The sequence below is a fragment of the Streptomyces sp. NPDC088812 genome (assembly GCF_044750285.1).
Classification (GTDB): Bacteria; Actinomycetota; Actinomycetes; order Streptomycetales; family Streptomycetaceae; genus Streptomyces.
This window is the reverse complement of sequence record NZ_JBIVJP010000037.1, coordinates 1-57,671: the sequence shown is the minus strand read 5'-3', so window position 1 is coordinate 57,671 and position 57,671 is coordinate 1. Positions and strand designations below refer to the sequence as shown.

Genomic DNA, 57,671 nt, shown 5'->3' with positions numbered 1-57,671 from the left:
AGGGCACCAGCGTCCGCTCGCGCACCGCCGGGCCGGTCACCGAGGGGAGGGGGCCGACGGGCGGCAGGTCGCCGGGTTCGGTGAGCTTCAGGTCCCGTCCTTCGGTGCCGAAGAGCGGGTCGAGGACGTCGGGCCCGTCGCCGGTGTCCTGGCCGGCACCGGTGAGGGTGATCGCGGCGAGGTCGCCCGGATCGTCGTAGCCGTCGCCCTCGGCGATCGCGGCGAGCCGGGCCGCGGTGTCCATGAAGGCGGGGTCGACGCGGTGCACGGCGCGGTACAGGGGGAGGGCGGCGGCCGAGCGGCCGGTGCCCTCGTGGGCGCGGGCCAGCCAGTAGCGCAGTTCCTTGCGCTGCGGCTGCTCGCTGCGGCAGCGCATCAGCGCCGTCGACAGCAGCGGCTCGGCCTGCCCGTACATCTCCAGCCGGACCCGGGCCATACCGCCGAACAGGCCGGCCTCGATGCCGAGCAGCGGGTCGTCGACCAGCGGGTCGGTGTGCCGGACCAACTGCTCCCAGTCCTTGACCAGGTAGGCGCGGCAGGCGTGCAGGAAGCGGACCTGCTGGTCGGTGTCGACGGGCGGGAGCCCGGCGAGCGCACGGTCCAGTTCGGGCACGTGCCGGCCGTCCAGCCAGTGCGAGGCGTGCGCGAGCAGCAGGTCGCGGGGGCTTTCGAGTACCGGTTGCACCCACCAGCCCAGCCAGTACCAGGAGTTGAGGGTGCGTCGGTGCCGGGTGCGCTGTTCGCCGAAGCGGTCGCGGTGCCGGAACATCCTCAGCAGCGCGGTCGTCGTGTCGACGCGCAGCGCGTGCAGCCCGAGCCAGCCGTCGGCCATGCCGGGATCGATCCGCACCGCGGTGCGGAACTCCTCCTCCGCCTGTGGATACGCGCCCATCGTGTAGGCGTCCACGCCTCGCAGCCAGGCGAGGTCGGCCGGGGCCTCGGGGCCCCGCGTGCCGAAGTCCATCACGTCCCCCACAAACCGTGCCCCCGTCGGTATGCCGCCGGGCCGTCGCCCACCGGCCGCCTTGGTCGAACCGCTGTGCCGCGGACCGCAGTTGCAAGGTGCGCGCGGCAGCTGTCCGTAGGTCGCACCGAGGGCATCGTACCTGCGGGGGTGTCGCCCGCCGAAGGGTGCCGCACAGGACGTTTGGCGTGGTGGGGGCAGAAGGGGCGCACCTGTGCGTGGTGACCCTGGGTGAGCGAACGGCGCCGCACGGCGGTCGTCCGGGGCGGGGCACGCCGGGTGAGGGCAGAACGAAGCCCCCGATCACGGGGGAACAACCGGGGGCTTCGCGTCCTGAGGCGGCTTGGATTGCCGCACATTGAGAACGTAAGTCCTGTACGGGCCACCGGTCAAGCAGGGCCGGAGCACTTGGTGAAGTTCGCACGCACGACCCCTTCACGGGTTCGCCACATCGCGGGTGCTCCCTCACCGTGTGTGACGGTGTGGTGCGGTCAGTGCGTTCCCACCGGCCCCGGCAGCATCTCGTACCCCTCGTTCACCTGCCGCACCACAGTGTCGGCGTACGGTCTCGACGGGTCTTCGGCGAAATGACGTTCCTCGGCCCGGACCCATCCGTCCCAGAAGTCCCGCTGTTCCTCCCCGTCCCGTGAACGCCCCCGCGCCCAGGCCTCCTCGCGGGGCACCTCCATCCACAGCAGGTGCGCCAGGTGCGGCCGCAGGGCGCGGCGGCCCGCGCCGACGCCCTCGACCAGGACCACCGGGGCGGCCGGGAGCGGGCGGGGCGGGCCGAAGCGGCGGTCGTGCCAGTCGTAGGGGGTGTAGCGGGCCGTCCCGCCGGCGCGGAGGGGGGTGATCACCTGGGCCAGCAGACGTCCGGTCCAGGAGAAGGGTTCGTCGTGGCTCGCGATGTCGTCCAGATGGAGAACGGGCGCGTCGCCCAGCGCCTGCGCCAGGCGCCCGGCGAACGTGGACTTCCCCGAGCCGGCGTGCCCGTCGACGCCGATCAGACGGACCGGGCCGCAGGACGGGGGCAGCTGGCGGAGCCGGGAGGCGAGCTGGTGGATGGCGGGTCCTGGTGATTCGGGGCGTGCCCTGGGCGGGCTCGGGCGGCACCGCCCGGGGCCACGGGAGGGCTGCGGGTCTGCGGCGGGCCAGTCTAGTGCGGTACGGGACCGCCCGGCCGTCGTCGCGCCGGTGGCCCGGACCGGGGGCGGTCGGGGGGCGGCCAGGGGTGCCGATGCGACGTCCTGGCGCCGTCGGCGGTGTCGGGCGTGGGCCGCCGACGCGGCGCCCGCCCGGGTGCCGTCAGGGGGCCGGACCCGTGTCGCCGGGCGTGGCACGAGCGTCGGTGCTGGCCGACCCGGCCGCCCGCGGCCATAGTGGGCGCACACCGCACACCGCACACCGCACACCGCACACCGCACACCGGACCCGACCCGATCCGACCCGCCACACCCTGGGAGTCGTTCGTCCATGAGCCAAGCCGAACAGCCGTCCTACGGAGCGGAGCAGCGCTCCGGCGGAATCGACCAGTGCCCCGAGGCGTCCGATCGGCCCACCCGCAGAACCGTCCTCGCCGCCGCGGTCGCCGCGGCCGTCGCGGGGGGTGCGGGGGGTGCGGCCCCGGCGGCCGCCGACACGGTCGGCACCGCGGGCCCCGACACGGTCGGCACCGCGGGCCCCGACACGGTCGGCACCGCGGGCGCCGACACGGCCGGCGCCGCGGGCGCCGGAGCGGCGGTCGGCCGGCCCGTCGACCACCGTTCCTGGACGACCCTCGCCGACTGGAGCGCCGGAACCGCCCGGGGCACCCGGACGGTCGCGGGGACCCGGCCCGGCGTCGCCATCGGCACCCCCGCCGGCACCGTCGACCTCACCGACCCGCACACCGGCACCACCGCCGCCTGGGAGTACGCGACCTGGACCTCCCCGGTCCACCGGCTCACCGTCCCCGCGACCGAGGCGATCGCCTCCTGGAACGCGAGCACCCCGGGCGGCACCTGGCTCCAGGCCGAACTGCGGGCCACCTACTCCGACGGCACGGACACCCCCTGGTACGTCATGGGGCGGTGGGCGTCCGGCGACCAGGACATCCGGCGGGCCTCCGTCGACGGCCAGAGCGACGGCAGGAGCACCGTCTGGACGGACACGCTGGCCGTCGACGACGCCTCCACCGGCCTGCGCCTGACCTCGCACCGCCTCCGGCTGACCCTCTACCGCAGGCCCGGTACGCAGCTCACCCCGACCGTGTGGCGGCTGGGCGCGATGGGCTCCGACGTCCCCGACCGCTTCACCGTCCCGGCCTCCGTGCCCGGCCCGGCCGGGGAGCTGAGCGTGCCGCGGTACTCCCAGGAGATCCACACGGGCCAGTACCCCGAGTACGACAACGGCGGCGAGGCCTGGTGCAGCCCCACCTCGTCCCAGATGATCATCGAGTACTGGGGCGGCCGCCTCACCCCGGAGCAGCTCGCCTGGGTCGACCCCGCGTACGCCGACCCGCAGGTGTGCCACGCCGCCCGGTCCACGTACGACCACCAGTACGCGGGCTGCGGCAACTGGCCGTTCAACGCGGCCTACGCGGCCACCTTCAAGGACCTCCAGGGTGTGGTGACCCGGCTCACCTCCCTCACCGATCTGGAGACGCTGATCGCGGCCGGCATCCCTGCCATGACCTCCCAGTCCTTCCTGAAGGGAGAGCTGACGGGCGCCGGGTACGGCACCTCCGGCCACCTGATGACCGTGGTCGGGTTCACCGCGGAGGGCGACGTGATCGCCAACGATCCGGCCTCGCCGAGCAACGCGGCGGTGCGGCGCGTCTACCGGCGGCGCGAATTCGAGAACATCTGGCTGCGCACCAAGCGGTACGACGCGAGCGGCACGGTCGTCTCCGGCACCGGAGGCGTCTGCTACCTCTACTTCCCGGCGCGTCCGACCGCGCGCCAGCGCACGGCGCTCGCGGCGGTCGGGGTGCACTGAACCGGGCACACGGCGGGAACGTCGGCCCCGCCGTGTGAGCAAGCTCTCGACCGCGAAAGCCCTGACCGGTGGCAAGGTGGACAGTCCGGACCCTGTACGCCCGACCTCAGCGAGACACCATGACCGCACACGCAGCCACCGCCCCCCGTGCCCGCACCGGCGGCCCCGGGGACGACGGGCCGAAGATCCTCGAACACGTCATGGGGTGGGTCCTCGTCGCCGTCGTGGCCATGTTCGTGACCCAGCTCGGACTGCTCTGACGCCGGTGTCCGCGATCTCCGGCGCTGTGATCTGACCCACCGTTCGACCTGACATACTGACGTCGTCCCGCCGACCGTTGAGACCAGGGTCGACCTTGAACATCAGTCACCAGCGTGCCGGTGCCCGTCCGCAGGCGCGCGGCACCGAGCGCTCACTGGCGCGTCGCGCCGAACTCCTCGCCATCGGGCGGAAGTTGTTCGCCGACACGTCCTACGACGCGCTCTCGATGGACGACATCGCCCGGCAGGCGCACGTCGCCAAGGGGCTGATCTACTACTACTTCCGGTCCAAGCGCGGCTACTACATGGCGATCATCCAGGACTCCGTCGCGGACCTGGTCTCCTTCGCCGCGAGCGGCCTGGAGCTGCCCCAGGTGGACCGGGTGCACCGCACCGTCGACGGCTATCTGCGCTTCGCGGAGCACCACCAGGCCGCCTACCGCACGATCGTCAGCGGCGGTGTCGGCTTCGACACCGAGGTGCACGCCATCCGCGACGGGGTGCGCGAGGCGATCGTGGCGACCATCGCCGAGGGCGCGTACGGCCGCAGCGACATCCCGCCGCTGCCCCGGATGGGCCTGCTCTCCTGGGTGTGCAGCGTGGAGGGCGCCACCCTCGACTGGATCGACCGCCCCGAGCTCTCCCGCGAGGTCATGGGCGACCTCCTGGTGAAGACCCTGGGCGGCGCCCTGCGCGCCGTCGAGGAACTGGACCCCGCGTTCCCGGCGCCGGAACCGGCGCGCCGGGACTCCTGACCCGCCCCCGGTGTGCCCGTCGGGATCATGACCCGCCCCCGGTGCGCCCGTCGGAATCCTGACCCGCCCCCGGTGCGCCGTCGGGATCCTGACCCGCTCCGGGGCGGAGGCCCGTGGTCCTCCGCCCCGAGTGTTCTCGCGGTCCGGCTAGTCGATGGCCCCGATCAGCTCACCGTCCGCCGTGTCCCCGCTCAGTTCCCAGAAGAAGGTCCCGCCCAGGCCCTGCTCGTTCTTGTACGCCATCTTCGTCGCGATGGTCGCCGGGGTGTCGTAACTCCACCATTCGTCGCCGCACTTCGCGTAGGCGGTGCCGCCCACCGTGCCGGTCACGGGGCACCTGGTCTTGAGCACCCGGTAGTCGTCGATGCCCTCCTCGTACGTCCCCGCCGCCGGGCCGGTCGCGGTGCCGCCGGGTGCCGCCTGGGTGACGCCGGTCCAGCCGCGCCCGTAGAAGCCGATGCCGAGCAGCAGCTTCGCGGCGGGGATGCCGAGTCCCCGGAGCTTGGCGATGGTCGCCGAGGTGTAGGTACCGGCCGCCGGGATGCCGGTGTAGGAGTTCAGTGCCGAGTGCGGAGCCGTCGGCCCGGTGGTGTCCCAGGCGCCGAAGTAGTCGTACGTCATCGGGTTGTACCAGTCGACGTACGCGGCGGCGCCCGCGTAGTCCGCCGCGTCGATCGTGCCGCCCGCCGAGGCGTCGGCGGTGATCGCCGCCGTGACGAGGTTGTCGGAGCCGAACGTCGTGCGCACCGCCTGCATGAGGCCCGTGAAGGCCGTTGTGCCGCTGGTGTCGCAGACGGTGCCGCAGGCGTTCGGGTACTCCCAGTCGATGTCGATGCCGTCGAAGACGTCGGCCCAGCGGGAGTCCTCGACCAGGTCGTAGCAGGACTGGGCGAACGCGGCCGGGTCACCGGCCGCTTCGCCGAAGCCGCTCGACCACGTCCAGCCGCCGAAGGACCACAGGACCTTCAGGCCCGGGTACTTCTTCTTCAGCTCGCGCAGCTGGTTGAAGTTGCCGCGAAGGGACTGGTCCGAGGTGTCGGCGACGCCGTCGACGGACTCGGCGGCGGTGTGGGCGCGTTCGGTGGCGGCGTAGGCGTCGCCCATCGCGCACTTGCCGCCGGTGACGTTGCCGAAGGCGTAGTTGATGTGGGTCAGTCTCGCCGCCGAGCCCGACGTCTCGATGTTCTTGACGAGGTACGCGCGGTCGTCAACGCCCCATTCCGTGAAGTAGCCGACGGTTTTCGCGTCGGTGGCCGCCTGCGCGGACGGGGCGGTGGAGGCGGTGCTGACGGTGGCGGTCGTGGTCGTGGTCGGGGACGTGGCGGCGGTCGTGGTCGGGGAGGAGGTGGCGGTCGCGGGGCCGGCGCCGGCGAGCAGGAGGGCGCTCAGGGCGGCCGAGGAGGCGGCGGCGACGAGCGCCTGGATCTTGGAGTGCCGGATCCGGGCGTGCCGGCGGTGGGGAGGTCGGTGCATCGGGTGTCACCTCGTGCGGGGGGAGGAGAGTGCGCCGATTGGCATGGACGCGAGAACGCGGTGGCCGTGAGCGTAGGAGTACTTGATCAGCCAGGTCAATGGTGCGGACCAGTCGGTTCCGGTAGTGCGGGCGGCGTGCGCGGCGGGCATACTCGCAGCGCACGGCCTCCGCCGGCCCGGCGCGGAGGTCTCCGGTGGGCTCAGGGAGGCCGGTGGGCCCAGGGAGGAGAGTGCCGCCATGACCGACCGCTCCCCGCCGCCGGTGGACCGCCTCCTGCCCACGGACGAGGCCCGCGACCTGCTCGCCCTCGTCCGGGACATCGCCCGCCGCGAGATCGCCCCGACGGCCGGGGCGGAGGAGGCCGCCGGGCACTTCCCGCGCCCGCTGTTCACCCTCCTGTCGGAGGCGGGGCTCCTGGGCCTGCCGTACGACCCCGCGTACGGCGGCGGTGGTCAGCCCTACGAGGTCTACCTCCAGGCCGTGGAGGAACTGGCCGCGGCCCGGCTCACCGTCGGGCTCGGCGTCAGCGTCCACACCCTGGCCACCTTTCCGGTCGCCGCCCACGGCACCGAGGCCCAGCGGGCCGCGCACCTGCCCGGGATGCTCGGTGGCGGGCGGCTCGGCGCCTACTGCCTGTCCGAGCCGTCCTCCGGTTCGGACGCGGCCTCGCTGCGGACCAGGGCGGTGCGCGACGGCGACGAGTGGCGGATCAGCGGCACCAAGGCGTGGGTCACCCACGGCGGTCTCGCGGACTTCTACACCGTCCTGGCGCGAACCGGCGGCGCGGGCCCACGGGGGATCACCGCGTTCCTGGTCCCCGGTGACGCCGAGGGCCTGACCGCCGCGCCGCCGGAGCGGAAGATGGGGTTGCGGGGCTCGCCCACCGCCCAGCTCCACTTCGACGGCGTACGGGTCCCCGACGCGCGCCGCATCGGCGACGAGGGGCAGGGCTTCGCGATCGCCCTGGCCGCGCTGGACTCCGGGCGGCTCGGTATCGCGGCCTGCGCGGTCGGGGTCGCCCGGGCGGCCCTCGACGAGGCGGTCGCGTACGCGGGGCGGCGGCGGCAGTTCGGGCGGCCGATCGCCGACTTCCAGGGACTGCGCTTCCTGCTCGCCGACATGGCCACCCGGATCGAGGCGGGCCGGGCCCTGTACCTGGCGGCGGCGCGGCTGCGGGACGCCGGCCGGCCGTTCGCGCCGCACGCGGCCATGGCCAAGCTGCACTGCACCGACGCCGCGATGCAGGTCACCACCGACGCCGTCCAGGTCCTCGGCGGCTACGGCTACACCGCGGACTTCCCCGTCGAGCGCTACCTGCGCGAGGCCAAGGTCCTGCAGATCGTCGAGGGCACGAACCAGATCCAGCGCATGGTCATCGCCCGTCACCTAGTGGGTCCGCAGACCCGCTGAACTGGCCCGGACGCACCGGCGGGGCCGCCAGACGCGCCCACTCCGGGTCGTGCCGGCCGGGCAGGGTACGGCCCCGGTCGGCCCAGGCGCGCATCACGGCACGGTAGATCGGCGGGTCCGGCAGGGGCGGCGGAGCCGGCGGAACCGATTCTGCGGGCGCCGGGACGTAGAGCTGGCGGTGACGCCCGGGCGCTGTCGAGTAGGTGAGGACCATACCGGGGCAACGCGCGGGCGCGAGTCCGGGTCACCGGCCCGGTCGGTCGGGCGTGAGTTCGGAGGGTGCCCCGGGCTCCGTCGCGGCGGGTCGGGGCCGGCGGGGGCGTCGGTCCGGCACCGGCCGTCCCCCGGCGCGTCCCCGCTGCCTTCGACGTGGTTGACGCGCCGTCAAGTCATTTGCCGACGAATTCACTCGACCGGTGATGCGTCGTCAGGTCCGCGCGGCCGGTCATGCGCGTCAGGTCCGCTCGGCCGGTCGTCGCCGGGCGGCGGGCGGCCGCACTGTCGTGCGTCGCTCATCAGTCCTTCCGCTCCTGCGCCCGTCAGTCCTTCCGTCCGTCAGTCCTTCCGCCGGTCGGCGCGGCAGCTCGGCGTGGCGCGTCGCGCGGCACCTCGGGGCGGTCGCCGTGGCGGCCGGTGCGGACACACCGGTCCTGCACCACGGCATCCTCGGGCCACGGCGGCCCAGAGCCACGGTGCAGGGCAGTCGACGAAGGCGGGCCGGCTCTCCGGCCGGGCAGGACGCTCAGGCGGCGTGGCGGTGCATCGTCGGTACGCGCATCGGGCGCGAGCCCGGGCCGCCGACGTGCGAGAAGGGCTGCATGCGCCAGTCGAGGCCCTGCGGGAGCGTCAGCAGCAGGGCGGTGTCCTGCTCCTGGGGCTCGAAGGACTCGTCCGCGGGGCGCGCCTCGGAGGCCGTGCGGCCCGTACCGGCACAGACCGTGAGCCCGAACGGGTTCCACGGCGAGGCGCACAGTGCGTGCTCCGGCAGGATCTCCTCGTCCGCCAGCAGCGCGATGGGCTGGGCGCAGTCCGGGCAGATCACCCGGTACATCTCGAAGGTGTCGTACGCGTCGAACTCCTCGCCGTCGTCGGCGAGTTCGGCGTCGAAGGTGTCGGGTTCGACGCCCTCCGGCTCGAGTTCGACGACGACGGGCTGGAACCGCTTGGGCGCGGTACGACCAGGGCGCTTAAGACTCTGCATGGGATTCTCCCCCTCGGGCTGGGCCGTGAAGGCGCTGCGGCCTCGACCACAGCAAGCACTTCCCAGACCGTCTCGGGGGTAATCACGGGAACATCACGAAGCCCGGACAGGACTTGTGGTGTTCGTCACATGCCGCGCGAAGGTGCCCGCGTGAACCGGTCCGCCGGGGCGTCCCGCACCTGACCTCCGGTCACATCACGAACCCGTATGACCTGGGCTGCATAGGTATACGAGGAGATCGTGTGCCCTGTAAGTTCTTGCGCCATGGAGGAGCTGGACCGACAAATCGTGCAGCTGCTCGTCAAGGACGGGCGGATGAGTTACACCGATCTGGGCAAGGCCACGGGCCTGTCCACCTCGGCCGTGCACCAGCGGGTGCGTCGGCTCGAACAGCGCGGCGTCATCCGCGGATACGCGGCCGTCGTCGACTCCGAGGCCGTCGGGCTGCCCCTGACCGCGTTCATCTCGGTGAAACCGTTCGACCCCAGCGCCCCCGACGACATCGCCGACCGTCTCTCCGGGGTGCCGGAGATCGAGGCCTGCCACAGCGTGGCCGGCGACGAGAACTACATCCTGAAGGTGCGCGTGGCCACCCCGCACGAACTGGAGGAGCTGCTGGGCCGGCTCCGGGCGCTCGCGGGCGTCTCGACGCGGACGACGGTCGTCCTGTCCACCCCGTACGAGGCCCGGCCGCCGAGGATCTGAGGGGTCCGCGTGCCGGGCGCCCCGGCCGGGGCGCGACACTGTGTCCATGAGTGAGCGCACCCCCGAGCCGAAGACCGTCCTGCTCCGTCGAGGAGAGGTCCACAGCCCCGCCGACCCGTTCGCGACCGCGATGGTCGTCGAGCGCGGCCAGGTCGCCTGGGTCGGTTCCGAGGGTGCGGCGGACGCCTTCGCCGACGGCGTCGACGAGGTGGTCGACCTGGACGGCGCCCTGGTCACCCCCGCGTTCACCGACGCCCACGTCCACACCACCGCCACCGGCCTCGCCCTGACCGGCCTGGACCTGTCGGCCGCACCCTCCCTGGAGGCGGCCCTCGCCCGGGTACGGGACTTCGCCGCGGCCCACCCGCAGGACGAAGTGCTGCTCGGCCACGGCTGGGACGCCTCCCGCTGGCCGGGCGGCCGCCCGCCGACGCGCGCGGAACTGGACGAGGCCACGGGCGGCCGTCCCCTCTACCTCTCCCGGATCGACGTCCACTCCGCGGTCGTCACCACGGCCCTGCTGGACCTGACCCCGGACCTCGGCCGGCCGGACCTTCCGCCGGACGGCCCGCTCACCGCCGACGACCACCACGCCGTACGCGCCGCCGCGTTCGCGGCCGTGACGGCCCGGCAGCGCACCGACGCCCAGCGCGCCGCCCTCGCCCACGCCGTCTCCCTCGGAATCGGCTCCGTCCACGAGTGCGCGGGCCCCGAGATCTCCTCCGAGGACGACTTCACCGGACTGCTGCGGCTCGCCGCCGGGGAGCCGGGCCCGCGGGTCGTCGGCTACTGGGCCGAGCGGGACGTGGACAAGGCCCGCGAACTCGGCGCCGTCGGCGCGGCCGGCGACCTCTTCGTCGACGGCGCCCTCGGCTCCCACACCGCCTGTCTCCACACCCCGTACGCCGACGCGGCCCACACCGGCCGCGCCTACCTCAGCGCCCCCGAGATCGCCGCACACGTCGTGGCCTGCACCGAGGCCGGCCTCCAGGCGGGCTTCCATGCCATCGGCGACGCCGCCGTCGCCGCCGTCGTGGAGGGCGTGCGCGCCGCCGCCGACACGCTCGGCCTGTCCCGGGTCCGTGCCGCCCGCCACCGGGTCGAGCACGCCGAGATGCTCACCCCGGAGACGGTCGCCGGCTTCGCCGAGCTCGGGCTGACGGCCTCCGTCCAGCCCGCCTTCGACGCCCTGTGGGGCGGCGAGGACGGCATGTACGCCCGGCGCCTGGGCGCCGACCGGGCCCGCACGCTGAACCCGTTCGCCGCCCTGCTGCGCGTCGGTGTTCCCCTCGCCTTCGGCTCCGACAGCCCGGTCACGCCCCTCGACCCGTGGGGCACGGTCCGCGCCGCCGCCTTCCACCGCACGCCCGAGCACCGCGTCTCCGTGCGCGCCGCCTTCACCGCCCACACCCGCGGGGGGTGGCGGGCGGTCGGACGCGACGACGCGGGCGTGCTGGTGCCGGGCGCGCCGGCGGACTACGCGGTGTGGCGCACGGAGGAACTGGTCGTGCAGGCCCCGGACGACCGGGTGGCCCGCTGGTCCACCGACCCCCGCTCCGGAACCCCCGGCCTGCCCGACCTGACCCCGGGCTCCGACCTGCCCGTCTGTCTGCGCACGGTGGTCGGCGGGCGGACGGTCTTCGTACGGCCGGGGGAGTGATCACCCGGGACGGCGGGCGGAGGATCACCCGTCCGCCCGCCCTCCGGCGATCTTGCCGCTGACCAGCGCATTGACCAAAGACCCGCAGGTCGAACGGCTGTTGACAGGCGACGGCGGGGGGCCGATAGGTTCGGCGAGTCCACCACCGGACGCCCCGCCGGGGAACGTCCGCTCACTCGCCGGGGCGCCGCTGGGTCAGGGACGGTCCGCCGCACCGGCGTACCGCCACTGGGAGCCAGGCTCAGCGCCCGCGTCGTGGCGAGGGCCGTTCCGGCCGGTAGGGGAGGTGTGACCCGGATGGGGCCCGGGCGCTCAGTAGACAACGGCTTTCGGTCGACCCGCAGCCAGCGGGTCCCAGGTCGGCCCGAAGAGCGCCGGGCCCCCATCCGCAGCACGCCGGACCACCCCTGTCCGCGGCCGCCTGGCCTCCCGGCCGCAGTAGCCTCGTACATACAAGCCCAAAAGCGCGTACATACCCCGCTTTTCTGAAAACGACACCACCATATGAACGTCCCGTCACGTCGGCGCAGGCGGCGGCCACTATGGTGGTCCCCTGCGTACGGACACGAAGGGGCAGCAGTGAACGACGGCGACGCGACCCGCGCGGCACAGGACCGTGGGAGGCAGTTCGGTCCGCTCGGCAAGGCCTTGGTGATCATCCCGACCTACAACGAGGCCGAGAACATCAAGGCCATCGTCGGCCGGGTGCGCGAGGCTGTCCCCGAGGCCCACGTCCTCGTGGCCGACGACAACAGCCCCGACGGCACCGGCAAGCTCGCCGACGAGCTGGCCGCCGCCGACGAGCAGGTCCGGGTGCTGCACCGCAAGGGCAAGGAAGGGCTCGGCGCCGCCTACCTCGCGGGTTTCCGCTGGGGCCTGGAGCACGGCTACGGCGTCCTGATCGAGATGGACGCCGACGGCTCGCACCAGCCCGAGGAACTGCCCCGCCTGCTGACCGCCCTGAAGGGCGCCGACCTCGTCCTGGGCTCCCGCTGGGTGCCGGGCGGCCGCGTCGTGAACTGGCCCAGGTCCCGCGAGATCATCTCCCGCGGCGGCAGCCTCTACTCCCGCCTGGCCCTGGACCTGCCCCTGCGGGACATCACCGGCGGGTACCGCGCCTTCCGCCGCGAGACCCTCGAGGGCCTCGGACTCGACGAGGTCGCCTCCCAGGGCTACTGCTTCCAGGTCGACCTCGCCCGCCGCGCGGTCAAGGCGGGCTTCCACGTGGTCGAGGTGCCCATCACCTTCGTCGAGCGGGAACTCGGTGACTCCAAGATGAGCCGCGACATCCTCGTCGAGGCTCTGTGGCGGGTCACGGCGTGGGGCGTGGGGGAGCGGGTCGGCAAGATCGCGGGCAAGGGGGAGCGGCAGGAGCAGCCTGCGCAGGCCGACGCTCCGCGGGCCGACGGTGCGTCGTCCGACGGCGTGTCGTCGGCCGGCTCGGGTTCCGGGGGTGCGTCGTCCGTCGGCTCGGCTTCCGAGGCCCCGGCTTCCGAGGTTCCGGCGTCCGAGGGCCCGGTGTCCGAGGTTCCGGTGTCCGAGGTTCCGGCGTCCGAGGCTTCGGTGTCCGCGAGCGAGGCTTCCGGGAGTGAGGCCTCCGAAGAACCGGCGTCCGAGGCGCCCGAGTCGCCGGCGCGGCCGTCGTCGCCCGAGTCGCACAGGAACGACTGATCGTCCTCTTACGCTCCGCTGAGCCGGGCCCAGGCACACTGGGTGCATGACGACTGGCGCTTCGACCCCCTTCCACCCGGCCCGGCCCCGACGCTCCCGCCTGCGGACGGCACTGCCGCTGGGCGTGGCCGCGTGGCTGGTGCTGGAGATCTGGCTGCTGACCGTGGTCGCGGGCGCGGCCGGCGGAGTCACGGTCTTCCTGCTGCTGGTCGCCGGGCTCGTCCTGGGCTCGGTGGTCATCAAGCGGGCCGGCCGCCGCGCCTTCCAGAACCTCAACGAGGCGCTCCAGCGCGGCACGCCCCCGTCCCGGGGTGGTGGCAACGGCCTGATGATGCTCGGCGGTCTGCTGCTGATGCTCCCGGGTCTGATCTCCGACGCCCTCGGCCTGCTCCTGCTGCTCCCGCCGGTCCAGAAGGCCGTCGGGCGCTCGGCGGAGCGCGCGGTGGACCGCAAGCTCCGGGAGACCACCCCCGGCTCCCTGGGCGATGCCTTCCAGCAGGCCCGGATGCGCCGCCCCGACGGGAAGGTGGTCCAGGGCGAGGTGATCAGGGACGACGAGCGCGGGAGCGGCGCGGGTGACGCGGGCGCGGGGCCGCGCCCGCCGCTGACCCGCTGACCGGCAGGCGAAGGCCGACATGTGATCGCCGACACATGATCGCCGCCAGATGACCGTGCGGCTCCGGACGGACCGGTCCGTCCGGAGCCGCACGCGCTGTACGACCCGGCGCACCTGCCCGGACGCACCACGACCGCGGGCGCCGTACGTCTCTCACGTACGGCGCCCGCGGTCATGTCAGGTGCGCTGGTGGTCTGGTCCCAGCCCCGCGGGACTATGCCGACTTGCGGCTGTCGCGGGGATGGACCGCGAGGTTCATCGCCCCCGACCGCAGAACGGCCAGCCGCTCCTCGAGGACCTCTTCGAGTTCCTCGCGGGTCCGCCGTTCCATCAGCATGTCCCAGTGCGTACGCGCGGGCTTGGCCTTCTTCTCCTCAGGGCCGTCGCCGTCCACGAGGAGTGCCTGGGCCCCGCAGACCTTGCACTCCCACTCCGGCGGGATCTCCGCCTCGACCGAGAAGGGCATCTCGAAGCGATGCCCCTTCTCGCATGCGTACTCCACGGCCTGGCGCGGGGCCAGGTCGATGCCGCGGTCCGTCTCGTAGCTGGTCACCACGAGGCGCGTGCCGCGAAGAGCTCGCTCACTCATGAATCGTGCCTCCCGGGCTTGTCGCCCACAGGACAGGTGTCGCTGTCGTCGTCATCCGGTCAACGTCCGGTCGGCGGTAAAGATTCCCGTTCCGAGTCCCGTTCCGGGTCATGCGTCGCCGTCGTAGCCGCAGCCTTGTCAACCAGTGCAGTACCCACCGGCGCCCGGTTTGTCACATCTGAAAGGAGATGTCACCCAGCGTTTCGGCATCTTTGACGCGCAGTAACGGTACGCCTGGCAGGCCAAACGCGTACACTACCGCCCTTTCGCCCGGAGTGCTAAATCCTTTCCGGTACCGGGTTCCCCGCGTCCCCGATCGCCCGTCGCACCGGGACCCGCGCGAGCAGCGCGAACCCGAGGACGAAGAAGATCACCAACGAGATGATGGCGTCACGGTAGCTCCCGGTCAGCTGGTAGGTGAGCCCGAACAGCAGCGGCCCCAGCCAGCTCATCCCGCGGTCGCTCACCTCGTACGCGGAGAAGTACTCGGCCTCCTTGCCGGGCGGTACGAGATGGGAGAACAGGGAGCGGGACAGCGCCTGGCTGCCGCCCAGCACCAGACCGATCGCCGCCGCCAGCAGGAAGAAGCCCACCGGCACGCCGGCCGGCAGGAAGTAGCCGGCGCCCAGCGTGAGCGTCCACGCCGCCAGCGAGCCGAGGATCGTGCGCTTCGCGCCGTAGCGGCGGGCCAGGCGGCCCATCGCCAGGGCGCCCACGACGGCCAGCACCTGCACCAGCAGGACGGCGCCGATGAGGGTGGACTGGCCGAGGCCGAGTTCCTCGGAGCCGTAGATCGAGGCCTGGGAGATCACCGTCTGGATGCCGTCGTTGTAGACGAGGTAGGCGAGGAGGAACGCGAGGGTGAGGGGATGGCGGCGCATGTCGCGGACGGTCGCCGCGAGCTGCCGCAGGCCGGGGGCGGTCGCCTCGCGGGCGGCCGTCGGCCGGTCGCGCAGTCTGAGCAGCGGGACGAGGGCGAAGCCGCCCCACCACAGGCCGGCCGAGGCCAGGCAGACGCGGACGGCCGTCGACTCGGAGACGCCCAGGGCGTCGTGGCCCAGGTACAGCCCCAGGTTCACCACCAGGACCAGTGAGCCCGCCGCGTACCCGAACGCCCAGCCGCGCGAGGAGACCGCGTCGCGTTCCTCGGGCGGGGCGATCTGGGGCAGATAGGAGTTGTAGAGCATCATCGCCACGGACTGGGCCGCGTTTGCGACGACCAGCAGCGCGCCGCCCAGCAGATAGCGGTCACCGGAGAGGAAGAACATGCCCGTCGTGGCCGCGGCGCCCACGTACGCGGCGGCCCCCAGCAGGGGCTTCTTGCGGCCCGTGCGGTCGGCCGCGGCGCCCACCAGCGGCATCACCAGCACGGCCACGATCACCGACAGGGACACCGAGTAGGCGAAGAACGAGCCCGCGCGGACCGGGATGCCCAGCGGGTGCACGTACCCGCCGGCGTCCGCCGCCTCCTCCGCGACCGACGTCAGATACGGTCCGAGGAACACGGTGAGCACGCTCGTCGAGTAGACGGAGCAGGCCCAGTCGTAGAAGTACCAGCCGCGCTGTTCGCGCCGCCGCCCCGCGGCGTCGTCGGCCGCCGTCCGCACGGTGTCGGTGCTCACCCGTGCCCTCGCTTCCCCGCTGAGAGTGGCCGCGCGAGGGACGCGGACCGCGGTGCGGCCGGGGTCAGACCCAGACGCCCCGGTCCTCCATGACCTTGCGCAGTGTGTCGATGTGATCGGTCATGATGCCATCGACTCCCAGGTCCAGGAGCCGGTGCATCCGATCCGCTTCGTTGATCGTCCACACGTGCACCTGCAGCCCGCGCGCGTGGGCTGCGCGCACGAAGCGGCGGTCGACGACCTGGATGCCCGACTGCGTCTCGGGCACCTGCGCGGCCACCGCCGACCGGCGCAGCGCCGCGGGCACCCCCCAGGACCGCAGCCGCAGGTTGAGCACGCCCCGGGTGCCGTACGACGTCGCGAGGCGCGGGCCGGCCAGCCGCTGGGCCCGCAGCACCCGCGCCTCGGAGAAGGAGCCGACGCACACCCGGTCCCACGCGCCCGCCCGCCCGATCAGGTTGAGCAGGGGGTGGAGGGCCGACTCGGCCTTGACGTCCACGTTCCAGCGCACCTCGGGGAAGGTCTCCAGGAGCTCCTCGAAGAGCGGGACCGGTTCCCTGCCGCCCACGCGCGCGCGGCGGACGTCCGCCCAGGGCAGGTCGGCGATGCGGCCCGCGCCGTCGGTCACCCGGTCCAGCGTCGCGTCGTGGAAGGCGACGAGCCGGCCGTCGCGGGTGGCGTGCACATCGGTCTCGATGTAGCGGTAGCCCGTCGCGACCGCCTGCCGGAACTGCGCCACGGTGTTCTCCAGGCCGTCCGCGGCCCCGCCGCGGTGCGCGAACGGGATCGGCCCGGGATGGTCGAGGTAGGGGTGGCGTACGAGGGTGCTCACGGACGAAGTATCGCCCTCCGGGGTGACCCGGTGGCAACGACCGTGCTGCCGACGGATGCCGTGGGGACGGCGAACACCCGCAGGAAGAGCTGGGCGAGCGGGCCGATCGACACCGCGTACAGCAGCGTGCCGACGCCGACGGTGCCGCCGAGGGCGACGCCGGTCACCACGACCGCCGCTTCGACGGCCGTGCGCATCAGACGGATCGAACGGCCGGTGCGCCGGTGCAGACCGGTCATCAGCCCGTCCCGCGGACCCGGTCCGAAGCGGGCCGCGATGTAGAGGCCGGTGGCCGCGCCGTTGAGGACGATGCCGGCCGCCAGGAGCGGCGCGCCGGCGGTCAGGCCGTGCGCCTCGGGGACGAGCGCGAGCGTGCCGTCCATGGCGAGGCCCACCACGAAGACGTTGGAGACGGTGCCGAGGCCCGGGCGCTGGCGCAGCGGGATCCACAGCAGCAGCACCCCGGCGCCCACCAGGATCGACACGGCCCCGATCGACAGACCGGTCAGCTCGGCCAGCCCCTGGTGCAGCACGTTCCAGGGCTCCAGGCCCAGGCCGGCCCGGACGAGGAGGGCGGAACTGGCGCCGTAGAGCGCCAGTCCGACGTAGAGCTGGAGCAGTCGGCGGATGAGGCCGTCCTTCGGTGGTGGCACGGACATCGGGTCCCCTGTGGTGGTAGTGGCCTGGCTCATGACACTCTGTGGCAGGGAAGGAAGAGCCATCCATGGCCAATTCGGGGAAGGTGGACTGATCACCATGGCGCAGTGGACCTCGGCGGTGGGGGCCGCGCAGCTCGCGCGGCTGCTCATGTCCCAGCAGGACCGTCCGGCGGGCCCCGGTACGCGCCGCCCGCCCGCCTATCGCGCGCTCGCCGACGGCATCCGCCTGCTGGTGCTGGAGGGGCGCGTCCCCGTCGCCGCCCGGCTGCCCGCCGAGCGGGAACTGGCGCTGGGGCTGTCCGTGAGCCGTACGACCGTCGCCGCCGCCTACGAGGCGCTGCGCGCGGAGGGCTTCCTGGAGTCCCGGCGTGGAGCCGGCAGCTGGACGGCCGTCCCGGCCGGGAACCCGCTGCCCGCGCGCGGCCTGGAACCGCTGCCGCCCGAGGCCCTCGGCTCGGTGATCGACCTGGGCTGCGCGGCCCTTCCGGCGCCCGAGCCCTGGCTCACCCGCGCCGTTCAGGGCGCGCTGGAGGAGCTGCCGCCGTACGCGCACACGCACGGCGACTACCCGGCGGGCCTGCCCGCCCTGCGGGCGATGATCGCGGAGCGCTACACCGCGCGCGGGATCCCCACGATGCCCGAGCAGATCATGGTGACGACCGGGGCGATGGGCGCGATCGACGCCATCTGCCATCTGTTCGCCGGGCGCGGTGAGCGCATCGCGGTCGAGTCGCCGTCCTACGCCAACATCCTCCAGCTCATGCGTGAGGCGGGCGCCCGGCTGGTGCCCGTCGCCATGGCCGAGGGGCTCGCCGGGTGGGACCTGGACCGCTGGCGCCAGGTGCTGCGCGAGGCCGCGCCGCGGATGGCCTACGTCGTCGCCGACTTCCACAACCCGACCGGCGCGCTCGCCGACGAGGACCAGCGCCGCCGGCTGGTCGAGGCGGCCCGGTCGGCGGGGACCGTGCTCGTCGCCGACGAGACGATGAGCGAGCTGTGGCTCGACGCGGACGCCGAGGACGCCGAGGGCGCCGGGATGCCGCGGCCGGTGTGCGGCTTCGACCCGGCCGGCTCGACGGTGATCACCGTCGGGTCGGCGAGCAAGGCCTTCTGGGCCGGGATGCGCATCGGATGGGTCCGGGCGGCTCCGGACGTCATCCGCAGCCTGGTCGCGGCACGCGCCTACGCCGACCTGGGCACGCCGGTGCTGGAACAGCTGGCGGTGAACTGGCTCTTCAGCACGGGCGGCTGGGAGCAGGCCGTGGAGCTGCGGCGCCGCCAGGCCCGGGGCAACCGGGACGCGCTGATCGCCGCGGTGCGGCGGGAACTGCCCGACTGGGAGTTCGCGGTGCCCAGGGGAGGGCTGACGCTGTGGGTGCGCGCCGGGGGCCTGTCGGGGTCCCGGCTCGCCGAGGCGGGGGAGCGGGTGGGGGTACGGGTGCCCTCCGGGCCGCGCTTCGGCGTCGACGGCGCCTTCGAGGGGTACGTGCGGCTGCCGTTCACCGTGGGGGGCGCGGTCGCCGAGGAGGCGGCGGTACGGCTGGCCGCGGCGGCACGGATCGTGGAGAGCGGGGGGACCCTGGGGGCGGAGGGCCCGCGCACGTTCGTCGCCTAGCCGGCGCCTGGCCGTTTCCCTTCCCTACGAGCCCTCGGCGGCCATGGCCTCGGCCGGGACCGGCAGTGTCTCGCCGTCCGCCGGGGTCGAACGGGGCGGCAGCAGGTCCAGCACCGCCCGGCGGTGCGCGTCGCTGGTCGCGTCGTCGTACGGGTCCGGCGTCGCCGGCACCTGGAGGCGGTGCACCGGTCCGGTGCCCAGCCGGGCGTAGCCGCGGCCCGGCGGAACGTGGTCGACGGGGGTGGTGTGCGGGCGGGCGCCCAGGACCGACTCCACGAGGGCGGCCGACGCGGGCCCGAGGACGACCCGCGCGCGCGTGTGCTGCCGTACGGCGTCGCCGAGGGCCTCGAGGCTGTCGAGCTGTTCGGCCACGGCCACCGTGACGTGGGCCGCGCGGCCGTGCCGGAGAGGGGCCTCGAGGAAGGCCCGTGGATCCTTGCGGCCCTCCGCCTCGGCGAGGTGCGTGAACGCCGTGGGACGGTCGAGGAGGATCCACAGGGGGCGCTTGGTGTCGTCCGGCGGCGGGTTGCCCTCCTGGCGGGCGCTGTTCGCGGCGACGAGCCGGCGTTCGGTCTCCTGCGCCGCCCACTCCAGGCCGGCCAGCACCCCGGCCAGCCCCACCTCGACGCCCAGGACGCCGTCCCGGCCGGTCAGACAGGCGTACTCACCGGTCCCGCCGCCGTCGACGACGAGGACGTCGCCGTACCGGAGGGCCTGGAGGGCGATGGAGCGGAGCAGGGTGGAGGTGCCGCTGCCGGGCTGGCCGGTCACCAGCAGGTGCGGCTCGGTGGAACGGATGCCGGTGCGCCAGACGACCGGCGGGACGTCACGGTGCTCCCCGCCGAAGCCGAGGGGGAGCGTGCGCGGGACCTGGGAGGGGTCGGTGAAGCCCAGGACGGTCTCGCCCGGCGCGGTCACGAAGCGCTGGGCGGCGATGTCGGTGGGGAGCGGGTGGAGGACCGTCACGGTGAGCGCGTTGCCCTCCTCGTCCCAGTGGAAGTGGTACTCGCGGCCCCGGCCGGACTTGGCCGCCAGCAGGTGCTCGATCCGGGCGCGCTCCTCGGCCTCGCCGTCCGGGAAGTACGCCGGGTAGGCGACCTCGAGGTGGGTGACACGACCCGAGCCGTCGAACTCGTACGACGGGAAGGCCTTCTCCCACTCGCCGCCGTGGGCGTAGAGGGGAGAAGGGTCCTCCTCCGTCGAGAAGTACGGGACCAGAGCCTCGTACAGCGCCTGGAGTCGCTGGGTCTGCGACTCGTCAGGGCCTTCGGGAGCCGGTGGGGTGCGGTCCCGGCCCTGCCAGGCCGCCGCCGCCATCAGCGTGATGACGGCGAGCAGCGGGCCGTACGGCACCAGGGCCACGACCAGGATCACCGAGGCCGCCAGGCACAGCAGCGGCCCGCGCTTGTCCCTGGGGGTCTCGGCCCATCTGCGCCGCCCGGCAGAGGCCAGCCGGCGCAGACCGCGGGAGATCGTGATCAGCGGATGGAGGACGTCGGTGGCACTGTCGGCCGCCGTCCGGGCCAGCTCCCGGCTCCGGGCGATCTGTGCGCTGCCGGTGCTCAGGATGCGGGGGAGGGGGCGCCGGGCCACTGCGGTCTCCTGGAGGTGCGTACGGATGGTGGGGGATGCCCCCGGGACGGAGCCTGTCGGAGTCCTGGGGGAGGACGGCGGGACGGGCGGCGTCAGAACTTGATGCCGCCGAGCAGGCTCGCCAGGCTCTCGCCACCCGCCTTGATGCTCGGCGCGATGGCCGTACTGGCCAGGTAGAAGCCGAACAGGGCGCAGACCAGGGCGTGCGACGCCTTGAGCCCGTCCTTGCGGGAGAAGAGGAAGACGATGATGCCGAGCAGGACCACGCCTGAGATGGACAGGATCATGTGAGTTCTCCTGGTTCGCGGGGACAGTCACCATGAGTACTTCCAGGATCACAGGATGTATCCATACGATTAAAGGTGCAAATGGGTGAAATCCGGCTGTTTTCCCTCTGATGGCGGAACCCTCGAAGGGCCCTCTGAGCAGGCGAGTTGCGTCGAACGGGTCCGGTGGTGATCTTTGCCTTCGACGGGTCCCGTTCATGTGCCCGTCGAGCCAGTACCCTGGCGATTCACCTGAACGGCTGCAACGAGAGGCGGTCCGGCCGATGAGCGAAGCCCCCGACCCCGAGGTCGTGGAGCTGGCGACCAAGATCTTCGATCTGGCTCGCCGGGGACAGACCGAGGCGCTCGTGGCGTACGTCGACGCGGGCGTTCCGGCCAACCTCACCAACGACCGCGGCGACACCCTCGTGATGCTCGCCGCCTACCACGGCCACGCCGACGCGGTGCGGGCACTGCTGGCCCGCGGCGCCGACGCCGACCGCATCAACGACCGAGGCCAGACGCCGCTCGCCGGGGCCGCCTTCAAGGGCGAGACGGAGGTCGTCAAGGCCCTCCTGGAGGCCGGCGCCGACCCGGCGGCAGGCACCCCCTCGGCCGTCGACACGGCCCGGATGTTCGCGCGCACGGAGCTGCTCGAACTGTTCGGCGCCCCGTGACGCCGACGCTCCCGAGCAGCCCTGAACAGCCAGGACAAAGGTTTTGAGCAGGTAAATCGACGACCACGGGGGAGGCGGTACGGGGCCGCCGGAAATTTCGGTCGCGGCGGGTTGAGCTGCCGGGTCATCATGACGACGTGATTCACGGACGCGATGGCCGGGCAGGTGTTGCCGCACCGCGCGGGCCGTGATGCGGCCCGCATGGGCCACCGACGAGAGGCAGAGGAAGATGGCTTACAGCAAGCAGGAAACGGCGGGCGCCCCGACGTGTTGTCACGCGGCCAGGTAATGCACGTCCCCGGTTGCGTCGACGCTTGATGTGAGGCTGTTTCCCATGTTCGATCCGGTCATAGCGCCCAGCGGTACGCTGCTCGGCCTGCTCCAGCGGGGCCGCGGCGACGGCACACTGCACGCGCTCACCGCTCCCCGCCCCGAGGCGCTCGCGGCACTGAACCACTGTGTGCTGCGCGATCCCCGCCACGACTGGCAGGTGGAGAACCGCTCCCTGTACTACGCCCGCCTCTACCTCGACCTCGGCGGCGGCCTGGGCGAGATCGAGGCGCACCTCTTCGACGTCGAGGACGCCTTCGACACCGACGAGTCCCGCACCGGCCTCGCCCTGGCCGTCCTGGGCCACCTCGCCTCCTACGGCAGGCGGGACGCCCTCGGACTGCTCCGCAGGTACGCGGCCTCGGGGTCCAACTGGGCGTGGGCCCTGGACGAGCTCGCCCTGCGCGACGACGACGCCGGCCTGCGCGCCCTGGCCGCGCCCGTGCTCGCCCGGTTCGCCACCGACGCCGAGGGCGAGGCCGAGCTGGCCGCCGCCGTCCGGGACGCCTTCGAGCCCCGGCCCTGGCGGCTGTGGGCCGAGGATCCCCGCGAGTACGTCTCCACGCGCGTGCGGGCCGCCCAGGAAGCCGGCTGCTTCGACCGCTGGCAGCGGCAGATGAGCCCCACCGGCCCCCGCCCCGGCTGGAGCGTGCAGGCCGTCTTCGAGTGGGCCCAGCAGGGCGTCGAACGCGGCGCCGCGCTCCATGTCCCCGCCGCCCGCTGCCTCACCGCCGTGGCCGGGCCCGAGGACCGGCCCGAGATCGTGCGGGCGGCCCGGGACGGCTCCGAGGGGGCCCGGTGCACCGCCCTGCGCTACCTCGCCGACAGCGAGGATCCCGACGCCCTGGGCCTGATCGAGGCTGCCGTGGCCACCGGCTCGGCGGTCGTCGTGGAGGCCGCCGTCGACGCCTTCGAACGCATGCGCGGTGCCGCCGCCGTCGACCGGGCCCGCGGCTGGGCGCACCGGCCCGACGCCCTGGGCGCCGCTGCGGGCCGTGTGCTGGCCTGCCGGGGCGGCGCCCGTGACAGCGACCTCGTCCTCGCCGCCCTGCGCGAGGCCGTCCGCGGCGAGGGCTGTGACGCGCCCACCCTGTGGACCCTCGTCGACGGCACCGGACGCCTCGGCATCGTCTGCGCGGCCCCCGTCCTGCGCCATATCTACCGCGAGACGGCGTCCTCCCACCTCCGCGGGCGCTGCGCGCGCGCCCTCGCCGCCACCGACCCCTCCTTCGCCACCGGCTTCGCCGTCGAGTGCCTGTGGGACTGCGAGGAGACCACCCGCGAGATCGCCGCCCGGCACGCCGAGACCGGTGACGCCCGGGTCGTCGAACGGCTGCGCCGGCTCGCCGCCGACCCGGCCGAGGAGGCGGAGGTCCAGACGGCCGTCCGCAGCCGGATCGGACCGGACGCGACCTCCGCCATGTGAACCCCGGGCCCAGCCATGCCCGCCGGGTGAACACGGGGTGACCTCCCGGACGGGCGGGCATGGACACCGCCCGACCTGCGAGGGTGCGCAGCGCAACGCTCATGGGACGTTTGTCGTTCGGACAGATCTACTTTGACGCGGCCACGTCCAGCGCGGCGACAACACCGGTATGCGTGTCGTCATCGTGACCGAATCCTTTCCCCCCGACGTGAACGGCGTGGCCCACTGCGCGCTCCAGACCGCCCGGCACCTCGCAGACCGCGGTCACCTCCCGCTCGTCGTCGCGCCGGCCACCGCGGCCGGCAGCGGGCCAGACGCCCAGGCGCCGTGCCCCGTCGTCCGTGTGCCCTCCCTCCCGCTCCCGGGCTACCCCCAGGTCCGCGTCGCCCTCCCCAGCCGACGCGTCGCCGCCGCCATCGCCGACCACCGCGCCGACCTGGTCCACCTGGCCGGCCCCTTCGTCCTCGGTGTCCGCGGCATGGCGGCCGCCGCCCGGCTCGGCATCCCGGCCGTCGCCGTCTACCAGACCGACCTGGCCGGATACGCCCGCACCTACATGGGCGCCGGGGAGGCCGCGGCCTGGCGGCGGATCCGGTCCGTCCACGCCGCCGCCGACCTCACGCTCGCCCCCTCCAGCGCGGCCCTGCGCGACCTGGAGACGCACGGCGTCCCCCGGGTCAGGCTGTGGGCGCGGGGCGTGGACACGGCCCGGTTCCGCCCGGCGCACCGCGACGAGGCGCTGCGCCGGGAACTCGCCCCGAACGGCGAGGTGATCGTCGGCTACGTCGGGCGGCTCGCTCCCGAGAAGCAGGTCGAACTGCTGTCAGGGGTGTGCGGCCTGGACGGCGTACGGGTCGTGGTCGTGGGTGACGGCCCCAGCGGGCCCGGGCTCGCCGAGGCCCTGCCCGGTGCGGTCTTCCTGGGGCGGCGCACCGGCGACGACCTCGCCCGCGTCTTCGCCTCGCTGGACGTCTTCGCCCACACCGGCCCCTTCGAGACGTTCTGCCAGACCGTCCAGGAGGCCATGGCCAGCGGCGTCGCGGTGGTCGCCCCCGCCGCGGGCGGCCCGCTGGACCTGGTCGACCACGGGCGCACCGGCCTGCTCGTCCCGCCGCGCGACGCCGCGGCCGTGCGCGACGCGGTGCGCGCCCTCGCCGCCGACCCCGCGCGGCGGGCCGCCTACGGAGCGGCCGGCCGGGCCACGGTGGAGGGCCGCACCTGGGCCGCCGTCGGCGACCAGCTGATCGGCCACTACACGGACGTGCTCGCCGCGCGCCGGCCGGTGGTGGCGGCATGAGCGGAGGAACGCACGGGCCGCTGCGCATCGTCCGGCTCGCCAACTTCGTCGCGCCCGCGTCGGGCGGGCTGCGCACGGCGCTGCGCGAACTCGGCAAGGGCTACCGCGCCGCCGGACACGAACCGGTCCTGATCGTGCCGGGCGAACGGGACGACGACCGGGAGACCGAGCAGGGCCGGGTGATCACCCTCCCCGGACCGCTGCTGCCCGGCACCGGCGGCTACCGGGTCCTCACCGGCAAGCGGCGCGTCGCCCGTCTGCTGGAGGACCTCGCGCCCGACCGCCTGGAGGTCTCCGACCGCACAACGCTGCGCTGGACCGGCAAGTGGGCGCGCCGCGCGCGCGTGCCCGCCGTGATGGTCTCCCACGAGACCGCGGACGGCGTGCTGCGCACCTGGGGCGTGCCGCAGGAGACGGCGCGCCGGGCCGCCGACGCGCTCAACCTCCGCACCGCGCACACCTACGCGCGCGTGGTGTGCACCACCGAGTTCGCCGAGCGGGAGTTCGTACGGATCGGCGCCCGCAACGTGGTGCGCGCACCGCTCGGCGTCGACCTGGTCGAACGGCACCCCGCGCTGCGCGATCCCCGGCTGCGGGGGCGCTACGCGCGCGCGGACGAGGCGTTCCTGGTCACGTGCACCCGGCTGTCCGTCGAGAAGCGGCCCGGTACCGCGCTGGACGCCCTGGAGGCCCTGGTACGGCGCGGCCGGCGCGCGGTGCTGGTCGTCGCCGGGGACGGGCCGCTGCGGGGCCGGCTCGAGAGCCGGGCGCGGGAACGCGGGCTGCCCGTCGTCTTCCTCGGGCACGTGTCCGACCGGGGCGCCCTGGGTGCCCTCCAGGCGTCCGCGGACGTGTGCCTGGCACCGGGGCCCGCGGAGACCTTCGGGCTTGCCGCGCTGGAGGCCATGGCCTGCGGGACACCCGTGGTGGTGAGCGCCTCGTCCGCGCTGCCCGAGGTGATCGGTGCCGCGGGCGCCGTCGCGGCGGACGACGGGGAGGCGTTCGCAGACGCGGTGGAGAGGCTCTTGGCGCAGCCCGTGGCGGAGCGCGGGGAGGCCGCACGCGCGCGTGCGGAGTGCTTCGGATGGGGGACCGCGGTACGCGCGTTCCTCGCGGCACACGACACGACCGTGCTCCCCGGCGCGGTCCTGGACGGGGAGACGGGGGGCGTCCGCTCCGGCGGGGGTGCGGGAGAGCCGCCGTCCCGTCCCGACGGGAGTGGCACGGGGGCGGTTCCGGGCTGGCCCCCGGTGGTCGAGGGGGCGGCGCCGGTGTTTCCCCCGGTGGTCGAGGGAGCGGTGCCGGTGTTTCCCCCGGTGGTCGAGGGAGCGGTGCCGGTGTTTCCCCCGGTGGGTGAGGGGGCGGTGGCCGCCCGGTCCGGCGGGCGGGACGCGCCGGTCGCGGCCCGGGACGTTTCCGGGGGGCTCGGATGAGAGCCGTCCGCTTCGTGGCCCTCGGGGACTCGCTCACCGAGGGCGTCGGCGACCCGGTGGGCGGGCGGTGGCGCGGCTGGGCCACGCTGCTCGCCGGCGGACTGGCCGACCAGGCCGGGGAACCCGTCACGTTCACCAACCTCGCCGTCAGCGGGGCCCAGACGCGGGACGTCCTGGAACGGCAGCTCCCGGCCGGGCTCGCACTCCGGCCCGACATGGCCTCGGTCCTGATCGGCGTCAACGACACCCTGCGCTGCACCTTCGACATCCACGCCGTCGCCGCCCGCCTCGACACGGTGTACCGCTCCTTCACCGAGCAGGGCGCGGTCCTGCTCACCGCGTGCCTGCCCGACCCGGGCGCCATGCTGGGGCTTCCGGGGGCCCTCGCCCGCCCGCTCGCCCGACGGCAGCGCGCGGTCAACGCCGTCGTCCACGCGCTCTCCGACCGCTACGGGGCCGTCCATCTGCACGCCGCCGAGGGCGCGTGGCTGACGGACCGCGCGATGTGGAGCGCGGACCGGCTCCACCCCGGCGAGCGCGGCCACCGGCAACTGGCGGTGCGCTTCCACGCGCTGCTGGCCGGGGCCGGCCTCGCGACCGGGACCGCGCCCTCGCCCGAGCCGGAGTTCCCGCCGCCCACACGGTCGGCCGGACTGCGGTGGCTGGCGACCGCCGGCACCGGCTGGGTGGCCCGGCGGTGCACCGACCTGCTGCCCCAGCTGCTGGCCCTGGCGGCGGACGAGATACGGCACCACGCGCGCGGGACGAGCGCCCGGCTCGAGCTGCGGGCCACCGCCGCGGTGTCGGCCGCGCTCCGCGCTGTCCGTCGTGGAACGGCAGCCGGACACCGCCCGGGCCCACGCCTCCGCCTGACCGGACGGCCGAGCCGTCGGAGGCGGGCCGCCGACGGCCGCCGGCGGCGACGTGAGGGGGCGGCCAGCGGTGGCGTGAGGCGGGCGGCCTCAGCGGCGGCGTACGGCGGTGAAGCGGACCGGTGTCCCCGGGACCGCTTGCGCGGCGGACGCGAGGTCGGCCGGACGCACGACCCCGATCACCGGGTAGCCGCCGGTGGTCGGATGGTCGGCGAGGAAGACCACCGGCCTGCCGTCCGGGGGGACCTGGACCGCACCCAGCACCATGCCCTCGCTGGGGAGCTCGCCGGGACGGACCCGTCCCAGGGCGGGGCCTTCCGTGCGCAGGCCGATGCGGTTGCTCGCGGCCGACACCAGGTACGCGCGCGTGGTGAACACGCGGACCGCCTCCGGCGTGAACCAGTCGTCCCGCGGGCCCAGCGTCACCCGCAGCACGAGCTCCGCCGGGGGCGCCGGCTGCGGGGCCGTGTCCACGCGCGCGTGCGGGGAGTGAACCCGCCCCAGGGGCAGGACCGTGCCGTCCGTGAGAGGCGGCGGACCGAGACCCGACAGCAGATCCGTGGACCGGCTGCCGAGGACGGGCTCGACGGCGACGCCGCCGGACACGGCCACATAGCTGCGCAGCCCCCGGACCGCCGGCCCGACGTCCAGCAGCGCGCCGCCGGGCAGCCGCACGGGCGCGCCCCAGGCGGCCGGCCGGCCGTCGACGGTGACCGCGCACGGCGCGCCGCCGACGGCCACGGTGACCGCCGAACGGGGGCGCAGGGTACAGCCGTTGACCGTCGTCTCCAGGACGGCGGCCTCGGGCGGGTTGCCGACCAGCCGGTTGACGAGCGCCGCGGCGGGCCCGTCCAGGGCGCCGGAGCGGGGCACGCCGAGGTGGGCATGGCCGAACCGGCCCCGGTCCTGCACGGTGGTCAGGGCACCCGCGCGGACGACGGAGAGCGCACGGTCGCTCATGACGCGCTCCTCCTGAAGGCCGCGTTTCTCCTGGGGGCTGCGTCTCTTTCGGAGGTCGTGCTTTCCCCGGGGGCCGTGCCCCTCCCCGAGGCCGTGCCCCTCCCGGAGGCCGAGCTCTCCCCGGGGCTCCCGCTCTCCCCGGAGTTCCCGCTGTCCCCAAAGCTCCCGCTCTCCCCGGAGTTCCCGCCCTCCCCCGAGACCGGCACGAAACGCACGCGTGTGCCCGGTGCCAGCAGTGCGGCCGGCACGCGCGTGTGGTCCCACAGCACCGCGTCCGTCGTGCCGATCAGCTGCCAGCCGCCGGGTGACGAGCGCGGGTAGACACCGGTGTACGGGCCCGCCAGGGCGACGGATCCGCGCGGGACGGCCGTGCGCGGGGTGGCCCGCCGCGGGACGTGGTAGCGCTCCGGCAGGCCCGTGAGGTAGCCGAACCCGGGCGCGAAGCCGCAGAACGCGACCCGGAACTCGGTACCCGCGTGGATGTGGGACACCTCCCGCTCCGGCACGCCCCAGTGCGCGGCGACGTCCGCGAGGTCGGGGCCGTCGTAGCGCACCGGCAGCTCGACCACCTCGCCGGCCGGCGGGGGAGGGGGCGGGATGGCGGCGGAAGCGAGCTCGCCGGCCCGGCGGACCGGATCGTCCAGACCGTCGAGGAGGACCGTACGGGCGGCGGGGACGATCTCGCGGACGGTCAGCGAGCCCTCCGCGCGGCGCCGCAGCAGCTCCGTGTGGAGGGCCTGGGCCTCCTCGTCCGAGTCCACCTCGACGAGCAGGGCGTCCTCGCCGACGGGCAGTGCCCTCATGCGAAGGCCTCCACCCGGACGCCCGACTGCTCCAGACACCGGCGGACCTGGCGGGCCAGCTCCACCGCGCCGGGCGTGTCGCCGTGCAGGCACAGCGAACGCGCGCGTACCGCCACCTGTGCTCCCGAGCGGGAGGTGACCAGCCCCGAGCGGGCCAGACCCACCGACCGTTCGACGACGGCGTCGGGATCGGTGATCACGGCCCCGTCCTGCGCGCGCGGGACGAGCGTGCCCTCGTCGGTGTACGCGCGGTCCGCGAACGCCTCCGTGACGGCCGGCAGGCCCGCCTCGGCGGCCAGCGCCAGCACGCGCGAGCCGGGCAGCCCGAGCACCGGCAGCGTGGCGTCGGCGAGGAGCACGCCGTCGACCACGGCGCCGGCCTGCTCCTCGTCGCGCACGACCCGGTTGTAGAGCGCGCCGTGCGGCTTGACGTACGCCACGCGCGCCCCCGCCGCCCGTGCGAAGACCTGAAGGGCACCGATCTGGTACGCCACCTCGGCGGCCAGTTCGGCGGACGGCACGTCCATGGCGCGCCGCCCGAACCCCGCGAGGTCCCGGTAGGAGACCTGGGCGCCGATCGTCACGCCCCGCTCGGCCGCCAGCTCGCACACCCGCCGCATGGTGGCCGCGTCCCCGGCGTGGAAGCCGCAGGCCACGTTGGCGCTGGTGACGACGGACAGGAGCTGCTCGTCGTCGGTGAGCCGCCAGTGGCCGAAGCCCTCGCCGAGGTCGGCGTTCAGATCGATCGCGGTCATGGTTCCAGTCTCTCCTGATCAGGCCACGCGGTACTGCTCGTCGCGGGCGTCGGTGACGAACATCTGCCCCGGCGCGTGGGTGAGGGCGAACGGCGGCCGGGAGGCCGTCACCGCCGCCTGCGGGGTCACACCGCAGGCCCAGAACACCGGGATGTCGTCCGGACCGGCGTCCACCGGGTCGCCGAAGTCCGGACGGCCGAGGTCCTCGATGCCCAGCCCCGACGGGTCGCCGCAGTGCACGGGTCCGCCGTGCACCGCCGGGAGCAGACTGCTCTCCCGGATCGCCGCCGCCAGGTGCTCGGGCGGCACCGGGCGCATGGACACCACCATCGGCCCGTGCAGCCGCCCCGCCGGACGGCACTGACGGCTCGTCACGTACATGGGCACGTTGCGTCCCTGCTCGACGTGGCGGATCGGGACGCCCGCCCCGGCCAGCGCCCACTCGAAGGTGAAGCTGCACCCGAGCAGGAACGTCACCAGGTCCTCGCGCCAGTACGCGCGCACGTCCGTCGGCTCGTCCACCAGCTCGCCGTCCCGCCACACCCGGTAGCGCGGCAGGTCGGTGCGCAGGTCGGCGCCCCCGGCCAGCACGGTCGTCCAGGAACCGGCGTCGGTGACGTCGAGGACCGGGCAGGGCTTGGGGTTGCGCTGGCAGAACAGGAGCATGTCGTACGCCCAGTCCGCGGGCACCGAGATCAGGTTGGCCTGGGTGTGGCCCGCCGCGACCCCGGCCGTGGGCCCCGTCAGCCCGTCCCGGAAGCGGGACCGGGCGACGGCCGGGCTCCACGCGCGCGCGTGGACGTCGACGAGGGCAACGGGGCTGTCCTCCGTGCGGGCCGGACGGTTCATTCCAGCTCCTTCCCGCGCGTCTCCGGCAGCCCCAGCAGCGCCAGGGCCGCGAGGCCGTAGCCGACCGCGCCGAAGACCAGCGCACCGCCCACGCCCCAGCTGTCGGCCAGGAAACCGACCGTGGTGGGGAAGACGGCGCCGACGGCGCGCCCGGTGTTGTACGTGAAGCCCTGTCCCGTGCCGCGCACCGCCGTCGGGTACAGCTCGCTCAGGAAGGACCCGAAGCCGCTGAAGATCGCCGACATGCAGAACCCGAGCGGGAAGCCGAGGACCAGGAGCAGGGTGTCGGCGCCGGCCGGGATGTTCGCGTACGCCAGGACGCAGACCGCCGACAGCAGGGCGAAGAGCCAGATGGTGCGGCGCCGGCCCAGCCGGTCGGTGAGGTGGCCGCCGGTCAGGTAGCCCAGGAAGGCGCCTGAGATGAGGAACGTCAGGTAGCCGCCGGTGTTGACCACCGACAGGCCGCGCTCGGTCTTGAGGTACGTCGGCACCCAGGTGGCCAGGGTGTAGTAGCCGCCCTGGACGCCGGTGGAGAGCAGGCCCGCGAAGACCGTCGTGCGCAGCAGGGGGCCGCGGAAGATCGCCGGGAAGGAGCCCTTCTCGCCGCCGTGCTCGCGCGCCGCGACGGCCCTCGGCGCGTCCTGCACCCGGCGCCGCATCCACACCACCAGCAGGGCGGGCAGGGCGCCGGTCCAGAACATCACGCGCCAGGCCACGTCGTCGCCGAACACCGAGAAGACCAGCGTGTACACGAGCGCCGCCAGCCCCCAGCCGACGGCCCACGAGCTCTGGATCGCGCCCAGGGTGCGCCCCCGGTGCCGTGCGCTCGCGTACTCGGCGACCAGGATCGCGCCGACGGCCCACTCGCCGCCGAAGCCGAGGCCCTGGAGGGCGCGGAAGACCAGCAGCGTCCCGTAGGTCGGCGCGAAGCCGCAGGCGACCGTGAAGACGGCGTAGGTGATCACCGTGATCATCAGGGCCCTGACCCGGCCGATCCGGTCGGCCAGCACCCCGGCGAGGGCGCCGCCGATCGCGGAGGCGGCCAGCGTGACCGTGGTGAACAGGCCGGTCTGGCCGCTGTCCAGGCCGAAGTACGCCGCCAGCGCGACCATGCTCAGCGGCAGCGTGAAGTAGTCGTAGGAGTCGAGCGCGTAGCCGCCGAACGCGCCCGCGAAGGCGCGGCGGCCGCGCGGGCCGAGGGCGCGCAGCCAGCCCAGTGCGCCGTCCTCGTCGGCGCGGCCGGCGGCCGGGGAGCGGCTGGTGGTGGCGGTGGCGGTGGTGGTGGACGGGGCCCGCGGTGGCGGAGGGGTCGTGCTCATGGAGGCACCTCACTGAGGGATGACGGAGGGTGCTGGGACTGAGCCGTGCCGTGCGGTGGTGGTGCCGGCGGTGCCGTGCGTGGTGTGCCGGCGGTGCCGTGCGTCGTGGTGCCGAGCCGTGCTGTGCCGTGCCGTGCCGTGCTGTGCCGTGCCGTGCTGTGCCGTGCCGTGCCGTGCCGGGCCGTGGTGGTGCCGGGCCGAGCGGCGATCGTGCGGAGGCGAAGCGTGCTGTGCGCAGCACGGTAGAGGATCGTTGAACGATCCTTCAATACCCCTGTTGTTTTGTCCCTTCGTCTGCGATTGAATTCCGGGCATGGCAGAGCAGCTGGCGGGACTGGCCGACGACCGCGCCCTCCTGGGCCGCACCAGCACGGCCGAGCGGGTCTCGGACATCCTCAGGAGCCGCATCGCCGAGGGCTACTTCCCGCCGGGGACACGGCTGTCGGAGGACAGCATCGGCGGAGCCCTCGGCGTCTCCCGCAACACGCTGCGCGAGGCGTTCCGGCTGCTCACGCACGAGCGTCTGCTCGTCCACGAACTCAACCGGGGCGTCTTCGTCAGGGTCCTGACCGTCGAGGACGTCGAGGACATCTACCGCACCCGCGCGCTCGTCGAGTGCGCCGTCGTCCGCGGGCTGGGCGAGCCGCCGTACGCGCTCGACGGCCTCGCCGACGCTGTGGCGGAGGGGCAGCGGGCGGTCCGCGAAGATGACTGGAAAGCGCTGGGTACCGCCAACATCCACTTCCACCGGGAACTCGTCGCCCTGGCGGGCAGCGAACGCACCGACGAGCTGATGCGCAGCGTCTTCGCCGAGCTGCGCCTCGCCTTCCACGTCGTGGACGACCCGCGCCGGCTGCACGAGCCGTACCTCGCGCGCAACCGGCAGATCCACCAGGCGCTGCGGGCCGGGAACCGCGCGGAGGCCGAGAAGCTGCTCGCGGTGTACCTGGAGGACTCCCTGGAACGTGTGGTCGAGGTGTACCGGCGACGGGTCGGCGACGACACGGCAGAGGCCGGCTGACCCGCGCCCCGCACCGGCGCCCCGCGCCCCGCACCGGCGCCCCGCGCCCCGCACCGGCGCCCCACGCCCCGCACCGGCGCCCCGCACCGGCGCTCCGTCGGCGGCGCCGCCGCAGCGGTGCCCCGGCGCGCCCGGCTGCGCTGCGCCGGCCTGCGCGGGCGTGACCGCCCGGTCGGCGGGGCCCGTGGGTGAGCCCGCGGTGGGGGAGCCCGTGACGGAGCAGTCCGTGACCGAGGGCCCTGACGGGGAGTCGCGCCGGACCGGCCGACCCCGCGCCGGGCAGGGCCGATCGGTGCCGTTTGGGACGATGTCAGACCAAGGACCTAGTCTGTGCACCGTGACTTCGCCTGTATCGACGGAACGCGTTCCGCCCCAGCTCAGCGCGGTGCCGCGCCCCGCCACGGGCCCGGCCGCCGACGAGGGGCTGGCGCGGCGGCTGCGCGCGCTCGCCTGCACCGCCCCGATCCACGACCTCGACGCACGCAAGGCCAACCTCGCCGGCGAGTACTCGGTGTACGGCATGGCGGAGATCGCCCTCGCCGCCATCGACCTGGTCACCCTCAACATGGACTTCGACACCGGCGCCGACCACGACCAGATAGTCGCCCGCCTCGTCCCCCGCATCGCCGCGCAGGCTCCCCGGCGGTCCGCCGAGGAGCACGAGCGCGTGGCCCGCTGGGTCCTGGAGAACCTCATCAACGTCGGCAGCGTCGACCGGGGCTTCCGCGCCGTGTACGGCACCTTCGGGCCGGACGGCACCTATGTGCGCCGCGACTACGACTTCAAGCTCCTCGAAGAGGTCCCCGGGTACGGCGGCGCCGTCTACCTCCGCACCACGGACGAGGCCGTCAACGTCCTCGTCGGCGCCCTCGACACCGACGTCACCAGCGCGCAGATCGCCGCCGAGGTCAAGCTGGAGGTCCTCATCCGCCGGGGCCGCCTGGCCGACGCCCAGCTCGCCGCCGAACAGGCCCGCTACCGCACCGTGCAGTACGCGGAGACGCTGCGCCGCGCCCTGGAGGCGACCCGGCGCAACGTCCGCGCGGTGGACTGGCTCAACGCCGTCCCCGACATGATCGCCGAGGCGCTCGACCACGTGGCCGACCGCTACCGCCACGAGAACGCCATCCTCACCAACATCCGCAAGGCCCGCGACGAGTCCGAGGACCCCGAGCACAAGCGGCGCGCCGCCGAGCTGGTCGACATCGTCAAGGACTGCATCCGCAGGCACACACAGTTGCAGTCCCGGCTGCTGGAGGCCGGCCCCCTTTTCCGCGCCGAGCAGGACCGTCAGGCCTTCGCCACTCCGTTGACGACCTCGGGGATCGACCTGTACGGCCACCTCGTCGCGCCCGTGCTGCCGCTGCCGCTGGACCAGGCGGCCCGGGTCACCGACGCGTTCTTCGCCCACGGCACCGGGCTGCGCACGCCGGTGTCCGTACGGGTGGGCGACCTCGTCGACCTGCTGCTGACCCCGCCGGTGGAGCGGGAGCACCTCGGGGCGGAGATGCCCGAGCCCGATCTGATCGCGACACCGGACGACAGCCGCTTCAGCGAGGAACAGCTCGTCGCGGCGCGTGAACTGCTGGACCTGCCCGCCGACGCGCCCCGCAGGCTGTCGGGGCTGCTGGCGGAAGCCCGCCGGTCCGACCCCGACCTGCCCTACCTGGTCGCCCTGCTGGCGGTTCACGCGGCCAGCCCCCCGGTGGGCACCGCGTACCGGCAGGGCGAGGAGAAGCTGCTGTTCGCCGTGGACGACGGGACGGAGCTGGACGACCCGGAGTTCGGCGGAGCCGACCTCATCGTCGGGACCGCGCTGCTGGACGCCGCGGGGATGGCGGCGGACCGGACGGAGGCCGCGTGACGCTCCACCACGGCCGCGGTCCGGACCCGGCGGACCGCCACCGGGCACCGGCCCTCGCGGACCGCCACCGGGCACCGGCCCTCGCGGACCGCCACCGGGCACCGGCCCCGGCGGACCGCGCCCTCGCGACCGAGCGGCACATGCCCCGGCCCCACACCCCCGAGGCGACGCGAGCCCCCGAGGCGACCGTCCCCGCCCCCGCCGACAAGAACGAGGAGTTGTGTCCGTGACCGAGCACGTCGACCGGAGCGAACCGGAGGCCCCCGCCCCGTCGGCGCACGCCGCCGTCACCCCCGCCGACGCGGCCGACGCGGCCCGGCTCGTCGCCTTCGGACTGCAGCCCAAGCTCCAGCCTGCACGGGACCAGGAGTACGCGGAACTGCTGCGGCGCCACCGCGAGGACCCGGCGTTCGCCCGGCTCGCCGACGCCGTCGCGGCCGGACTCGGCCTGATCGTGCTGGAGGTGTCCCCCCGCGCGGGCATGGCCGTCACCGCCGCCGAGGACTCGGTGTTCGCCGTGCGCATGGGCGACTACGCACGGCGCACCTCCGCCGACGGCGGAGACCGCTTCCTGCACGGACTCGCGCACCTCGCCGTCGCCGCGATGGCGTTCCCGCGCCCCGAGGACCTGGCCGACGACGGCTACATCGGCCGGGTCAGCGTCAACGGCGTCGACGCCTTCGTACGACAGGCCTGCCGCCGGCTGGAGGAACGGGCCGAGGAACAGGGCGAGAACACCGACCCGGCCAGCGACGCGCCCGGCCTGGAGGCCGCCTGGCGGATCTGGGCCCGGCGCAGCGCCACCGGCGCCACCAAGGACGCGCGCAGACTCGCCGGTTCGACGACCGGCATCGTCGGCAAGGCCGTCGCGTTCCTCACCGACTCCGGCTTCCTCCAGCGCACCGGCGACGACCACGGCGGCACCTACCGGACCACCGCCCGCTACCAGCTCCAGGTCCGCGACCTGGCCGGCAGCGCCGCCCTCGCCGAGCTGCTGGAGCTGGGCGTCGTCCCCGTCACCGACGGCAGCCCCACCCTGCTGCCCGCCGAGGACACCGACGACCTGGACCTGGTGGCCGACGCCGGGCTGCCGTTCCACTCCTGAGCCCCACCGCCCTCCCCGATCTGCCGAAGACTTACGAGAGTCCGCCATGTACGAGCTGTCCCGGGTCCGCCTCTACTCCATCGGGCCCGCCGGTGCGCGCTATGCCGACACCGTGCTTGACCTGAGGGGCGTGGGTGACGTCGTGCCCGACCCCGCCCCCACCCAGGCGGAGTTCTTCGAGGAGGAGCCCGTCGGCCCGCCGCGCCGCCCGGCGCCCGCCGGCGTGCTCTTCCTGGAGAACGGCGGCGGCAAGTCCGTCCTGCTCAAGCTGATCTTCTCGGTGATGCTGCCGGGCCACCGCAACACCCTCGGCGGCGCCAGCTCCGGCGTGCTGCGCAAGTTCCTGCTCGCCGACGACTGCGGGCACGTCGCGCTGGAGTGGCAGCACGTCCTGACCGGCGAGTGCGTCGTCGTCGGCAAGGTGAGCGAATGGCGCGGGCGCCAGGTGTCCAACGATCCGCGGAAGTTCGCGGAGGCCTGGTACTCGTTCCGGCCCGGCCCCGGACTGACCCTGGACAACCTGCCCGTCGCCGAGTCCACCGCCGTACGGCCGCCCGTCGAGGGGCAGTCCGGGGCGCAGGGGCGGCGCCGCACCATGAAGGGGTTCCGGGACGCCCTCACCGACGCGGGCAAGGCGTACCCGCATCTGGAGGCGCACTGGGAGGAGATCCACGACCGGTGGATCGAGCACCTCGGCGACCTCGGCCTCGACCCCGAACTCTTCCGCTACCAGCGGGAGATGAACGCCGACGAGGGCGAGGCCGCCGGCCTCTTCGCCGTCAAGAAGGACTCCGACTTCACCGACCTGCTGCTGCGCGCGGTGACCGACACCCGGGACACCGACGGACTCGCCGACCTCGTCGGCGGCTTCGGCAACAAGCTGGGCCGACGTGCCGAACTCATCGCCGAACGGGACTTCACCGCCGGATCGGTGGACCTCCTCGGGCGCATCGTGGACGCCGCCGACGCACGGGCACGCGCGCGTGACGTCCACGCCGGTGCCGAGCGGCGCACCCGCACCCTGGCCCGACGGCTGTCCGCGCGGGGCGTACGGGAGCGGGCCCGGGCCGCGGACCTCGCCCAGCGCGTCACCGCCGCCGCCTACGCCGTCACCCACGCGGAGAGCGCACGCGAACGCAGCGCGCTGATCGCCGCCGAACTCGCCTTCCGGCACGCCTCCCTGGCCCTCGCCGCCGCCGAGAAGTCCGCCGCCGCCCAGAAGCGGGAACTCGCCGACGCGCGCACCCTGCACTCCGCCTGGCAGGCCGCCGAGGCCGTGCTCCGCCACCGCGCCGCCGCCGACCGCGTCGCCCGGGTGTCCGCCGCGATCCAGGAGGCCGAGCGGGACGCCGCCCCGGCCCTCGCCGCCCGCGCCAAGGCCGCCGTCGACCTCGTCCGGGCCCTGCACGCGGCCGCCGGCAGCGCCGAGGCCCTCGCCAACGAGGAGGAGGAGCGCTCCGCCGCCCTCCAGGAAGCCGGCGAGTCCGCCCACCGCGACTCCACCTCCGCCGCCACCGAGGCACAGCGCGCCCGCAGCGAGGCCGGACATCTGCGCCAGCGCCTCACCGAGGTCGAGCAGGAGACCGCCGAGGCGGTGCGCGCCGGCTGGCTCGACGACAGCGCGCCCGACGCCGACCCCGCCCGCGCCGCCCTCGCCGCCAGCGACGCCGAGAAGACCGCCGTCGCCGCCTGGGACACCGCCCGCGAGGCGTCCCGCCGGGCCGGCGAGCACGCGCGCGAGGCGGCCTCCGCCGAGTCCCGCGCCGAGCTGACCGCGGCCCGCGCCGCCGACGCGGCGACCGCCGCGCAGCGCTCGTACGAGGCCGAACGGCGGACCGCCGAGGCGCTGGCCCGCGAGGAACGGCTGGCGGAGCTGCTCGGCCTGACCGGCGGCATCCCCCGCCGGATCATCCCGCAGCCCCGCCAGGACCGCGAGACGGACGAGACCGCCCTGACCCCCGAGGAACTGGACCGCAACGCCGACGACCTGCGCGCCCTCCTCGACGACACCGTCTCCTCCGCCGAACGGCAGCTCTTCGAGCTGCGCACCGCCGCCGACGACGACTCCCGCATCCTCGGCGCACTCGGCGACGGCGGCCTGCTGCCGCCCGGCCCGGACGTACTGGCCACCGTCGAGTTCCTCGGCGAGCACGGCATCCCCGCACAGTCCGGCTGGCGCTACCTCGCCCAGGCCGTCGACCCCGCCGACCACGCGCGCGTGCTCGCCGCCCGCCCGGAACTCGTCGACGGCGTGATCATCACCGACCCCGACTCGCACACCCGCGCGCGTGCGGCGCTCGGCGACGCCGCCCTGCTGCCCCGGTCCGCCGTCGCCGTCGGCACGGCCGCCGCCCTCCTCGCCCCCACGCCGGCGCCCGGCGCCGACAGCGGCGACGTATTCCTCGTACCGCCGAACCCGGCCATGCACGACGAGCACGCCGCCGACGAGGAGCGGCAGGCGCTGCGCGCGCGGGTCATGGAGCGGGACGAGGACATCCGACGGCTCGCGGCCCGGCTCGGCAAGGACCGCGAACTGGCGGCGCGGCTCGCCTCCTGGCGCACGGGCTGCCCGACGGGCCGGCTGGCCGAACTGGCCCAGGCCGCCCGCGAGGCACGTTCCTTCGCCGGGGAGTCCGAAGCAGAACTCGCCGAGGCACGCACCGCGCGCGCGGAGGCCGACGAGGCCGCCGCCGAGGCCGCGCAGATGCGCGACGAGCGGCAGGAAGCCGCACAGAAGGCCCGGCGCGCCGCCGACGCCCTCGCCGGGCTCGCCTTCCGGCTGCGCGAACGCGCCGGCTGGCAGGCCAAGCTGCGGGAACTGGCCGACGAGGCCGCCGAATCCGAAGCCCGCGCGCAGGTCTGCCTGGAGCGGGCCCGCGCCGCCGACGAGGACCGCCGCGCCGCCCAGCGCGCCGCCGACGACGCCCGCCGCACCGCGCGTGCGCTGCGCGCCGAGCGCTCCGAGATCGCCGGCGCCCCCGACGACGTACCGGACGACGTACCGGACAGCGGAGCGCAGGCGCCCCTGCCCGCGCTCCGCGAGGCCTACCGGGCCGCCTCCCAGGTGTACGAGAAGGTCGGCGTCGGCGCCGACCTGAGGGCCGAGCAGGCGCGGGCGGAGAGCGACGAGAGCGCGGCCCGCGCCGAGCTGGACCGGCTCAGCAACAAGGTCCGCACCCGCGCCGAACAGCTCCTCCAGTCACCCGACGGCTCCGACGGGCCGTCCCGTCAGGCCGCCGCCGCCCGCGCCGAGGAACTGGTGCAGCTGTTGGAGACCCGCATGTCCAGCGCCAGCGAGCAGCTCGGCCGGCTGCGCGGCGAGGCGGAGCGGCACGCGCCCGAGGACGGCGAGGCCCACACCGAACTCCCCGAGGACCTCGTCCCGCGCGACGCCGAGCACGCGCAGGCGCTGCTGCGCACCGCCACGGGCGAACTCGCCTCCCGCACCGACGCGTTGGGCCAGGCCCGCGAGGCACACGCCGAACTCCTCGACGCCCACCGGGCCGCCGAGGACGCGGCCGGCGGCTTCGACGAGATCGCCGCCATGCTCCGGGACCTGCTGCGCGAGCACACCCCCGAGGAGGAGCAGGAGCAGCCGGAGACCTACCCCGGCACCCTGGAGGAGGCCCGGCAGTCCGCCGCCGAGGCCCGCCGCTCGCTACGGGGCTGCGCCGCCGATCTGTCCACCGCCGAGACTGCCGTCCGCGAGGCGAGCGACGTCCTGGTCCGGCACGCCAACTCCACCCGCTACGAGCAGGTCCGCACCCCCGCCCGGCAGCAGATCCGCGAGCTGCCCGCCTCCGCGCTGCCCGAGCACGCCCAGAAGTGGGCGGACGCCTTCGCGCCCCGGCTCAGGGTCCTCACCGACGAACTGGAGCAGCTGGAGCGCAACCGCGACTCGATCGTGGACCGGCTGCGCGGACTCGTGGAGTCCGCGCTGGCCACCCTGCGGTCCGCCCAGCGGCTGTCCCGCCTGCCCGAGGGGCTCGGCGAGTGGTCCGGCCAGGAGTTCCTGCGCATCCGCTTCGAGGAGCCCGACCAGGCGACCCTCACCGAGCGGCTCGGCGAGGTCATCGACGAGGCCACCCGCGCGGCCGTCAAGAAGAACTCCGACCTGCGGCGCGACGGCATGTCGCTGCTGCTGCGGGGCGTGGCGGCCGCGCTGCAGCCCCGGGGCGTCGCGGTCGAGATCCTCAAACCGGACGCCGTGCTGCGCGCCGAGCGGGTGCCCGTCGGGCAGATGGGCGACGTCTTCTCCGGTGGCCAGCTGCTCACCGCCGCCATCGCCCTGTACTGCACGATGGCGGCCCTGCGCTCCAACGACCGGGGCCGGGACAAGCACCGCCACGCCGGCACGCTGTTCCTCGACAACCCCATCGGCCGCGCCAACGCGACCTACCTGCTGGAACTCCAGCGGGCGGTCTCGGACGCCCTCGGCGTCCAGCTCCTCTACACCACCGGCCTGTTCGACACCACGGCGCTCGCGGAGTTCCCTCTGGTGATCCGGCTGCGCAACGACGCCGACCTCAGGGCCGGTCTGAAGTACATCAGCGTGGAGGAGCACCTCCGTCCGGGACTGCCGCAGCAGCCCCAGGCGGGGGAGGCAGGGCACAGCGAGATCACGGCGACGAGGATGTACAAGCGCCCGGCGCCCGGCAGCGCCTCCTGAGGGAGGCGAGGCCGCGCCGGGGCCTGCCGGACTCCGCCGGAGCTCGCGCCCGGCACGCTCCTCGCGCCCCCCGACGGGGTGACGACGCTCCGGCGGCCACGGTGCTCGGGCAGGGCCCTGGCACCGTGGCCGTCCGGCGGCGCCGCTCAGGAGTGCGACAACTGCCCGGCGCCGCCGCCCCGCCGGCGTATCCGCTCCTGCGTCCGCTCGACGGCCCGCGCCTGCCGACGGGCCCGGCGCCGTTCGCGTCGCAGCGACCGCGCGGTGCTGCTCGGGGCCGACACGACGCCGTGCCGCTGGCTCCACACCTGGCGGGTCACCCAGACGTCCAGCGCAGCCCATGTGGCCACCACCGTGCTGACCACGCTGCTGATCACCATGGGGAACGCCAGCCAGGACCCGGCCAGGGTGCACAGGAAGGCGACCATCGCCTGAAGCAGCGTCACCGCGATGACGAGCACCGCGCGCACGGCCGCGATGCGCACGGGATCGGGAAGCCGGCGCCGCCGCGCGGGCTCCTCCACCCACAGCGGCCGGGGGGCCGCCCGCTCCTCCTCCGCGCCGCGCCCGGCCCCGCCGGCCCGCCCGGCGCCTTCGCTCGCGCCGTCGGACCCCGCGGTCACCGCCGCGTCCCGCCCGTCCGCCACCCCACGTCCGGTCGCCGGGACGCCGCGATCCCGCGCCCCGGGCGCCTCGGCCTCCCACAGCGCCGTACCGGGCGCCGTACCGGGCGCCGCCCCGCCGTCCTCGGGCGCCCCGCGCCGCTCCGCCGTGCCCATCAACGTGTCACTCCCCACCGCCGGCAGACGCTTGCCCCGGCTCGAAGAACCGGCTCCCCAGTGGCTGCCCGGCTTGCGCTCTTTTACGCCGCCCAGGTGCGGCATGCGGCTCCTGTGGCCGATTCCGCCCCCAATTCCCAATGGATAGGACGCACGGCTCACCTCGAAGATTCCCCGATTTCGAAAAGTTCTGGCCAACTCGCCCACGACATCGTTCCGGTACGGCACGTTCCGCAGGCGCCGCCCAGGGGAGGCAATCTCCCGCAATGACGGGACAACTCCCCCCGTACCGCTGCGGATCCGGACCACCGGCTTCCGGACGGCGCTGTAAGTTAACTTTGCGTCGGTAGTAGGCTCGCGCCGTTCGTTGACGCACAGATGTGCCCCCGGCCGGTGGGGGTCGGAGCTGGATGTGCCCCCGGCCTGCAGGGGGTTCGAGCTGGGGGAGGCCATGCGCTTTCGCGGGAAGTCGATCCGCCGGAAGATCGTGGCGCTGCTTCTCGTGCCGCTGGTGTCCCTGACGGCCATCTGGGGCTTCGCCACGGTACTCACGGGCCGCGAGGCCAACCGCCTGTTCACCGTGTCACGCCTCGTCGAGAAGCTCGGCTACCCGATGGAGGACACCGTCCGGGTCGTCCAGCAGGAGCGCCGCCAGACCCTGGTCCACCTCGCCGACCCCCGCGCCTCCGACGCGCTCGCCGCGCTGGACCGCACCCGGGCCGCCACCGACGAGGCGCTCGCGGAGATCCGCAGGAACGGCAGCGACCCCGACGTGCGCGACGAGCTGGACGAGGACGACCGTGAGGCCCTGACCGCGGTGCTCGACGCCTTCGACGGCATCGACTCGCTGCGCAGCAGCGTCGAAGACGGCACCGTGTCCCGCGCGCAGGCCCTGGACCTGTACAACAGGCTGATCGCCCCCTGCTACTCCCTGCTGGCCAGGCTGGACGTCGTCGACAGCGTCGAGATGGACAAGCAGTACCGCGCCCTCGTCGGCGTCGCCCGGGCCCGCGAACTGCTCTCCCAGGAGGACGCCCTGCTGGGCTCCGCCCTGGTCGTGGGCCGCCTCACCCGCGAGGAGATACGCGCCGTCTCCGACCTCGAGGCACAGCGCGACGTCGTCTACGACATCGGCCTCTCCCAACTGCCCGCCGCGGAGCGCGAACGCTACGAGAGCTTCTGGAAGAACGCCACCACCGCGCCCGTCCGCACGGCGGAACAGGCCGTCGTCGCCACCACGCCCGGCGACATGCCCCGCGGTGTCACGGCACGGACCTGGGACAGCGCGGCCGCGAACGTCCTCGACGAACTGGGCACCCTCGACGAGCAGGCGCACGACCGCTACCAGGACCGCGTCCGCCCGGTGGCGCTCCAGGTCATCGTCAAGGCGGTCGTCGCCGGCGTCCTCGGCCTGGTGGCCCTGCTGGTCTCCCTCGTCCTGTCCGTCCGCATCGGCCGCGGCCTCATCCGCGACCTGCGCCAGCTCCGGCTGGAGGCCCACGAGGCGTCCGGCGTCCGGCTGCCCAGCGTGATGCGCCGGCTCTCCGCGGGCGAGCAGGTCGACGTCGAGACCGAGGTCCCGCGCCTGGAGTACGACAAGAACGAGATCGGCGAGGTCGGCCAGGCGCTCAACACCCTCCAGCGCGCCGCCGTCGAGGCCGCCGTCAAACAGGCCGAACTGCGCGCCGGCGTCTCCGAGGTCTTCGTCAACCTCGCCCGCCGCAGCCAGGTCCTGCTGCACAAGCAGCTCACCCTGCTGGACACCATGGAGCGCCGCACGGAGGACACCGAGGAACTCGCCGACCTCTTCCGGCTCGACCACCTCACCACCCGCATGCGCCGTCACGCCGAGGGCCTGGTGATCCTCTCCGGCGCCGCGCCCTCGCGGCAGTGGCGCAAGCCCATCCAGCTCATGGACATCGTGCGCGCCGCGGTCGCCGAGGTGGAGGACTACGAACGCATCGAGGTGCGCCGCCTGCCGCGCGTCGCCGTCACCGGACCGGCCGTCGCCGACCTCACCCACCTCGTCGCCGAACTCCTGGAGAACGCCACGGTGTTCTCCCCGCCGCACACCGCCGTCCACGTCCTGGGCGAGCGCGTCGCCAACGGCTTCACCCTGGAGATCCACGACCGCGGTCTCGGCATGGCGCCCGAGGCGCTCCTCGAGGCCAACCTCCGGCTCGCCGAGACCCCGGAGTTCGAGCTGTCCGACACCGACCGGCTCGGCCTGTTCGTGGTCAGCCGGCTCGCCCAGCGGCAGAACGTCCGGGTCTCCCTCCAACCCTCCCCCTACGGGGGCACGACCGCCGTCATCTTCATCCCCGACGCCCTGCTCACCGACGACGTCCCCGACACGAACGGCATCGGCTTCCGCCTCGACCGCCCCCGGCCCCCCAAGGAGGGCGAGCCCGCGCAGAACCGCCGCTCCGCCCTGTCCCCCGCCCCGGTGCAGCTGCCCGGCGTGCCCGCCGCGCTGCTGGACGGCCCGGTCGAGCTGGAGGCGCCCGTCGACCTGGAGGCCCTCGGCGACCTCCCCGCTCCGCTGGACGACGACGACCGGGGCGGGCTGTTCCGCCCGCGCCGTTCCCTCACCCGTACGCAGGACGAGCCGGCCGGCCCGGCCGTCGAACCGCACGGCCGGCTGTCCGACGCCCGTGACGCGGCGGGCCGGACCGCTCCCGGCGAACCGGCCGCCCCCGTGCCCCTGCCGAGCCGCCGGACGCCCAAACTGGTCAGCTCCCACGGCCGCCCGGTGACCGAGCAGCGCTCCCGCCGCGCGGAGACGGCCGAGAACCCGCCGTCGCGGCCGGGGCCGCGCCGGGCACCGGACGACGACACCCCGGCGCCCCTGCCGTCGCGCCGACGCGGCGCCACCGCCCACATACCCCGGAGCACGGACCCGTCCGAGCACCCCTTCCGCGGCACGGAACAGCGGCCCCCGTTCCACGACCGCGGCCACGACCAGCCGTCCCAGCCGTCGCAGCCGTCGCAGCCTTCCCAGTCACCACAGTCGTCGCAGTCGTCCGCCTGGGGCGTTGACCAGCCGTCCCAGCCATCCGCCTGGGGTGTCGAACGGCCTTCGCCGCCACGCGCCCGCGGTGCCGTCGAGCCGGTCCGGCCGTCCGCCCGGCGTACCGACGAGCGGTCCCAGCCGCCCGCCCTTCCCCAACGGACCCGGCAGGCCGCGGCGCCGACGAACGGCCCGGCCGACCCGCCCGGGCACCCGGGCACCCCGCGCCGCAGCCCCGCGGACTCCGCACCGGGCAGTACCGCGGACTCCGCACCGGCCACCCCCGCGGACACCTCACCCGGCGCCCCGACCGGGGCGCTGCCCCGGCGCGTACGGCAGGCGAACCTGGCCCCGCAGCTGCGGCAGGGCCCGGCGCCACGTGCCGAGAACCGCACGGACCCCGCCGACCGGGACGCCGACGAAGTACGCAGCCGCATGGCTTCGCTCCAGCGCGGCTGGCAGCGCGGCCGCGCGGAGAACGCCGCGGGCGAAGACGCCCACAGCGGCACAGCACCACAACGAACCACAGAGGGGGACGGTCGATGACCGCACCGAAGGCGACCGGCCAGAGTACGACCAGCAACGGCGAGCTGAACTGGCTTCTCGACGAACTCGTCGACCGCGTCGCCAGCATCCGCAAGGCCGTCGTGCTCTCCGGCGACGGCCTGCCGACCGGAGCGTCCCAGGACCTCACCCGGGAGGACAGCGAGCACCTGGCCGCCGTCGCCTCCGGATTCCACAGCCTCGCCAAGGGCGTCGGCCGCCACTTCGACGCCGGCAGCGTCCGGCAGACCGTCGTCGAACTCGACGAGGCCTTCCTGTTCGTCACCGCCGCCGGCGACGGCAGCTGCCTCGCCGTCCTCGCGGACGCCGACTCGGACGTCGGACTCGTGGCGTACGAGATGACGCTTCTCGTGAAGCGGGTCGGCGTACACCTGGGCACGGCGCCGCGCACCGATCTGCCCGCGGGCGGGTAGTGGGATGGCATGAGCACAGACGGTCAGGGAAGAAGCCACTGGTTCGACGACGAGGCCGGACCGGTCGTCCGTCCGTACGCCATGACACGCGGCCGCACCACCAGCGCGGTCCAGCACCGTCTCGACCTGATCGCGGTGGTCGTCGCCGAACCCCACGCGGACGACCCCGACGAGGACCCCTCGCTCTCCCCGGAGCACGTGGACATCGTCGGCCTGTGCCGGGAGGAGCCGCAGTCGGTCGCCGAACTCGCCGCCGGACTCGACCTGCCCATCGGCGTGGTCCGGGTCCTCGTCGGGGACCTCGTGGACGCGGAGTTCGTCCACGTGAACCGGCCCGTCCCGCCGGCCGAGCTGCCGGACGAGAGCATCCTGCGCGACGTGATCAACGGCCTCAGGGCGTTGTGAGCAGCGCGCGGACGGGGGTGAGGACGTGACCCGGCGACCACTGCGGGGCACGCGGCGTCCGGGCCGCGCGACCCGGCCCGCCGAGCCGTCCGCACCCCCGACGGCGGGGGCCACGGCCCACCGCCCCACGACCCCCCATCAAGCAGGAGAAGTGATCGATGATCTTCGGGCGTTCTGAGCGCGGCAAGCCCCCGGTCGAGCCCGTCACGCTCAAGATCCTGGTGGCCGGCGGCTTCGGCGTGGGCAAGACGACCCTCGTCGGCGCCGTCAGCGAGATCAGGCCGCTGCGCACCGAGGAGTACCTCACCGAGGCCGGACGCCCGGTCGACGACCTCACGGGCGTCGAGCGCAAGCACACCACCACCGTCGCCATGGACTTCGGGCGCATCACCCTGCGCGAGGGTCTGGTGCTGTACCTGTTCGGCACGCCCGGCCAGGAGCGGTTCTGGTTCATGTGGGACGAGCTGTCCGAGGGCGCGCTGGGCGCCGTCGTGCTCGCGGACACGCGCCGCCTGGAGGACTGCTTCGCCGCGGTCGACTACTTCGAGCGACGTTCCATCCCCTTCCTCGTCGGCGTGAACTGCTTCGAGGGCGCGCCCCGTTACCCGGCCGAGGAGGTACGCCGGGCGCTCGACCTCGACGACGGCGTACCGGTCGTCCTGTGCGATGCGCGCGACCGCGGCTCCGCCAAGGACATCCTCGTCGGCGTCGTCCAGCACGCCATGGAGTACGCGGGCGACCGCCGCCGGGCCGTCACCACCTGAGACGCACCTGAGACGCGGGCACGGCCCGTACCCCCGCCGACAGGGGTACGAGCCGTGGTTCGAGGGGCGGCCTGCCCGGCCCGCGTTTCGCCCGGTCTTCGCCCTGGGATGCTTCTGACGGCCCCGGCCTTCGCCCTCCCGGACTCGCGGTCCCGATGACCTCGCCGAGGAAGACGCCCCCGTCGCTCATGGCGGCTCCCAAGCCAGGCCCGGGGCGTTCGACCGTTCCCGGTGCGCCGGCGTGCAGGTGCGGTTCCCGTGGCTGCTCAGGCCAAGGCAGGGAGGCCCCGCGCCCCGCCCGGCGTCCATGACGAGCGGGTGCCGTCGTAGCCGGATCGCCCCCCGGGGGGAGCGCGTCCCGGAGGGGGATCCCCTGGGGGCGCGTGCCAGGTGAGCCGTGAATGTACGGCGATGTCGGCTGACACCGGGAAGTGTTCACCGGCGCTCAGGGACCGTCAAGGAGGGTGACGGCAACGTTTGGCGAGAGCCGGGCGGACCGAGAAGGGCGGCGCCGGCGCTCACCCTCCTCCGGGGAGAGCCGCCCGCATGCCCGGCACGCCTCACCCGGGCCGCCCGGCACGCCTCACCCGGTCCCCTCTCGTCCCCGGCCCGGCTCCACCCCCACCGTGCCTGGTCCGGCGGCGCCCACCGCGCCCGACCCGGCGGCCGCCCCCGGCGGCGCCCCCCTCCGCACCTCGTGCCCCGGCGCCCCCGCGCGCCCCAGCACCCAGCTGGCCCCGCGCAACGCCTTCGCGGCCTTCTTCAGCGGCGCCAGGCAGGCCGCCGCCCGGCGATGGTCCGACACACTGCCCGGCGGGCACACCACCGTCGCCAGCGACAGCGTCACCGGGCGCCCGCCCGCCGACCACGGCGCGTCGAGCACCGCGGCGGCCAGCGGATCCAGGTCCTCCGGACCGGCCAGCACCAGGAAGTCGTCCCCGCCGATGTGCCCCACGCGCGTGGTGCCGGACGCCGCGGCCTGCAACGCCCGTCCCACCGAGCGGATCAGCTCGTCCCCGGCGGCGAACCCGGCGCCGTCGTTGACCTGCTTGAAGCGGTCGACGTCCAGCCAGCTCAGCGCGAGGGGCCGCCCCTCCGCGATCCACCGGTCCGCCTCCACGGTGATCGCGTCCGAACCGGGCAGCCGTGTCAGCGGGTTGAGTCCCGCCGCCTCCTCCACCCGCGTCTCGGACAGCGCCCGCACCAGGTCCGCGAGCCGCACGACACCCACGCACCGCCCGTGGCGGTCGACGACCGCCACGTCGTCGGAGGTGCGGTCCCGGCCGCCGACGGCGACGACGTCCAGCACCTCCCACGCCGTCGCGTCGATGCCCACCGTCCGCGGCGGGTCACCGAGTTTGGCCGCGGGCCGGTCGGCGTACAGGGCGTGTCCGTAACGCCCCGACATCGACAGCAGGAAGCGCGAGCGGTGCACCGACCGCAGCGGCACCCCCGCCCGGTCCACCAGCAGCACCCCGGAGACGTCCGGCGACCCGGTCAGCAGAGCCCGCACCTGCCCGGCGGAGGCGGCCGCGGGCAGCAGCGCGGCCGGCCGGACGAACTCCCGCACCGACGGCCCCGACCGGGGCACCGACACCGTTCCCGAAGCGCGCGGCGGCACGTACACGTCCGCCGCGGGCAGCCGGGCCGGCGGCGCGAACAGCTCCCCCTGGGCGAGCTGCGCACCGGCCGACCGAGCCGCCGCACACTGCCGTTCGGTCTCCACGCCCTCGACCGCCAGCAGCGCTCCCAGCTCGTCGCACAGGGTGCGCATCGCCCGCACCGCCGCCGGCCGCGTCAGCAGGCACGCGTCGAGCTTCACCAGGTCCGGCGCGATGTCCGTGAGCAGCCGCAGCGGTACGTCCCCGTCCCCGACGCCGTCCGCGCTGATCCGGAAACCCTGCTCCCGCAGCGCCGCCAGCGCCTCCAGCAGCGCGCGCTGCGGCACGTGCGTGTACGGCGGGACGACGTCGACCGTCACCTCCCACGGCAGCCGCCCCGCCTGCCGTACGGCGTCGTGGAGCGGGCTGAGACCGCCCAGATCGGCCAGGGTGCCGGCGAACACGTTCACCTGGAGGGGGAGCAGGGTCTCCCGGCGCGCGGCGGCCCGTACCGCCGACACGGCCAGCCGGCCGTCGAGTTCGGCGTCCCGCCTGGCCTCCGCCAGAATGTCGCCGGTCTCCGGGCGGGCGAGCACCTCCAGCCCCGCCACACCTCCGGTGACCAGATTGACCACCGGCTGAAAGGCGAAGCGCAGAGTGTCCGTCCAGGAGTGCACGGGAGCATGATGGCGCCCCCGAAGTGCGCCCAGGCGCAGTTCATGAGACGTTCACACAGGATTCCCGAACGATCACACTGCGTGAGAAAGTGCAGCTCGAACGCCTGTCCGCGCACCCGTGAGCCCGGCGAGCACCGCGAGGAAGAGGCCCGGCTCCCCACCGGTGCGACGGACACCCGCAGCGGCCGCCCGCCGATCAGGGCCCACAGAACCGGCCCACACCGCCCTCATATGATCCGATACAGTCCGCCGCGTGTCCGAGAACCCACACTCCACCGCCGGCTCCCCGGCCGGCTCCCACTGTTCGAGCTGCGGAGCGCCCTACGGGGAGGGCGTCACCGGCTGGCCCCGCTCCTGCCCGGCCTGCGCCGCCGTGGCGTACCGCAACCCGCTCCCGGTCGCGATCGCGCTCCAGCCCGTGTACGACAGCCAGGGCACCTCCCTGGTCGTCATCACCCGCGCCATCCCCCCGGCGCGCGGGCGCATCGCCCTGCCCGGCGGGTTCGTCGACGACCGCGAGGACTGGCGGAAGGCCGTCGTCCGCGAACTCCGCGAGGAGACGGGCATCGAAGCCGAGAGCCGGGAGGTGCGCCTCGCCGACGCCATGAGCTCCCCCGACGGCCACCTCCTGATCTTCGGTCTCCTGCCGGAACGCCCGGCGGACCGACTGCCCGCCCCCGCGGCCACGGACGAGACCGAAGGCCGGCACCTCCTGCGCAGGCCGGAGGAGCTGGCCTTCCCGCTGCACACCCTCGCCGCGCGGGCCTTCTTCGAGGGCCGCTACGTCTGAGGCGCCCCGCCGAGCCCGCGTACGCGCACCGGGTGGGGCGGCACGCCCCCGCCGGCCTCACCCTCCCGCTCGACGACGACCTTCCCGCCCGCCCAGCGGACGACGTACCGATCGATCTCGGCCTCGTCCCGGCCGTCACCGGCGTCCCGCACCACCAGACCGCCCCCCGTCCGCCCCCGGGCGGGCGCCCACACCTCCAGCTCCAGCCCGCCGTCCGCCCCGCGCACCGGCAGGACGGCACCCGCGCGCGCGAGCACCGGAACACGTTCCGGCGGGGCGTCCACCAGCACCTGCCCCGGCCCCTCGTACGCCGTCCCCGTCGCCGTGTCGTACCAGAGACCCCGCGGCAACCGCACCGCCCGCCGGCCCGCCCCCGGTTCCAGCACCGGCGCCACCAGCAGGCAGTCACCCAGCAGGAAGGCGTCCTCGCAGTCCCGCAGCGCCCGCTCCTCGGGCGCCGCCCACCACAGCGGACGCACATAGGGAGCCCCCGTACGCCGGGCGAGATGCGCCAACGTCACGAAGTACGGCAGCAGCCGTCGGCGTTCGAGCAGCGCCACGCGCGCGTGCTCCAGCACGTCGGCGCCGTACTCCCACGGCTCCCCGCACCCCGCGCGCGGACCGGCGTGCGTACGGAACAGCGGCAGATAGGCGCCCAGCTGCAACCACCGCAGGTACAGCTCCGCGGAAGGACGGCCGTCACGACCCCCCACACCCGCCCCCGAGTACGGCACCCCGCACAGCCCGAGGCCCAGCACCAGCGACAGAGACGCCCGCAGCCCCGGCCAGCCCGTGGCGACGTCGCCGGACCAGGTGCCGCCGTAGCGCTGCAGGCCCGCCCAGCCGGAGCGCGACAGAACGAAGGGCCGCTCCTCGGGGAGCCGCCCGCGCATCCCCTCGTAGCCGGCCCGAGCCATGCACAGCCCGTAGACGTTGTGCGCCTCGCGGTGGTCGCCGCCGCGCCCCTCCAGCGAGTGCCGGGCCGACCGGGGGAGCGTAGGCTCCCCGAAGGCGGTGAACGACGTCGGCTCGTCCAGGCCGTGCCGGAATCCCGCGAACCCCTGCTCGATCCGCTCCGCGTAACGGTCTCCCCACCATCTGCGCACCCGCGCGTCCGTGAAGTCCGGGTACACCGAATCGCCCGGACCCACCACCCCGTGGACGACCCGACCGGAGGCGTCCCGCACGAACGCGCCCTCGGCGATCCCGCTGTCGTACACGGCGTCGCCCGGCGTGGCCGGCACCGCCGCGTCGACGACCGACACCAGGCGGATCCCGTCCCGCCGCAGCTCCTCGGCGAGCACCGGCAGCTTGGGAAAGCGCTCCTGGTCGACGGTGAACGCCCGGCGGCCGTCGAGGTGGCCGATGTCCAGATGCACCGCGTCCAGCGGCAGACCGTGCTCGTGGTGGCCCGCGACGACCTGCCGCAGCTCCTGCTCGCCCCCCGAACCCCACCGCGCGTGATGGTGGCCCAGCGCCCACGCGGGCGGCAGCGCCGGCGCCCCGGTGAGCGAGGCCCAGACGAACAGCACGCGCGCGGGCGTGCCGACCACGACCCAGCAGCGCAGGGGCCCACCGTCCATCCGCAGCTGCGACGTCCCGGCCCGGTCGTGCCCCGAGCCGGCCCCCTCCTCGCCCTCCCGCAAGGTCACCGTCCCGTCCCAGGAGGTGTCGTGGAACACCAGATGGGTGCCCGCGTCGGCCACCACCAGCTGCACCGGCATCGTCAGATGCAGGGGGTCGGCCCGGTGGCCCACCGCATGCCCGGGGTCGGTGTTCCACAGCCGGTACGCGCCGTCCCGCAGCCGCGGCCCGGACGTCCGCCCGCCGAGCCCGAAGAACCGCGCGTCGGCCGCCACCTCCGACCGCTGCATCCAGCGGCCCGGACCGCCCTCCTGCGGCTCCCACCAGCGCGGCGGCAGATCACGCCGCAGCGTGACCCCTCCCGGCGTCCGCACCTCGATCGCACCGAGCCGTGAGATCACGACCGTCACCCGCTCGGCGACGACCCGCCAGCCGCCGTCCTTGTCCGGCTCCAGCACCGCCCGGGGATCCGCCTCGGGACACCGCCCCGCCAGCGCGTACGACGGCTCGGGACCGGCCCCGTCCCAGCCCCAGAACACGGCCCCGTTCATGGCCACGCGGACGCGCAGCTCCGAGCGGTCGAACCGGACCGTCCCGCCGCCGGGCCCCGGCTCCGCCTCCCGCACCTGCCCGGGCACCCGGGCCCGCTCGGCCCCGCGGGCCGGCAGCCCCGCGGCGTCGGCGCGCCGCCGCCGCCAGGCGGCCCGCACGGTGCGCAACCCCTGGGCAGCCCCCGCGGAACCGACCGTCTTCATCGAACGCACCAGGTCACGACCGTCCATAGTGCTCACCCTGCCATCTGCCGGGCCACGCGCGCGTGTCGTTCAACTTCCGTTCACCCGTGCCCAGACCACATCTTCACCACTTGAACTGTGTGGCGCCCGCCCTGGTGCGGATATCGCTCCCATGGCATCGTCCGTGTCAGCCGCGTCACGCGCACACCCCAGCACGTGCGCGGGTGACGCACACGACGCGCACAGTCCGGGAGCCGCCCCATGTCGACCGTGAACCCCGAGCCGCTCTGGCGGCCCGATCCGCAGCGCATCGCCGAGGCCCAGGTGACCAGGTTCCAGGCCTGGGCGGCCGAACGCCACGGAGCCCCGTCGGACGGCGGCTATCCGGCACTGCACCGCTGGTCCGTCGACGAACTGGAAACGTTCTGGAAGGCGGTCACGGAGTGGTTCGACGTCCGCTTCTCCACGCCCTACGCGCGCGTGCTGGCCGACCGCTCCATGCCCGGCGCCCGGTGGTTCCCCGGAGCGACCCTGAACTACGCCGAGCACGCCCTGCGCGCGAGCGCCACCCGAGCGGACGAACCGGCCCTCCTCCACGTCGACGAGACCCATGAACCCCGCCCGGTGACCTGGTCCGAGCTGCGCCGCCAGGTCGGCTCCCTCGCCGCCGAGCTCCGCCGCCTCGGCGTCCGCCCCGGAGACCGCGTCAGCGGCTACCTCCCGAACATCCCGCAGGCCGTCGTCGCCCTCCTCGCGACGGCGGCCGTGGGCGGCGTCTGGACCTCCTGCGCCCCCGACTTCGGCGCCCGCAGCGTCCTCGACCGCTTCCAGCAGGTCGAACCCGTCGTCCTGTTCACCGTGGACGGCTACCGCTACGGCGGCAAGGAGCACGACCGCCGCGACACCGTGGCCGAACTGCGCCGCGAACTGCCCACCCTGCGCGCGGTGGTCCACATCCCCCTCCTGGGCACCGAGGCACCCGAGGGGACCCTGCCGTGGTCGGCCCTGACGGCCGCGGACGAGGACCCCGTCTTCGAACAGGTCCCCTTCGAGCACCCGCTGTGGGTGCTCTACTCCTCGGGCACGACCGGCCTGCCCAAGGCCATCGTCCAGTCCCAGGGCGGCATCCTGGTCGAACACCTCAAGCAGCTGGGCCTGCACTGCGACCTCGGCCCCGGGGACCGCTTCTTCTGGTACACCTCCACCGGCTGGATGATGTGGAACTTGCTCGTCTCCGGTCTCCTCACCGGCACCACCGTCGTCCTCTACGACGGCAGCCCCGGCCACCCCGACACCGCGGCCCAGTGGCGCGTCGCCGAACGCACGCGGGCCACCCTCTACGGCACCTCGGCGGCGTACGTCATGGCCTGCCGCAAGGCCGGCGTCCACCCCGCCCGCGACTTCGACCTGTCCGGCGTGCGGTGCGTCGCGACCACGGGCTCCCCGCTCCCGCCCGACGGGTTCCGCTGGCTGCACGACGAGGTCCGCGACGACCTGTGGATCGCCTCCGTCAGCGGCGGCACGGACGTCTGCTCCTGCTTCGCCGGAGCCGTCCCGACCCTCCCGGTGTACACCGGCGAGCTCCAGGCGGCCGGCCTCGGCACCGACCTGCAGTCCTGGGACCCGGACGGCCGCCCCGTCATCGACGAGGTCGGTGAACTGGTCGTCACCCACCCCATGCCGTCCATGCCGGTCCACTTCTGGAACGACCCCGACGGCCGCCGCTACCACGACAGCTACTTCGACACCTATCCCGGCGTCTGGCGCCACGGCGACTGGATCACCGTCACCTCACGCGGCTCCGTCGTCATCCACGGCCGCTCCGACTCCACGCTCAACCGCCAGGGCGTCCGCATGGGCTCCGCCGACATCTACGAAGCCGTCGAACGACTTCCCGAGATCAAGGAGTCCCTGGTCATCGGCATCGAGCAGCCCGACGGCGGCTACTGGATGCCCCTCTTCGTCCACCTGGCGCCGGGAGCCGTCCTCGACGAGGCCCTGCTGAACCGCGTCAAACGGACCATCCGCGAGCAGCTCTCCCCCCGCCACGTCCCCGACGAGATCATCGAGGTGCCCGGAGTCCCGCACACCCTCACCGGAAAACGCATCGAGGTCCCCGTCAAGCGCCTGCTCCAGGGCACCCCCCTGGAGCAGGCGGTCAACGCCGGCTCGATCGACAACCTCGACCTGCTGCACTTCTACGAGGACCTGGCCCGCAAGCGGGCCTGACCCCGCACCACAGCCGTTCACCCGCCGTAGGCGCCTCGGACCGGCAGCCACGGCCGCCGAGCCCGAGCACCTGCCCCGCACGGCGGCAGCACCGCCATGACCTGGTCGTTCGGCCAACGCCCGGTCGGACGAACGGCCGATCCAAGGCCCGTTGTCAGTGCCGTCGATTACTGTGAGTGAGCATTGATCGACCGTGCACACAGGGGGAACCATGGCACACACCGACCACCGGACCATGCGACGCGTCCTGCGCCGCGAGATCGCCGGCACCATCGGCCTGCTCACCGACGAACACGACTTCCGTGCCATGCGGCGCTACCGCAGCTTCACCTTCGACGACCACGCCACCTACCTCCGGCAGGTCGAGGACCTCCTCAGGATCCGCGCCCTCCAGGGCATCCACACCACGGTGGCCCTCTTCGACCCACAGGAGTACGCCGAGTTCTGCTCGGCCAAGGGCCTCGACCCCGACGTCCCGGCCCACCGCACCCGCTTCACCGCCGAACTGGCGACGACCGGCCCCACCCTTCCCTACGAGGGTCAGCCCCTCGCCGAACTCGTGCCCGCCCTCGTCGACGAAGCCGTCCGCCAGGCGACCTGGGAGTACGCGGCCACCCTCCTGGCCCGCCTCGGCGCGTGCGCGAGCTGCGGCGAAGACCTCGGTCGCGCCGCGTTCACCGACGCCTCCGACCTCGTCGTCCGCATCCTCGACACCGCGCCCCCGGGCGACCGGCACCTCGTCTGCAGCGTCACGGGCACACCCGAGACCCTCGTCGCCGTCCTCCACGCCGACCGGGCGGCGGACGGCACCACACCCCTCGACGAGGCCGAGGCCCTCGAGTTCACCACCGTCCTGGCACTCGGACTCGCCACCCGCAGCCCCGGCGGCCTGGTGATGCGCACCAGCGCCCCGGGTGCACCGGACCGGGTGTGCGGATGGCGACTGCGCGGTGAAGGCCTCGAACCGCTGACCGCCGGCGAGGTCTTCGACGCCTATTGCACCGACGTCGAGTCCGGAGACCTGATCTCGCCCGAGTCCGGCGTCGACTACTGCGAACCGCCCGACCTCGGCCGGCGGGACGGGGAAGCACCGATGCCGGGCCACCACCACTGACCCACGGCGAGGGGCGCTCCCCCGAAGGAGGAGCGCCCCAGCTCACCAGCCGTAGGCCGACCCGGTCCGACTACTCACCGGACAGCACGGCCTGCGCCGAGTTCCGCGCCTCCTCGGCACTGTCGGCCGCCCGCGCGGCCGCGGCGGCCCGCTCGCACTGAGCCAACGTGTACTTCGCGAGCGTCGCCCGCACATAAGGAATCGACGCAGCCCCCATGGACAGGGAGGTCACGCCCAAGCCGGTCAGCACACACGCGAGCAGCGGGTCCGACGCGGCCTCGCCGCAGACACCACAGCTCTTGCCCTCGGCCCCGGCCGCCTCGGCGGACAGCGCGACCAGGTCGAGCAGCGCGGGCTGCCAGGGATCCTGCAGACGCGACACCGCACCCACCTGACGGTCGGCGGCGAAGGTGTACTGCGCGAGGTCGTTCGTCCCCAGCGACAGGAACTCCACCTCCTGGAGGAGGGAACGGGCCCGCAGCGCGGCCGACGGAATCTCGACCATCGCACCGATCTTCGCCTGCAGCCCCGCCGCCCGGCACGCGTCGGCGAACGCCTTGGCGTCGGCGCGGTCCGCCACCATCGGGGCCATCACCTCGAGGTGGACGGGCAGCCCTTCGGCGGCCCTGGCCAGCGCCGTCAGCTGCGTACGCAGGATCTCGGGGTGGTCCAGCAGCGACCGCAGACCCCGCACGCCCAGCGCCGGGTTCGGCTCGTCCGCCGGGGTCAGGAAGTCCAGCGGCTTGTCCGCCCCCGCGTCCAGCACCCGTACGACGACCCGGCCCTCCGGGAACGCCTCGAGCACCTGCCGGTACGCCTCGAACTGCTTCTCCTCCGACGGCGCGTTCTTGCTGTCGTCGAGGAAGAGGAACTCGGTCCGGAACAGACCGACCCCCTCCGCGCCCGCCTCCACGGCGGCCGGCACGTCGGCCGGCCCGCCGACGTTCGCCAGCAACGGCACCTTGTGACCGTCGGCGGTGACGCCCGGCCCGGTGGAGGCGGCGAGCGCGGCCCTGCGCTGTGCGGCGGCGGACTCGAGCTGCGCCTTCTTCTCGTCGCTCGGGTTCACGAAGATCTCACCAGTGCTGCCGTCGACGGCGATCAGCGTCCCCTCGGACAGCTCACCCGCACCGGGCAGTGCGACGACCGCCGGCACGCCCAGGGCGCGGGCCAGGATCGCGCTGTGGCTCGTCGGCCCGCCCTCCTCGGTGACGAAACCGAGCACCAGCGTCGGGTCCAGCAAGGCGGTGTCGGCCGGCGCCAGATCCCGGGCGACGAGCACGTACGGCTCGTCACTGTCCGGGACACCCGGCATCGGGACGCCCAGCAGACGGGCGACGATACGGTTCCGCACGTCGTCGAGGTCGGCCACTCGTCCGGCCAGGTACTCCCCGGCCGCCGCCAGCAGTTCCCGGTAGGAGGCGAAGGCGTCGTACACGGCACGCTCGGCCGTGCTGCCCACAGCGATCCTCCGGTCCACGTCCGCCATCAGCTCAGGGTCCTGAGCCATCATGGCCTGGGCCTCGAGCACCGCCTGTGCCTCGCCGCCGGCCAGATTGCCGCGCGCCATCAGGTCCGCCGCCACGGCTTCGACGGCCTGGCGGGCCCGTCCCTGCTCGCGCTCCGCCTCCTCGGCGGGGATCTGCTTGGCGGGCGGTTCGAGAACCGCCGTTCCCATGTGCCGAACCTCGCCGATCGCCACCCCGTGGCTCACGCCGACGCCTCGCAGCGTTGTCTCCATCTCACCGTCTCCGATAGTGCGGCGGGTCCCGCCGCCGTGGTGGTTGTCCCTGTGCGCCGTCAGGACGACGGCTGCGGCGTCAGTGCCAGGAAAAGAGAACGTCGCCCGTCTTGATGTCGCCGTCCTCACGGAGTTCGACCAGGGCGTCGGCGGTGGCCTCCAGCGCCACGACCGGGCACACGGCGGACTTGCCGGCCTCTTCCACCGCGGCCGGGTTCCAGCGCACGATGCCCTGTCCGCGCGTCACGGTGTCGCCCTTGTTGACGAGGAGCTCGAATCCCTCGCCGTTGAGCTGCACGGTGTCGATGCCGAGATGCGTGAGCACCCCGTGTCCTTCGGCGTCCACCACGACGAAGGCGTGCGGATGGAGGGAGACGATGACCCCGTCCACGGGTGCGACGGCCTCGGAAGGCTCACGCACGGGGTCGATCGCGGTCCCCGGGCCGACCATGGCCCCGGAGAAGACCGGATCCGGTACGGCGGCCAGTCCGATGGCGCGTCCTGCCAGCGGGGACGTCACGGTGGTCATGGGAAGCCTCCCAGGGGTGGAGATGTATGTGGGCCGTCACTTCTTGGTCCCGGACCGTGCCCTGTGCAGCAGGGTATGTCACATGAAGTACGGGTTCCGCTCAAGTGATCACAGTCGTGGTCTAGACCACCACTCTAATGGATTTGCAAGTGCTGCGCGGCCCCCTGTAGAGTCGTACTCCTGCTTGAGGGTGAGCGACGCGATCAAGTGCGCTTAACCGAGCAGCATCCAACTTGTCAGATCCTCATCTCTCGGTCGACTTCTGCATGTCCGCAGGAGGGTGGTCAGAGAGCCGGAGAAACCCTGATAGAGTCGGAAACGCAAGACCGAAGGGAAAAGCCCGGAGGAAAGCCTGAGAGAGTCTCTCGGGTGAGTACAAAGGAAGCGTCCGTTTCTTGAGAACTCAACAGCGTGCCAAAAATCAACGCCAGATATGTTGATACCCCGTCCCCGGCAGTGATAGCCGAGGATGAGGTTCCTTTGAAAAAA

Annotated in this window: 42 protein-coding genes and 4 pseudogenes (1 of these 46 running past the window's edge); 26 read left to right on the top strand and 20 right to left on the bottom strand. The window is 74.2% G+C overall.

Going from position 1 to position 57,671, the window contains the following annotated elements; all coding sequences use genetic code 11:
* Together ACIP67_RS41585 and ACIP67_RS41580 are read right to left on the bottom strand one after the other, a co-directional pair.
* Positions 1-964, bottom strand: partial view of an AAA family ATPase gene (locus ACIP67_RS41585; protein WP_401699509.1) — the 5' portion only. The gene continues 902 nt to the left of window position 1, outside the view; 964 of the gene's 1,866 nt are visible here — the first part of the coding sequence; its start codon is at positions 962-964; its stop codon lies beyond the left edge, outside the window.
* Positions 965-1,455: 491 nt separating this feature from the next.
* On the bottom strand, positions 1,456-2,028 hold the full coding sequence (locus ACIP67_RS41580; RefSeq protein WP_401699536.1) for a uridine kinase: 573 nt from the start codon (positions 2,026-2,028) through the stop codon (positions 1,456-1,458).
* Between the two features lie 409 nt (positions 2,029-2,437).
* On the opposite strand from ACIP67_RS41580, the gene ACIP67_RS41575 reads away from it, so the two are divergent.
* The 3 genes from ACIP67_RS41575 to ACIP67_RS41565 all read left to right on the top strand — a co-directional run bounded on the left by ACIP67_RS41575 (position 2,438) and on the right by ACIP67_RS41565 (position 4,955).
* On the top strand, positions 2,438-3,940 hold the full coding sequence (locus ACIP67_RS41575; RefSeq protein ID WP_401699507.1) for a peptidase C39 family protein: 1,503 nt from the start codon (positions 2,438-2,440) through the stop codon (positions 3,938-3,940).
* A gap of 119 nt (positions 3,941-4,059) precedes the next feature.
* Positions 4,060-4,200, top strand: coding sequence for an SCO1431 family membrane protein (locus ACIP67_RS41570; protein WP_401699504.1), 141 nt, complete (start codon positions 4,060-4,062; stop codon positions 4,198-4,200).
* A gap of 95 nt (positions 4,201-4,295) precedes the next feature.
* The gene (locus ACIP67_RS41565; RefSeq protein WP_401699502.1) at positions 4,296-4,955 is read left to right on the top strand and encodes a TetR/AcrR family transcriptional regulator; all 660 of its coding nucleotides are present in this window, start codon (positions 4,296-4,298) and stop codon (positions 4,953-4,955) included.
* A 147-nt stretch (positions 4,956-5,102) separates the two neighbouring features.
* Here the strand turns inward: ACIP67_RS41565 and ACIP67_RS41560 are convergent, their stop codons facing one another.
* A complete protein-coding gene (locus ACIP67_RS41560; protein ID WP_401699500.1) occupies positions 5,103-6,428 on the bottom strand; it encodes a glycoside hydrolase family 18 protein in 1,326 nt (441 codons plus the stop codon).
* A 238-nt stretch (positions 6,429-6,666) separates the two neighbouring features.
* Here ACIP67_RS41560 and ACIP67_RS41555 point away from each other — a divergent pair, with 238 nt between their 5' ends.
* The gene (locus ACIP67_RS41555; RefSeq protein WP_401699497.1) at positions 6,667-7,839 is read left to right on the top strand and encodes an acyl-CoA dehydrogenase family protein; all 1,173 of its coding nucleotides are present in this window, start codon (positions 6,667-6,669) and stop codon (positions 7,837-7,839) included.
* A gap of 742 nt (positions 7,840-8,581) precedes the next feature.
* On the opposite strand, the gene ACIP67_RS41550 is transcribed toward ACIP67_RS41555, so the two are convergent.
* Positions 8,582-9,040 (bottom strand): hypothetical protein, encoded by a 459-nt coding sequence (locus tag ACIP67_RS41550; protein WP_401699495.1) that lies wholly within the window; start codon positions 9,038-9,040, stop codon positions 8,582-8,584.
* Between the two features lie 264 nt (positions 9,041-9,304).
* On the opposite strand from ACIP67_RS41550, the gene ACIP67_RS41545 reads away from it, so the two are divergent.
* The 4 genes and pseudogenes from ACIP67_RS41545 (at position 9,305) to fxsA (ending at position 13,692) form a co-directional block, all read left to right on the top strand.
* Positions 9,305-9,745, top strand: a complete 441-nt coding sequence (locus tag ACIP67_RS41545) for an Lrp/AsnC family transcriptional regulator (RefSeq protein ID WP_385067172.1) — start codon at positions 9,305-9,307, stop codon at positions 9,743-9,745.
* A 46-nt stretch (positions 9,746-9,791) separates the two neighbouring features.
* Entirely contained in the window at positions 9,792-11,405 is a 1,614-nt protein-coding gene (locus ACIP67_RS41540) for an amidohydrolase (protein WP_401699492.1), read from the top strand.
* A gap of 579 nt (positions 11,406-11,984) precedes the next feature.
* Positions 11,985-12,773 (top strand): annotated as a pseudogene (locus ACIP67_RS41535) (polyprenol monophosphomannose synthase); the annotation flags it as partial.
* Between the two features lie 349 nt (positions 12,774-13,122).
* On the top strand, positions 13,123-13,692 hold the full coding sequence (gene fxsA / locus ACIP67_RS41530; RefSeq protein WP_401699490.1) for an FxsA family membrane protein: 570 nt from the start codon (positions 13,123-13,125) through the stop codon (positions 13,690-13,692).
* 214 nt (positions 13,693-13,906) lie between these two features.
* Here fxsA and ACIP67_RS41525 read toward each other — a convergent pair whose 3' ends face one another.
* The 4 genes from ACIP67_RS41525 to ACIP67_RS41510 all read right to left on the bottom strand — a co-directional run bounded on the left by ACIP67_RS41525 (position 13,907) and on the right by ACIP67_RS41510 (position 17,427).
* Positions 13,907-14,281 (bottom strand): RNA polymerase-binding protein RbpA, encoded by a 375-nt coding sequence (locus ACIP67_RS41525; RefSeq protein ID WP_010357981.1) that lies wholly within the window; start codon positions 14,279-14,281, stop codon positions 13,907-13,909.
* Positions 14,282-14,559: 278 nt separating this feature from the next.
* A complete protein-coding gene (locus ACIP67_RS41520; RefSeq protein ID WP_401699487.1) occupies positions 14,560-15,903 on the bottom strand; it encodes an MFS transporter in 1,344 nt (447 codons plus the stop codon).
* 64 nt (positions 15,904-15,967) lie between these two features.
* Entirely contained in the window at positions 15,968-16,735 is a 768-nt protein-coding gene (locus ACIP67_RS41515; protein ID WP_401699484.1) for a glycerophosphodiester phosphodiesterase, read from the bottom strand.
* Entirely contained in the window at positions 16,732-17,427 is a 696-nt protein-coding gene (locus ACIP67_RS41510; protein WP_401699482.1) for a YitT family protein, read from the bottom strand. The genes ACIP67_RS41515 and ACIP67_RS41510 overlap by 4 nt, the downstream gene beginning before the upstream one ends.
* 64 nt (positions 17,428-17,491) lie before the next feature.
* Here ACIP67_RS41510 and ACIP67_RS41505 point away from each other — a divergent pair, with 64 nt between their 5' ends.
* Positions 17,492-19,009, top strand: a complete 1,518-nt coding sequence (locus ACIP67_RS41505; RefSeq protein WP_401699481.1) for a PLP-dependent aminotransferase family protein — start codon at positions 17,492-17,494, stop codon at positions 19,007-19,009.
* A 24-nt stretch (positions 19,010-19,033) separates the two neighbouring features.
* On the opposite strand, the gene ACIP67_RS41500 is transcribed toward ACIP67_RS41505, so the two are convergent.
* Together ACIP67_RS41500 and ACIP67_RS41495 are read right to left on the bottom strand one after the other, a co-directional pair.
* Positions 19,034-20,602 (bottom strand): hypothetical protein, encoded by a 1,569-nt coding sequence (locus ACIP67_RS41500; protein WP_401699478.1) that lies wholly within the window; start codon positions 20,600-20,602, stop codon positions 19,034-19,036.
* 92 nt (positions 20,603-20,694) lie between these two features.
* Positions 20,695-20,889, bottom strand: a complete 195-nt coding sequence (locus ACIP67_RS41495) for a hypothetical protein (RefSeq protein ID WP_385067198.1) — start codon at positions 20,887-20,889, stop codon at positions 20,695-20,697.
* Positions 20,890-21,152: 263 nt separating this feature from the next.
* Here ACIP67_RS41495 and ACIP67_RS41490 point away from each other — a divergent pair, with 263 nt between their 5' ends.
* The 5 genes and pseudogenes from ACIP67_RS41490 to ACIP67_RS41470 all read left to right on the top strand — a co-directional run bounded on the left by ACIP67_RS41490 (position 21,153) and on the right by ACIP67_RS41470 (position 26,904).
* Positions 21,153-21,545, top strand: a complete 393-nt coding sequence (locus ACIP67_RS41490) for an ankyrin repeat domain-containing protein (protein ID WP_401699474.1) — start codon at positions 21,153-21,155, stop codon at positions 21,543-21,545.
* A gap of 334 nt (positions 21,546-21,879) precedes the next feature.
* Positions 21,880-23,301: a HEAT repeat domain-containing protein gene (locus tag ACIP67_RS41485; protein ID WP_401699472.1), complete on the top strand. Its 1,422-nt coding sequence runs from the start codon at positions 21,880-21,882 to the stop codon at positions 23,299-23,301.
* Between the two features lie 169 nt (positions 23,302-23,470).
* Positions 23,471-24,598, top strand: coding sequence for a glycosyltransferase family 4 protein (locus ACIP67_RS41480; protein ID WP_401699470.1), 1,128 nt, complete (start codon positions 23,471-23,473; stop codon positions 24,596-24,598).
* Positions 24,595-25,734, top strand: a pseudogene (locus ACIP67_RS41475) (glycosyltransferase); the annotation flags it as partial. The gene ACIP67_RS41480 and the pseudogene ACIP67_RS41475, both read left to right, overlap by 4 nt.
* A gap of 293 nt (positions 25,735-26,027) precedes the next feature.
* Positions 26,028-26,904 (top strand): annotated as a pseudogene (locus ACIP67_RS41470) (SGNH/GDSL hydrolase family protein).
* Between the two features lie 89 nt (positions 26,905-26,993).
* On the opposite strand, the gene ACIP67_RS41465 reads toward ACIP67_RS41470, so the two are convergent.
* The 5 genes and pseudogenes from ACIP67_RS41465 to ACIP67_RS41445 all read right to left on the bottom strand — a co-directional run bounded on the left by ACIP67_RS41465 (position 26,994) and on the right by ACIP67_RS41445 (position 31,589).
* Entirely contained in the window at positions 26,994-27,863 is an 870-nt protein-coding gene (locus tag ACIP67_RS41465) for a biotin-dependent carboxyltransferase family protein (protein ID WP_401699467.1), read from the bottom strand.
* A 194-nt stretch (positions 27,864-28,057) separates the two neighbouring features.
* Positions 28,058-28,666 (bottom strand): annotated as a pseudogene (locus ACIP67_RS41460) (allophanate hydrolase subunit 1); the annotation flags it as partial.
* Positions 28,663-29,421, bottom strand: a complete 759-nt coding sequence (locus ACIP67_RS41455; RefSeq protein WP_401699465.1) for a LamB/YcsF family protein — start codon at positions 29,419-29,421, stop codon at positions 28,663-28,665. The pseudogene ACIP67_RS41460 and the gene ACIP67_RS41455, both read right to left, overlap by 4 nt.
* Positions 29,422-29,439: 18 nt before the next feature.
* The gene (locus ACIP67_RS41450; RefSeq protein ID WP_401699463.1) at positions 29,440-30,270 is read right to left on the bottom strand and encodes a putative hydro-lyase; all 831 of its coding nucleotides are present in this window, start codon (positions 30,268-30,270) and stop codon (positions 29,440-29,442) included.
* The gene (locus ACIP67_RS41445) at positions 30,267-31,589 is read right to left on the bottom strand and encodes an MFS transporter (RefSeq protein WP_401699461.1); all 1,323 of its coding nucleotides are present in this window, start codon (positions 31,587-31,589) and stop codon (positions 30,267-30,269) included. The genes ACIP67_RS41450 and ACIP67_RS41445 overlap by 4 nt, the downstream gene beginning before the upstream one ends.
* A gap of 313 nt (positions 31,590-31,902) precedes the next feature.
* Here ACIP67_RS41445 and ACIP67_RS41440 point away from each other — a divergent pair, with 313 nt between their 5' ends.
* From ACIP67_RS41440 to ACIP67_RS41420, 5 genes are all read left to right on the top strand, one after another.
* Positions 31,903-32,610 carry a GntR family transcriptional regulator gene (locus tag ACIP67_RS41440; protein WP_401699459.1) on the top strand — a complete coding sequence of 236 codons (708 nt, stop codon included), beginning with the start codon at positions 31,903-31,905 and terminating at the stop codon, positions 32,608-32,610.
* 337 nt (positions 32,611-32,947) lie between these two features.
* Positions 32,948-34,474 (top strand): hypothetical protein, encoded by a 1,527-nt coding sequence (locus ACIP67_RS41435; protein ID WP_401699457.1) that lies wholly within the window; start codon positions 32,948-32,950, stop codon positions 34,472-34,474.
* Positions 34,471-34,704 carry a hypothetical protein gene (locus ACIP67_RS41430; protein ID WP_401699455.1) on the top strand — a complete coding sequence of 78 codons (234 nt, stop codon included), beginning with the start codon at positions 34,471-34,473 and terminating at the stop codon, positions 34,702-34,704. Before ACIP67_RS41435 ends, ACIP67_RS41430 begins: the two co-directional genes overlap by 4 nt.
* Entirely contained in the window at positions 34,701-35,579 is an 879-nt protein-coding gene (locus tag ACIP67_RS41425) for a hypothetical protein (RefSeq protein WP_401699454.1), read from the top strand. The genes ACIP67_RS41430 and ACIP67_RS41425 overlap by 4 nt, the downstream gene beginning before the upstream one ends.
* Before the next feature lie 46 nt (positions 35,580-35,625).
* A complete protein-coding gene (locus ACIP67_RS41420; RefSeq protein ID WP_401699451.1) occupies positions 35,626-40,248 on the top strand; it encodes a hypothetical protein in 4,623 nt (1,540 codons plus the stop codon).
* Positions 40,249-40,394: 146 nt separating this feature from the next.
* Here ACIP67_RS41420 and ACIP67_RS41415 read toward each other — a convergent pair whose 3' ends face one another.
* A complete protein-coding gene (locus ACIP67_RS41415; RefSeq protein ID WP_401699534.1) occupies positions 40,395-41,027 on the bottom strand; it encodes a hypothetical protein in 633 nt (210 codons plus the stop codon).
* Positions 41,028-41,478: 451 nt separating this feature from the next.
* Here ACIP67_RS41415 and ACIP67_RS41410 point away from each other — a divergent pair, with 451 nt between their 5' ends.
* From ACIP67_RS41410 to ACIP67_RS41395, 4 genes are all read left to right on the top strand, one after another.
* Complete coding sequence (locus ACIP67_RS41410) at positions 41,479-44,583, top strand: nitrate- and nitrite sensing domain-containing protein (protein ID WP_401699449.1); 3,105 nt, start codon at positions 41,479-41,481, stop codon at positions 44,581-44,583.
* The gene (locus ACIP67_RS41405) at positions 44,580-45,014 is read left to right on the top strand and encodes a roadblock/LC7 domain-containing protein (RefSeq protein ID WP_401699447.1); all 435 of its coding nucleotides are present in this window, start codon (positions 44,580-44,582) and stop codon (positions 45,012-45,014) included. Before ACIP67_RS41410 ends, ACIP67_RS41405 begins: the two co-directional genes overlap by 4 nt.
* A gap of 9 nt (positions 45,015-45,023) precedes the next feature.
* Positions 45,024-45,419 (top strand): DUF742 domain-containing protein, encoded by a 396-nt coding sequence (locus ACIP67_RS41400; protein WP_385067247.1) that lies wholly within the window; start codon positions 45,024-45,026, stop codon positions 45,417-45,419.
* Between the two features lie 158 nt (positions 45,420-45,577).
* On the top strand, positions 45,578-46,183 hold the full coding sequence (locus tag ACIP67_RS41395) for a GTP-binding protein (RefSeq protein ID WP_401699444.1): 606 nt from the start codon (positions 45,578-45,580) through the stop codon (positions 46,181-46,183).
* Between the two features lie 583 nt (positions 46,184-46,766).
* Here ACIP67_RS41395 and ACIP67_RS41390 read toward each other — a convergent pair.
* The gene (locus ACIP67_RS41390; RefSeq protein ID WP_401699442.1) at positions 46,767-48,461 is read right to left on the bottom strand and encodes a GGDEF domain-containing protein; all 1,695 of its coding nucleotides are present in this window, start codon (positions 48,459-48,461) and stop codon (positions 46,767-46,769) included.
* A gap of 253 nt (positions 48,462-48,714) precedes the next feature.
* On the opposite strand from ACIP67_RS41390, the gene ACIP67_RS41385 reads away from it, so the two are divergent.
* Positions 48,715-49,251, top strand: coding sequence for an NUDIX domain-containing protein (locus tag ACIP67_RS41385; protein WP_401699440.1), 537 nt, complete (start codon positions 48,715-48,717; stop codon positions 49,249-49,251).
* Here the strand turns inward: ACIP67_RS41385 and ACIP67_RS41380 are convergent.
* Positions 49,242-51,617, bottom strand: a complete 2,376-nt coding sequence (locus ACIP67_RS41380; RefSeq protein WP_401699437.1) for a glycoside hydrolase family 31 protein — start codon at positions 51,615-51,617, stop codon at positions 49,242-49,244. The genes ACIP67_RS41385 and ACIP67_RS41380 overlap by 10 nt on opposite strands.
* 213 nt (positions 51,618-51,830) lie before the next feature.
* Between ACIP67_RS41380 and ACIP67_RS41375 the strand changes: the two genes are divergently transcribed.
* Both ACIP67_RS41375 and ACIP67_RS41370 read left to right on the top strand, forming a co-directional pair.
* The gene (locus ACIP67_RS41375; protein WP_401699435.1) at positions 51,831-53,798 is read left to right on the top strand and encodes an acetoacetate--CoA ligase; all 1,968 of its coding nucleotides are present in this window, start codon (positions 51,831-51,833) and stop codon (positions 53,796-53,798) included.
* 211 nt (positions 53,799-54,009) lie between these two features.
* A complete protein-coding gene (locus ACIP67_RS41370; protein WP_401699432.1) occupies positions 54,010-54,912 on the top strand; it encodes a hypothetical protein in 903 nt (300 codons plus the stop codon).
* Positions 54,913-54,982: 70 nt separating this feature from the next.
* On the opposite strand, the gene ptsP is transcribed toward ACIP67_RS41370, so the two are convergent.
* Positions 54,983-56,653, bottom strand: coding sequence for a phosphoenolpyruvate--protein phosphotransferase (ptsP, locus tag ACIP67_RS41365; RefSeq protein WP_401699430.1), 1,671 nt, complete (start codon positions 56,651-56,653; stop codon positions 54,983-54,985).
* 79 nt (positions 56,654-56,732) lie between these two features.
* A complete protein-coding gene (locus tag ACIP67_RS41360) occupies positions 56,733-57,182 on the bottom strand; it encodes a PTS glucose transporter subunit IIA (protein ID WP_401699427.1) in 450 nt (149 codons plus the stop codon).
* Positions 57,183-57,671: the final 489 nt, after the last annotated feature.

What these genes read in the sequence shown, in the direction of transcription:
- ACIP67_RS41575 (WP_401699507.1), top strand. Translation starts at nt 2,438, where the DNA reads ATGAGCCAAGCCGAACAGCCGTCCTACGGAGCGGAGCAGCGCTCCGGC.
- ACIP67_RS41570 (WP_401699504.1), top strand. Translation starts at nt 4,060, where the DNA reads ATGACCGCACACGCAGCCACCGCCCCCCGTGCCCGCACCGGCGGCCCC.
- ACIP67_RS41560 (WP_401699500.1), bottom strand. Translation starts at nt 6,428, where the DNA reads ATGCACCGACCTCCCCACCGCCGGCACGCCCGGATCCGGCACTCCAAG.
- ACIP67_RS41555 (WP_401699497.1), top strand. Translation starts at nt 6,667, where the DNA reads ATGACCGACCGCTCCCCGCCGCCGGTGGACCGCCTCCTGCCCACGGAC.
- ACIP67_RS41550 (WP_401699495.1), bottom strand. Translation starts at nt 9,040, where the DNA reads ATGCAGAGTCTTAAGCGCCCTGGTCGTACCGCGCCCAAGCGGTTCCAG.
- ACIP67_RS41545 (WP_385067172.1), top strand. Translation starts at nt 9,305, where the DNA reads ATGGAGGAGCTGGACCGACAAATCGTGCAGCTGCTCGTCAAGGACGGG.
- ACIP67_RS41540 (WP_401699492.1), top strand. Translation starts at nt 9,792, where the DNA reads ATGAGTGAGCGCACCCCCGAGCCGAAGACCGTCCTGCTCCGTCGAGGA.
- fxsA (WP_401699490.1), top strand. Translation starts at nt 13,123, where the DNA reads ATGACGACTGGCGCTTCGACCCCCTTCCACCCGGCCCGGCCCCGACGC.
- ACIP67_RS41525 (WP_010357981.1), bottom strand. Translation starts at nt 14,281, where the DNA reads ATGAGTGAGCGAGCTCTTCGCGGCACGCGCCTCGTGGTGACCAGCTAC.
- ACIP67_RS41510 (WP_401699482.1), bottom strand. Translation starts at nt 17,427, where the DNA reads ATGAGCCAGGCCACTACCACCACAGGGGACCCGATGTCCGTGCCACCA.
- ACIP67_RS41505 (WP_401699481.1), top strand. Translation starts at nt 17,492, where the DNA reads ATGGCGCAGTGGACCTCGGCGGTGGGGGCCGCGCAGCTCGCGCGGCTG.
- ACIP67_RS41495 (WP_385067198.1), bottom strand. Translation starts at nt 20,889, where the DNA reads ATGATCCTGTCCATCTCAGGCGTGGTCCTGCTCGGCATCATCGTCTTC.
- ACIP67_RS41490 (WP_401699474.1), top strand. Translation starts at nt 21,153, where the DNA reads ATGAGCGAAGCCCCCGACCCCGAGGTCGTGGAGCTGGCGACCAAGATC.
- ACIP67_RS41485 (WP_401699472.1), top strand. Translation starts at nt 21,880, where the DNA reads ATGTTCGATCCGGTCATAGCGCCCAGCGGTACGCTGCTCGGCCTGCTC.
- ACIP67_RS41480 (WP_401699470.1), top strand. Translation starts at nt 23,471, where the DNA reads ATGCGTGTCGTCATCGTGACCGAATCCTTTCCCCCCGACGTGAACGGC.
- ACIP67_RS41465 (WP_401699467.1), bottom strand. Translation starts at nt 27,863, where the DNA reads ATGAGCGACCGTGCGCTCTCCGTCGTCCGCGCGGGTGCCCTGACCACC.
- ACIP67_RS41455 (WP_401699465.1), bottom strand. Translation starts at nt 29,421, where the DNA reads ATGACCGCGATCGATCTGAACGCCGACCTCGGCGAGGGCTTCGGCCAC.
- ACIP67_RS41450 (WP_401699463.1), bottom strand. Translation starts at nt 30,270, where the DNA reads ATGAACCGTCCGGCCCGCACGGAGGACAGCCCCGTTGCCCTCGTCGAC.
- ACIP67_RS41445 (WP_401699461.1), bottom strand. Translation starts at nt 31,589, where the DNA reads ATGAGCACGACCCCTCCGCCACCGCGGGCCCCGTCCACCACCACCGCC.
- ACIP67_RS41440 (WP_401699459.1), top strand. Translation starts at nt 31,903, where the DNA reads ATGGCAGAGCAGCTGGCGGGACTGGCCGACGACCGCGCCCTCCTGGGC.
- ACIP67_RS41420 (WP_401699451.1), top strand. Translation starts at nt 35,626, where the DNA reads ATGTACGAGCTGTCCCGGGTCCGCCTCTACTCCATCGGGCCCGCCGGT.
- ACIP67_RS41415 (WP_401699534.1), bottom strand. Translation starts at nt 41,027, where the DNA reads ATGGGCACGGCGGAGCGGCGCGGGGCGCCCGAGGACGGCGGGGCGGCG.
- ACIP67_RS41410 (WP_401699449.1), top strand. Translation starts at nt 41,479, where the DNA reads ATGCGCTTTCGCGGGAAGTCGATCCGCCGGAAGATCGTGGCGCTGCTT.
- ACIP67_RS41405 (WP_401699447.1), top strand. Translation starts at nt 44,580, where the DNA reads ATGACCGCACCGAAGGCGACCGGCCAGAGTACGACCAGCAACGGCGAG.
- ACIP67_RS41400 (WP_385067247.1), top strand. Translation starts at nt 45,024, where the DNA reads ATGAGCACAGACGGTCAGGGAAGAAGCCACTGGTTCGACGACGAGGCC.
- ACIP67_RS41395 (WP_401699444.1), top strand. Translation starts at nt 45,578, where the DNA reads ATGATCTTCGGGCGTTCTGAGCGCGGCAAGCCCCCGGTCGAGCCCGTC.
- ACIP67_RS41380 (WP_401699437.1), bottom strand. Translation starts at nt 51,617, where the DNA reads ATGGACGGTCGTGACCTGGTGCGTTCGATGAAGACGGTCGGTTCCGCG.
- ACIP67_RS41375 (WP_401699435.1), top strand. Translation starts at nt 51,831, where the DNA reads ATGTCGACCGTGAACCCCGAGCCGCTCTGGCGGCCCGATCCGCAGCGC.
- ACIP67_RS41370 (WP_401699432.1), top strand. Translation starts at nt 54,010, where the DNA reads ATGGCACACACCGACCACCGGACCATGCGACGCGTCCTGCGCCGCGAG.
- ptsP (WP_401699430.1), bottom strand. Translation starts at nt 56,653, where the DNA reads ATGGAGACAACGCTGCGAGGCGTCGGCGTGAGCCACGGGGTGGCGATC.
- ACIP67_RS41360 (WP_401699427.1), bottom strand. Translation starts at nt 57,182, where the DNA reads ATGACCACCGTGACGTCCCCGCTGGCAGGACGCGCCATCGGACTGGCC.